This window comes from Granulicella paludicola, from assembly GCF_025685545.1.
GTDB lineage: Bacteria > Acidobacteriota > Terriglobia > Terriglobales > Acidobacteriaceae > Granulicella > Granulicella paludicola.
Map to the genome: position 1 here is coordinate 346,029 of NZ_JAGSYC010000023.1, position 56,500 is coordinate 402,528.

The following is a 56,500-nucleotide window of genomic DNA, read 5'->3' on the forward strand; positions in this document are numbered from 1 at the left end:
TCGCCGCCGTGCTACTCCTTGGCGGCCTCTCCATCCCTTTTCTCCATGCGCACATGCAATCCGTCGCGGTGCTTGACCTCATCGCCGATAAGGCCGTCCCCGCGCCGCTGCGCCCCGTCGTCTCCGACCACGTCGCCATCTCCGAGCTGCAACTGCCACTACCCAGCGGCACCGTCCGCGCCCGGATGTATACCCCAGTCGGCCACGCGGACGCCCCCGCGATCATCGTCTTCCACGGTGTCCACTACAAGGGTATGGACGAGCCGCGCATGATCGCCTTCGCGTCCTCGCTCGCCGCCTGCGGCATCCGCGTCCTCACCCCGGAGCTGCCCGGCATCAAGGACTACCACGTCGACGCCAACTCCATCGCCACCATCGGCGACTCCGCCCAGTGGCTTGCCCAGCGCTCGCACCACTCGTCGGTAGGCGTCCTTGGTCTCAGCTTCTCCGGCGGGCTTTCGCTTCTGGCTGCGGCTGATCCCCGCTGGCACTCTTACATCAAGTTCGTCGTCACCATCGGCTCGCAGAACTCCATGGCCCGCGTCGCCGACTACTACCGCACCGGCCACGATGCCCGCCCCAACGGCACCATCGAGTACCTGCCGCCGCATGAGTACGGCGCGCTCGTCCTCGAGTACCAGCACCTCGACGACTTCGTCCCCAACACCGCCGATCAACCCGCCATCCGCGAAGTGCTGCGCGCCCACCTGTACGAGGATGCTCCCGCCGAGCGCGCTGCTTTGGCCAAGCTGACGCCCGAGCAAAAGACCCTCGCGCAAGACTTGATGGCCACCACCAGCAACAGCACCCACGCCCTCATGCTGGCCTCCGAGCGCCAGCACCTCGACTACGCCGCCACGGTCAGTCCCACCGGCCACATCGGACACCTCGACACCCCCGTCTACCTCCTCCACGGCGAAGCCGACAACATCATCCCCGCCGCCGAAACCCTCTGGATGGCAAACGAACTCCCCCACCACAGTTTGAAGGCCGAGCTGATCTCACCGGTGCTCTCGCACCTCGACCTCGACGGCACTGGTCCCACCGCCTGGGACGAACTCCGTTTAGTCCACTTCTTCGCGCTTGTTCTGCACGCCGCCGAATCGAAATGATTCACACCAGCTAAGCTCCGTCATTCTGAGCGAAGCGTCGCAGACGCGCAGCCGAAGAACCCCGACGAGCTCTAACTGACCCACACCTTCCCTCCCTTTCTAACCGGCCGACCCGCGCCACTATACTGTCTACAATGCTCATCACCCTCGCCGACATCCGCGCCGCCCACGCCCGCATCGCTCCCGCCGCTGTCCGTACGCCGCTCATCGAGCTCGACCTCGATCGTCTGAAGCCCTTCGGAATCAAGCAGCCTGCTGCGCGCATCTTCCTCAAGGACGAGTCCGCGCAGCCCATCGGCAGCTTCAAGCTCCGCGGAGCCTACAACAAGATCGCGCAGCTCACCCCGGAGCAGCTGCAGCGCGGCGTCATCACCTACAGCTCCGGCAACCACGCGCAGGGCGTCGCTTACTCGGCCCGCGCCCTCGGCTCCAAGGCCGTCATCGTGATGCCGTCGAACGCCCCGCAGGTGAAGCGCGAGGCAACCGAGGCGCTCGGCGCTGAGATCGTCCTCGTCGGCAACGCCAGCAGCGACCGCAAACTGAAGGCCGAAGAGCTAGAAGCTGCCCACGGCTACACCATGGTCCCGCCCTACGACGACCCCGCCATCATCGCCGGACAGGCCACCTGCGGCATAGAAATCCTGCAGCAATGCCAGCAGGTCGACCTCGTTCTCTCGCCCGTCTCCGGCGGCGGCCTGCTCTCCGGCGTCTCCATCGGCATCAAGCTCGCTGCCGAAGATGCGCACATCGCCGCGCCCAAGGTCTACGGCTGCGAACCCGAAGTCGCCGCCGACGCCAAGCAGTCCTTCGACACCAAAACCCTCACCGAATGGTCCGCCGCCGAAACCACCCGCACGCTCTGCGACGGTCTCCGCACCCAGTCCCTCGGCGCGCTCAACTTCGAACACATCCTCGCCTTCACCGACGGCATCGTCACCGTCACCGAAGCCGAAATCCGTCTCACCACCCGCATCATCCTCGACGCCACCAACATCGTCGCCGAACCCAGCGGAGCCATCACCCTCGCCGCTGCCCTCTTCCACGCCGACGAGCTTCCCCCCGCAAAGACCATCGTCGCCATCGTCTCCGGCGGCAACATCGACCCCAATCTCCGCGCCGAACTTGAAGCCGAGCTTCTCACCACGAACCTGTAGGAAGTTGTCAGTTGTCCGTTCTCAGTTGTAATTTCCCAATAAGGCATAGCCGGAAAGCTTCTCCCGACCAACTGAGAACGGACAACTGAGAACCATGCGAACCTGCTCCACCCTCATTACTCTCCTGCTTATTCCTACACTTCTGCACGCCCAGAAGAAACGCAACCCCAACGCCTCCGGCTACGACAACGCCGCCCGCGCCACAGTTCTCCACACCGCCAACGTCTACGTCACCGCCGATAGCTCCTCCCCGCCCATCACCACCGTCGCTCCCGGCCACGAGGTCGTTTTGCAGCAGCACAACGGCGACTGGGTCAACGTCTTCGCCAACACTGACAGCAAGGAAGAAGCCGAAAACAAGCCCGAGTTCGAGGACCCGCACGATAACCCCGACCCCTCCTCCGGCTGGATTCGCGACAAGGGCATCGTCTCCCCCACGACCCCGCACGGCGACACCATCCTCTTCGGAGCCGCCGCCGAGCTCGAAGCCCAGGCCAGTGAACCTCACCCTCCCGCCGGAGCCGCTGCCGCCGCGCATCGCCTCTACCAGCGCCTCTTCGACTACTTCCCCGAATCCCCGCTCGCGCCCGAAGCTCTCTTCCGAGCCGCCGACATCCGCTGGCAGCTCGACAAGTTCGACATCTCCACCCTGCCTTCAGCCCACGAGCAGGAAGCCTTCCTTCGCCCCGGCCTCTACGACGGCGAACTAAAAAAAGTGATGAAGTTCTTCCCGAACAGTGACTACGCCGCCCGCGCCGCCTATGACCTGCTGGATGCCAGGCTCTGCGGCGACTGGCAGGGCCTGCCCAAGTGCCCCGATCAGGAATCGAACCTCTACCTGAAGTACGCGAGCCAGTACCCCGGCGGCCCGCGCACGGCCGAAGCTCTCTACAACGCGGCCTATCGCCAGGGAGTCCTCGTCACCATGTACAAGCTAGACGACGACCCCAAGCGCTCCGCAGCCGCCGCAAAGAACTGCCAGTCCATCGCCGACCAGCTCCTGCACGACTACCCCAAATCCGACTATGCCCCCCGCGCCACCAGCATCGCCTTCCGCGTGGCACAGGGCATCCCCATCTACGGCAGCGACCGCGACTAGCCGACTACAAGCCTAGTTCTCGCTCGGCTTCTCCACGTGGTCCAACACCAGCACTTCCACCGGCACTTTCATCGACTCTAGCTTCAACCCAAGCTGCTCCTGAATCGCCTTGTAAAGGTCCGGTGGCGCATCGGCCTCCTCCGTTGGAGTGATGTGCGCCCCGAACACCGCGAACTGCGTCTCATCCGGCGTCCAGTTCAGCTTTCCGTCGAAATGCCCGGGCAGGCTCGTGCGGTCGATCACCGGCCGATCCAGCACCGTCTGCATCCAGTGCGAAAAATCGTCCATCGTGATGTTGCGGATCGTCAGGCGCCCAAGCTTCGTGAAGTAGAACGAGCTGTTGTCCGTCGGATCGACCGTGCTCTTGGTCATCTTCGGGCTCGGTCCACCCTTGGCGACCGTCAGGACATACGCCGACATCTCCCGCTTCTCCACGTGGAACTTCAGCCCGAACCGCGACACCAGCAGCTTCTTCATCATGGTGCGTTCCTGCGTGTCGGTAGGTGCGCCCGGTGTATCGGACTTTCCTTCAATGTCGAACTTCTCGGTACCCAGCCAGTCGGGTCCATTGGCAATCTGCCGGGTATGCACGTTGTACGCAAACATCAGCAGGTCATTGAGCGTGGTGCCGCGGGTTCCAAAGTGTCCCGGAGGCCCACCGAAGCCCTTGCCCTGAAAGTCAGGCGGCGTCAGCTTGATCGTGGCGACCTCAAAGCTCGGATCAGCGTCCTTCGCCATCGGCTTCATCTTTGGCGGGGGCTCAGGAATCTCCCACGCGCTCTCCGGAGTAGCTCGCACCAGGATCAGCGGCAGCGGTTTGTCACCCTGCTTCCATTCACCCGGAATCGTATTATTGTCCGGCGAGATCTTGCCGTCATACGTGCCACCGATGTCGTCGACATCGAGCTTCAACTCGCCATCGACAAAAGTCGTCGTCTTCACAGGGATGGCCTGCCCACCCTGATCGATGCTGTAGAACGAGGTCTTCAGCGATCCATCGGGTGCCTTTGAGATCTTCAGCACAAGACGCAGGTCCTTGCCCACATGCAGCGTTCCCTGCCAGGTATCGTCGATGCCAGACTTGGCAGGCGCCTGTGCAAATATCTGAGGACAATTCCAAGCGCCAAAGTAGATCGGTGATCCAAGAAGGGCTACCGCAGCCACGCCACGGAACAGCTTGTGCGTCATATTCACGTAAGGTCACCTGCCTGCAAAGGATGGATACTGCCTGCTTAGACGTTCCCGCTGAAGCAGCGGTATGCAGACGACCTCCATCATAGTGCCGACTAATGAATCTACGTCACAGAAATTAGCGATGATGATCGACTTAGAGCTTCAGCACCTTCGCCGCATTTCCACCTCGCAGCGCGTCCATCTCCGCCTCACTCAGTTCAAGCGATGCCAGAAACTCCTTGCCGCGGGTGTTCGGGCTGAAGGGATAATCCACCGAGTACATCATCCGCTCCAGGCCAACCACCTCGCGGCAGCACTCAAACGGAGGTCGCGTAAAGTAGCCGCTCGTGGTGATGTGTACCTGCTCCAGCAGCGTCTCGGTCACACTCCGCTTCAGATGCGGACTCACCGCAGTCAGGCCCCGATTGGAACGCGCCAGCGCGTAGGGAATGAACTCGCCCATGTGGCCCACGATCAATTGTAGCGTTGGCAGACGGTCGAAAACGCCGCTCACAATCATCCGCAACACATGCAGGCCCGTCTCCGCATGCCAGCCCCAACCGGCGATTGACAGCAGGTGCCCCGCCTCCGCCGGCAGGCCCGAGAAGTAAGCAGTCTCCACCACCTTCGGCGGCGGAGCAGGGTGCAAATACACCGGCACATGCAGCGCCACCGCCGCCTCCAGCACAGGCAGAAACTCAGGCGCATCCAAAAACTTGACCTCGCCGTTCAGAGAGGTGGTTCCATCGACGAACACTCCCTTGCAGCCGAGCTTGGTGACGCAGCGCTCCAACTCTTTGGCCGCCTCAGCCGGTTGCTTCAGGGCCACCGTCGCAAACGACGCCAGCCGGTCAGGGTTCGCCTTCACTGCGGCGGCAGCTTCATCGTTCACTCCACGGAAGACCGCCGTCTGCTCCGCGGGAGCAAGTTCGTCCCCACCCATCGCAGCAAGGCTCAGCACTTGCAGATCGATCCCACCCTCGTCCATCGCCGCAATACGTCCCGCCCCGAGATCCAGCAGCTTCTCGCGCATGCCCATCATGGCGCTGGATCCATCCTGTCCATAGCTGCCTGCAGCCTTCAGGAAATCCTGCGTTACAAAATGCTCTTCTAAAGTGATCGTCTTCGTCATGCAGCTTCTGATGCCAAAAGAGAACCGCGGGATTCGCGTCCCGCCGATCCGCGCTCAGCACTCCGTTACCCTTCCGCAATCAGTCTTTTGCGATAAGCCGACAAATATCTGTGATGAACCAAAACAGTGACTCTCTGTGGACACTCGGCCACAGCCTTTGCAATTCACAATGCTTCGCTCATGCTTCGCTTTAGAATCACTCTATGTCTCTGTTGAAAGTTCTCGTCCTGGCGATCGTCCAAGGCCTCGCCGAACTGCTCCCTGTCTCCAGCTCCGCACACGTTGTCGTAGCAGAAAAGCTGATGCACCTCGACCCGTCCTCGCCTGCGATGACGCTGGTCCTCGTCATGCTCCACACCGGCACCATGTTTGCCGTCATCGTCTACTTCTGGAACCAGTGGAAGCGCGCCTACTTCTACTCCGAAGACGCCTTCAAGCGCTTCGCCATCCGCGCGATCTGGGCCACAGCACTCACCGGCATCATCGGCTACCCGCTACAGAAGCTGGTCGCGCACCTCGCCTTCCCCGGAGCTCCGAAGGCTGAGATCGAAGACCTCTTCGGCCGCCTCGACATCGTCGGTGCTGCCCTCTTCGCTGTCGGCCTGCTGATCCTGTGGGCCGGGCTCAAAGGCCGCGATGCCGAAGCGCACGCCACCAACGCCTACGAGCGCAGCATCTCGCGCTCCGGCGACAACGTCACCTTCTCCCAGGCTGGATGGATGGGCGCGGTGCAGGGCCTCTGCCTTCCCTTCCGCGGCTTCTCGCGCTCCGGCGCAACGATCTCAACCGGCCTGCTCACCGGCGCTAACCGCGAGCGCGCCGAACGCTTCAGCTTCGCCCTCGCCGTGATCCTGACGCCGCCGGTCGTCGCCCGCGAGGTCCTGCGCCTGCTTCATGCCAAGCACGAAGCCGCAGCCGCTGGTCTTCCGCTCGACCTGCACGCGAGCGTCGTCGCAGCCGTCTTCGGCATGGTCTTCAGCTTCCTCGCAGGCCTGGCCGCGCTGCGCTGGCTTTCAAGCTGGCTCGAAAGCGGCAAGTGGCACCTCTTCGGCATCTACTGCCTGTGCGCGAGCGGCGGCGTGTTCTACCTGCATCACCTCGGATACTAAATTCGGCGACGGAGGAGATATGGAAGCTATCGTAGGTAAGGTCTTTTTCTGTCTCATCGTCGCTGGGTTAGTGTTAATGATCTATGGCTCTCAGAAATCTAGGTCTCCGATCAAGAGACGTAAATTTCTCTCACTTGGCATGGCGATCGGAGGGTTGGCATTTCTATTCTTCGGAGCTACAGACTTCTACTTGATTCGTACTTCACCTCGGCTGAGCACGATAGGAACGATAGCCAACCTTCATCAGTCGAATGGAAAGTATCAGAGTTCCAATTTCTATGTGAGCCCGCCCGAAGGTCCCGCGACACAGGTTCATTCCCACTACAGCGGGACGCAAATCTATGACGGGGAAAGGGTGCAAGTTCGCACGGTCGAGTACGACCACTCCCTATTGAAGCTCGCGGTTCTTAGTGGAACGAGCGCCGGTTGGCAAATTGAAGAAAATGACGGTACCGCATCATCATGCGTACTCGTCGCGATGGGCCTTCTGTTCGGCGTTGGTTCGTGGTGGGAATCGCACGAAGCGCCGCCCTCCAACACGAAGTCAACTCTGTTGCAGCCATGAGCTACACATCAGCTTTCGTGTACCGGTAAGCCCACCACATCAACGGCAACTGCAACGGCAGCCGAAACCATAGCAGCCACACCGGCACGCTCGGCACCAGCTCAGGATGCTGCGCCATCCAGAGGTTCGCAGGCATCACCGCCACCAGCAGGGCCACCAGCCCCCACGCCGCCGACCGTCGCGTCTGCGGAACGAGCACGCCAAGCCCCCCGGCGATCTCAGCCGCACCACTGATGAGCACCAGCGCGCGAGGGTCCGGCAGATACGCAGGCATGATGTGCACGTAGTTCTTCGTTGCGACAAAGTGCACCGTACCTGCACCGATATACAGCAGCCCCATCACCAGACGTCCAACGCGCATACGCCACTGTAGCCCACGCGATTTGATCGGGCGCAAGTTCACCGCCCCGTCACCACTCTGGTTCCCCCGCCAAACACACGTTTTCACCGCTTGTTCGCGTGGAACAATGAAACTGCTCTGGTTGTTCCCGGTTTGTACGTCGTTCGTCGCACGTCCTCGCACGCCCGCTTTCGGGTCTGAAAGGCGAAGCATGAAACCTGCAACCGCGCGCACCCATTTATGAAGCCAAATCGTCTTTCCATCGCCCCGACCCGCAACCGCAGACTTAACGAGATGCTCGGCATCGTCGTGCTGGTCGCCGCTGGCGCGCTTCTCCTCTCGCTGCTCACCTACACGCCAACCGATCCATCGCTGAACTCCGCTGCAACGTCGGCTGTCGCTCACAATTGGATCGGCAGCTTCGGCGCCTATCTCTCCGACATCCTGCTGCAATCGCTCGGTATCGCTGTCCTGTTCCTGCCTGTAGTGCTCGCAAGCATCGGCGTCTCCTGGGTGCGATCGCGTCCTGTCGGCTCCACGATGTCCCGCGTTTGCGGCCTCGTTCTGTGGCTGGTCTTCGCTCCTGCAACCATCGCGCTGCTTCCTTTCAGCTTGCGTTACAAGCATGCAATTCCGATCTCCGGCGTCGAAGGTCGTCTACTCTCGGACGCACTGATTCACAGTCTTAATCTGCCCGGAACAGCGATCCTCTGCTGCCTCATGGTGCTGCTCTCGCTCTATCTCGCTACAAGCTTCACGCTGTCTACGGCCAGCGAATGGTTCGGTTCGCACTTCGGGTTCCTCAGCAGCATCGGCAACGGCATTGCCGCCCGCCGCCAACGACACAAAGAAGCCAACGCTGACGGCAGGTTCGACACCTTTGAACCGACTCCCTCAGTTGCCACCACAGCCGCAGAACCAGCTGCCGCGCCAGCGAGCACTTCCCTGCTCAGCAGCTTCTTCCGCTGGTTCAGCCGTCGCAAGCAGACCGACGAAGAAGCTCTCGAAGCCGAAGCAGCCGCATCTACAGCGCCGCCGTCGATGTGGGAGTCCATTCCCCGCACGCACGTTGACACCGTTGGAGCGACAAGCCTTCACGTCGCTTCTGCAGCCGCTGCGCCGTATGCAGCAGAGCTTGCGACTGCAGCGATGCCTTTGAGCGCCAGCACCAATCGCCCGCTTCCCTTCAACGAGACTGAAGAAGAAGCTGACGACTGGCTCAACTCGCCTGAGCGCGCTGCACCAGCGCCCATCCTGTCCAAGCCTCAGCAGCAGCCAGCGCAGCCGTTCCAACCACTGAAGCCGCAGCTGGTGCAACGTCCCGCCGCTCCCGCCCTGCCGCCGATGCCCTCGCCAACCGCCGACATCCGCGAGCAGAACATCGCCTTCGGCAAGCGAGCGGACGCAGACATGCGCTCCGTCGCGATCACGCCGAAGTCCATCCGCGGTTACAAGTTGCCACCCAGCGATCTGCTCTTCCATTCGGAAGAACACGCGCAGGTGCGCGAGGACGAGCTTCGTGCCGAAGCCAAGGTCCTGGTCGAGAAGTGCGGCGAATTCGGCGTTGACGGCAATGTCGAACAGATCAATCCAGGTCCCGTTGTCACCACCTTCGAGTTCCGCCCCGACGCCGGTGTGAAGTATGCGCGCGTCACCGGCCTGGCCGACGATCTCTGCCTCGCCATGGCAGCTGAGTCCATCCTGATCGAGCGCATGCCCGGCAAGTCCACCGTTGGCATTCAGGTACCGAACCGCGATCGCGAGACGATCTGGTTACGTGATGTAGTCGAGTGCGAAAGCTTCGCACAGAGCAAGTCGCGCCTGGCAATTGCTCTCGGCAAAGACATCAGCGGTCGCATCGTCACAGCCGATCTAGCCTCGATGCCGCACGTGCTCATCGCTGGCTCTACAGGTTCAGGTAAGTCGGTAGCAATCAACGCGATGATCATGAGCGTGTTGTTCAAATCCACACCCGAGCAGGTGCGCATGATCCTCGTCGATCCCAAGCGGGTCGAGCTTGGCATGTACGAAGGCATTCCCCATCTCTTCACGCCGATCATCACCGAGGCCAAACTGGCTGCGAACGCCCTGCGCAACGCCGTGCGCGAGATGGAGCGCCGCCTGAAGCTTCTCGCGGCGAACCATGTTCGCAACATCGACCAGTTCAACAAGCTCTTCGACAACGGCAGCGAGTACCTCTTCGAGGACGTAAACCAGGAACCGCTGCCCTACATCATGATCGTCATCGACGAGCTTGCCGATCTGATGATGCTGGACCGTGCAAACGTGGAAGAGGCCATCACACGCCTCGCGCAGATGGCTCGCGCCGTCGGTATTCACCTCGTACTCGCGACGCAGCGTCCCTCTGTAGATGTCATCACGGGTCTCATCAAAGCGAACGTGCCAACGCGCATGAGCTTCCGTCTCGCCACCAAGGTCGATTCACGCACCATCATCGACTCCAATGGTGCCGAGAGCCTGCTGGGTCGCGGCGACATGCTCTTCCTGCCGCCCGGTACCTCGCGGTTGCAGCGCGTACACGCTCCGTTCGTCACGGAGAAAGAGATTGCAGCGGTGACTGCCTTCTGGCGTGCACAGGGCGAAGCCGAGTACGTCGAAGGCTTCCTCGAAGGTCCGAAGGATGAGAAGGGCAACGCCGAGGGCGGCAGCGCGAACGATGGCGACGACAACGACGCTCTCTTTGACGACGCAGTCCGATTGGTCTTTGAGTTCGGCAAGGCTTCAACTTCCCTGCTGCAACGTCGTCTGCGCATCGGCTACGGTCGCGCCGCTCACCTCATTGACATGATGGAGCGCGACGGTCTTGTCGGTCCGGCAGATGGATCAAAGCCCCGCGAGATCCTGAAAGCTCCCACCTACTATGCCGAGGTCGATTCCGCTCTTCGCTAAGCGCGGGACCAGCTTCGCATGATCGTGTTTCTGGAAGAAGTCCAGCACACTGAACTCAAAGGTCACCGGCACCACGGTGGAAGCGCCACCATGGCTTGCGCCGGGTATGATCCACAGCCAGCAATGCTTTTCGCAGCGCGCCAGTAACTCCTGCGCGTGGTGCATGGGAATGTCCCGATCTTCCGTGCCTGCAATCAGCAGGGTCGGTACGCGGGAGTTTTCGACCGCTTTACCCGGAGCCGCATCCGGAAGATAGACCTTATAGCGAATCCGAGCGTACACGATCGCAACCTCTACAGCCGGTCGTCCGAGCGTCTTCCAGAACAATGTCCCCAGGTGCGTCTCATTCCCGAGACGCTCGTAGCTGATCTCGCGAAAGTTCGCATAGGGAGACTCCACGGCCACGGCGCACAACTGCGGCGTCACAGAGGTGGCCTGCAGGCCGATCGCAGCTCCCATGGACTCACCCAGCAGATAGGTGCAGCCGGGATCGCGTTTGCGTGCGAAGCCAACCCAGCGGCGAACATCTTCGCGCTCCAGAATGCCGTAGGTCGCGATGCGGCCGCCGGATTCGCCATGCTCTCGCGAGTCAGGGAGCAATACAGAGTATCCCTGCTTCAAGAAGATGTCGCCAAAGCCGGAGGGATCGACACGGTTGCCGGTGATGCCATGCAGCAGCAGCACGGCCTCGCCACGCGGCTTCGGGGGCCGAACGTACCATGCCTTCAGCACTGCGCCGTCCGCAGCCTTCACCGAAACATCTTCGACGCTGGCGTGAAACTGATGCCACACGCGGGTCCTGAACACCATTCCGTCCTCGACATGGCGTTTGGGGAGATGCAGAAAGAACTCTGCCAGCACGATACCCATCGCAAGCGTCGCCACGACGTAGATCCCCGCAAGGACGTAGCCTATGCGGAGACCGAGCGAACGAAATGAGGTGCGGAGTGCCATCCTGCTACTCCCAAAGGTTTGTGACTAGAGAGTTTGGATGCGTAACCAGCGCACAACGGCTGCCCGCAGGGTCTCGTATTTCGGCTCCTCGCGGGGATAGCGGGCGATGGTGCCGTGCGCTTTGCCCGTGTACCAGTTCAAGGCCTGCCCCTTTGAGAGCACATCGGCATTGACCTTGGGCTCACCGCCAATGGCGACGCTTCCACCCACGGCGGCCGCCTTCGCAGCAGCCTCGGACTCCAGCGAGATGAAGGCCTTCACCTTGCCATCCGGCGAAAACTGCTCGAAGTTGTACCGGGTCTGTGAGCGCCCTACCGGCTCATAGTATTCCCGCACGATCCAGCGCTTGCCGCGCACGGTGATGCTGTCGATCACGTCGCTTTCTCGTGCAGAGATGCCCGGCGCACCGCGCTCCCGTGCCGCACGCAGCACAGCGCGCTCACGATCAAACTCATCCCAGCGGCCCAGCGCGGCTTCGATCAACACCAGATTTTTATGGACGATCCAAAGTTCGGGCTGCGCGGCGGTAATGCTCCGGTACTCCTGCTCCGCTGCTTCGTACTCATGCAGGCCGAGCAACGCATCCGCCAGACCCAGCTCGCCGGGAACGCTGCCGGCGTGGGTCTTCAGGTACCCCTGATAGATTGTTTTCGCCTTCGCGAAGTCTCCGCTGGCGAGTGCCTGCTTGCCCTCGGATGGACCACCCTGCGGGACGCTCTGTGCGTTTACCGCAGCTGTCACCAGCAGTAGCGCTATGCCTGTCTTGAATCCGAAACCAGCCATCACTCTCCCATCGTATCGCGCGGTTCCCTACAATAGAGGGTATGAGCGAAGAGCCAATGTACGACGTACTCGTTGTCGGCGCAGGACCTACCGGGCTGGCCTGTGCCATCGCTGCGCAGAATGCCGGGCTGAAGACCGTGCTAGTCGACAAGGGCTGCCTCACGAACTCCCTCTTCCACTATCCGGCGAACATGACGTTCTTCACCACGCCGGAGCTGCTGGAGATCGGCAACATGCCGTTTTCTTCGCCAAACCAGAAGCCGACGCGTATGGAGGCACTCGAGTACTACCGAAAGGTCTCCGAGCACTACCGTATGGACGTACGCCAGTACGAAAACGTCGACAGCGTGACGGGCAGCGATGGCAACTTCAGCGTGCACGTCACCGATCGCTTCGGCCGGAGGAAGACGCACACCACGCGCAAGTTGATCGTTTCCACTGGCTACTACGATCTGCCGAACTACCTCGGTATTACCGGCGAAGAGCTTTCCAAGGTGAAGCATTACTACGACGAGCCGCACCCTTACTTCGGGCAGGACGTGCTGGTGATCGGCGGCAAGAACTCCGCCGCCATCGCTGCATTGGAGATGTACCGCCACGGTGCACGCGTAACGATGGTGCATCGCGGCGCGGAGTTGCATCGCCACATCAAGTACTGGATCAAGCCGGATATCGAGAATCGCATCAAGAACGGCGAAATCGTTGCGCACTTCAACACCACTGTCAGCCAGATAACCGAGGACGGCGTGACGCTGCTGACGCCCGGGGGACCGCTGACGATCCCGAACCAATTTGTCTTCGCGCTCACGGGCTATCATCCAGACTTCGGCTTTCTTGAGTCGCTCGGCGTCCGCCTGGATATGGAGAACGCGCGTTGCCCCGTGTGCGATCCGGCCACGCTGGAATCGAACGTCCCGGGGCTTTATCTGGCTGGCGTAATTGTTGCGGGCGAACGCACCAATGAAGTCTTCATCGAGAACGGTCGCTTCCACGGCGCGGTCATTGCTGCTGATCTCGCGAACAAGCTTCGCAATGCCTCGGTGGAGGCCCCGGAGGCCCCGCAACACACCTACGCCGCAGAATGATGAAGATAGAATCACGTTGCGGCGGAGTTGGATTCCAGATATAACAGGGCCACGACAGCCAATGTCGTCACCGTCATAAACGCATAGTCTGGAAAGTGAGCGCCCATGATCCTCGGCATGAGCACCGCCGCCTTTACCCTTCTGCACGTCGTTATCAGCCTTATCGGGATCCTGACCGGCTTCATCGTGCTTTTCAGTCTTTTGAAAGATCGCCTGCCCAGCCTTTGGAACACGCTGTTCCTCGTCACCACAATCCTCACCAGTGTCACCGGCTTCTTTTACCCAATCACTAAGGTCACTCCAGGCATCATCCTCGGCGTGCTCTCGCTGCTGATTTTGGCAGTCGCGCTCATCGCGCTCTATGCAAAGAAGCTCGAAGGTGGATGGAAGCGGACTTACGCGGTGTCTGCGATGGTTGCGCAGTTCTTCAATACGCTGGTGCTGATTGTGCAGAGCTTCCAGAAGATTCCGTTCCTGCACGCGCTCCCGGCGATCGCGGTGCCTGTGTGTCAGATATTGCTGCTGGTCTTCTTCATCTACTTCACCTACAAAGCGGCGAAGACCTTCCGCAACGTCTGAGAGCGCCATGTATTCGTAGATGTAAGCCTTAGAGGTTTTAGGCGGCGATCTTATGTCGCGCTTACAGCGCTTTTAGGACTCAAATGCATCTTTACCTAGGCCTTCGGCCTAGGCTGATATAGGACGGGCCTTTAGCCCTAAAGCACCACATCCTAAGGCAAAGACCACGTCTCAGAAAGTGCTGCTTCAGCTAAGCACACGCCGAGCGAAGCCCTTCATTCCGACCCAGGTTAGCAGCGCGAGGAAGAAGACCAGCATTGCAAGAATCTGCCATTCTGCCATATGCTCCGAAGGCGTCAACGCAGCGCGAAGGCCCTCGCTCATATATACGATTGGATTTACAAGCACAGCAATCTGAAGCCAATGTATGTGCGGATCTTTGCCCAGCGCGGCCCACGGATAATACACGCAGCCGAGGAAGGTGATCGGCACCACGACCACGCCGAAGATCAACCCGATCTGCTTCGGCTGAACGCTTGTGCCGATCGTCAGCCCGAGAGCGCCTGCTACGAGGCTAGCCAGAATCACCACCGCGATCAGGAACAACCAGCTGTCGATTCGCACGTGCACCGGCGTCGACGGAATGTAGTACGCCAGCGGAAAGACCAGCGCGGCAGCGACCACGCTCTGGATCGCCGAGAACACGATCTTCTCCGCCGCGACCGCAGCGACTGGCAGAGGACACATGACGCGGTCATCGATCTCGCGCGTGACGCCGAACTCGGTCGCCAGTGGCAGCGCCACCGCAGCGATGCCAGAAAACATAATCGCCACGGCCATCAAGCCCGGGAGTAGCACCGTTCCGAAACCACCGCTGCCCGCAACCCCTGCCATCTGCGATGCTGGCCCCATCGCCCCGGCACCGCCGCTCATGTGTGGCATGACGTAGGTGAAGACGAACAGAAACAGCAATGGGTTCATCGCGACGCGGATCACGAACGGCACAAGCTCGCGACTCAGCACGCGGAAGTCACGCCGCATCAGCCCCAGAAAGGCGCGGGTGTAGATCGCCATCCGCACATCGTTACCCGTTGCCACTACTTCGCTCATTGCCCTGTCCCTAATCTCTGTATCTAAAAAGCTACTCCCGCAGATCGCGGCCCGTCAGCCGGATAAACACCGTCTCCAGGCTCGGCTCCGTCGTTACGACATCGCGCAGGCCGTATTGGCTTGCCGTGGTCACGACGCTCGCCAGGACGCCATCCTGCGCCTTGGCCAGCACGCGCAGACCTCCGCCGATAGGCTCCACCACATTTACGCCGGACAGTTCGCGCAGCCGCGACTGTAGCTGTACTGTATCGCTGTCGCCCATGCGCAGCTCGAAGATCTTGTCGCCTCCAATGCTTGCTTTTAGGACTGCCGGCGTATCTTCCACCAGAATCTTTCCGTGGTCGATGATCGCCAGCCGGTCGCACAGCTCGTCGGCTTCTTCCATGTAGTGTGTGGTCAGAACGACTGTTATGCCCTCGGCACGCAGCGCCTGCACCGCCTCCCACATCGCAATGCGGCTCTGCGGATCAAGCCCCGCGCTGGGCTCGTCCAGGAAGAGCACCTTGGGATGATGCGCGATTGCGCGCGCGATCTGCAATCTTTGTGCCAAGCCACCGCTCAGCGCCTGCGGATACATTGCGGCCCTGTCGCTCAGGCGAAACTGCTCCAGTAACTGCGCGGTCCGCACCTTGGCCTGGGTGGCGTTCATACCGAAAAATAAGCAGTGGAAGTAGATATTTTCAGTCACCGTGCAGGAGCGATCCAACGTGTTGTATTGCGGCACAACACCAATGGAACGCCGCGCTACTGCCGGATGTGCAACGACGTCGATGCCATCAATTCGTACGGAACCTGCTGTTGGGATCGCTCGCGTGGTCGCGATTGAGATAGTGGTCGTCTTCCCCGCGCCATTCGGACCGAGCAAGCCGTAGATCAATCCCGGCGCGACGTTGAGGTCAATGCCGTCGACTGCTGTGACAGGAGTCTTTCCGTTGTAGACCTTGCGCAGTCCACTGATGTTGACGATAGCCTGGTTCAATGCATCTTCCTTAGCACCTGATTATAGGACGCGGCCAGAGTCGCCGTCCCACCGGACATCTCACTTCAGGTGACACTGGAAGTATCATCAACGTGGGAGCAGCACATGACGAACATCCTTCAGAACGACCTCATCGAGAGCATCCGCGCGGCGCTGCAGTACATCAGCTTCTATCATCCCGTCGACTACATTGAAAACCTCGCGCGCGCCTACGACCTCGAACAAGGCCCCGCCGCAAAGGATGCGATCAAGCAGATCCTCGTCAACTCGCGCATGTGCGCGGAAGGCCATCGTCCCATCTGCCAGGATACCGGCATCGTGACTATTTTTATCAAGCTCGGACTCGACTGCCGCATCGTCGCCGCTGATGGCAACACTGCAACTCTGAGCCTGCAGGAGATCTGCGACGAAGGCGTGCGCCAGGCATGGCTCGACCCCGATAATAAGCTGCGCGGAAGCATCCTTGCCGACCCCGCGTTCAGCCGCAAGAACACCAAGGACAACACTCCTTGTGTCGTCGAGGTCGCACTCGTCCCCGGCAACAAAGTCGATATCAATGTCGCAGCCAAGGGCGGCGGCAGCGAGGCAAAGTCAAAGTTTGTCATGCTCAACCCGTCCGACTCCATCGTCGACTGGGTGCTGAAGACGATTCCCACCATGGGCGCCGGCTGGTGTCCTCCAGGAATGCTTGGCATCGGCATCGGTGGCACCGCAGAAAAGGCGATGCTGCTCGCCAAGCAGTCGCTGATGGACCCGATCGACATGCAGGAGTTGAAAGCACGGGGTCCGCAGACTAACATCGAGAAGCTGCGTGTCGAAATTTATGACAAGGTCAATGCTCTCGGCATCGGCGCTCAGGGACTGGGCGGTCTCACCACCGTGCTCGACGTCAAGATTTATGACTTCCCGACGCATGCCGCGAACCTTCCCGTCGCGATGATCCCCAATTGCGCGGCAACGCGCCATGCGCATTTCGTCATGGATGGCAGTGGCCCCGTCTACCTCGATCCGCCGAACCTTGAAAGCTGGCCAAAGCTCACCTACGATCCTCTGCACGGGGATCAACCTGCCAAGCGTATAAGTCTTGATGCTCTTACCCATGAAGAGGTAAGCACCTGGAAGCCCGGCGACGTCTTGCTGCTCAACGGCAAGTTGCTCACCGGTCGCGACGCCGCGCACAAACGCATGACCGACATGCTGAGCCGCGGCGAAAAGTTGCCCGTCGACTTCACGAACCGCCTCATCTACTACGTCGGCCCCGTCGATGCGGTACGCGATGAAGCCGTTGGGCCCGCAGGACCCACCACCGCTACACGCATGGATAAATTCACGCGGCAAATGCTGGAACAGACAGGCCTTCTCGGCATGGTCGGCAAGGCTGAGCGTGGTGAGCTTGCAATCGACGCCATCCGCGATAACAAAGCCGTTTATCTCATCGCTATCGGGGGCGCGGCTTACCTTGTCTCGAAGGCCATCAAGCACTCAACACTGCTCGCGTTTGAAGACCTCGGCATGGAGGCCATCTACGAGTTCGACGTCGTAGATATGCCTGTTACCGTGGCCGTCGATACACTCGGAACCAGCGTCCACATCACCGGCCCCGCTGAGTGGAAACAGCGCATCGCCAGCAGCATGGAAGTCGCTGGCGTACCCATTCTGGGGCAATAGAAGCTCAGGGAAACCGCGATCGGGTTGCCTCAAAACAACCTTTATCTTTGCCGTCTGACGGACACCCTTACCACCGCATGAACGCATCCATCTAGCTGATACGCCAACTACGGCGTCATGCTGCACGCGTGTGTGTGCGGCAGACAAGCAAGAGGAGATACGTTCATGTACGGAAAGATCGAAGTTCGCAAGAGTGTTCGCGCAGCATTGGCCCTGGGTCTGCTTGGCGGCGTCGCAACAACCGCATTTGCACAGGAACCTAACCCCACCACTATCGCTCCAGGAGCGCGTTCCGCGCAGGTTGTCGCAGAGGGCAAGGACGGCACCTTCATCTATCACGTGAAGGTAGTCGATCGCGAACTCGACGCGGTCAATTACTTTCATCGCAGCGGTTCAACACACGTAAACTTCGAAGGCACCAACCTGCTCCCTGGTGGCAAGGGCGAGGCTAAGGTTGAGAGCGAACGTGGTGGCATTCACATCTCGGCCAACTTTAAAGGGCTCACACCTGCGAATGGCTTCGGTCCCGAGTATCTGACCTACGTCCTCTGGGCTATCTCCGCTGACGGTCGCCCTCAGAATCTCGGTGAAGTGCTTCCCGCAGGTACAAAAAACAACATCGAGGTTACGACCTCCTTCCAATCCTTCGGCATGATCGTGACAGCTGAGCCGTACTACGCCGTATCGCAGCCGAGCGACGTGATCGTGCTGCAGAATATGTTTTCCGACAAGACGCAGGGCGTGCTCGAGCATGTGAGCATTCATTACAGCTTGTTGCCCAAGGGTCTGTACGCGAACACCGAAGGATCGAAGACGATCATGGATCCGATCACTCGCAACGAACACTCGCCGCTTGAGCTGTACGAGGCGCACAATGCCGCGCGTATCGCGATTGCAGCCGGTGCCGATAAGTATGCTGCGGATATCATGGCGGAGGTTCGCACGGACCTGAAGAACGCTGACGATATGGACAGCAACAAGCACCGCGACGAGAAGATGGAGATCACGTACGCTCGTCAGGCTGTACAACGTTCAGAGGATGCTCGCCTGACCTCGCTGCGTAAGCAGGCCGATGAACGTCAGCGCCTGGCTCAGGAAGCCAAGAACCAGGCTCAAGCCGATGCAGCGGCTTCGGCGGCACAGGCTGCTGCATCACAGCAGCAGGCACAGCAGGCGGCTCTCGCACAGGCTCAGGCTGAGGCGGCTAAGGCTAAGGCTGATGCCGAAGCGGCAGAGGCTCGTGCCCAGGCTGCTGAGGCTGCAAAGCAGGCTAAGGCCAGCGAAGACAGCGCTCAGGCTACTCGCGAGAAACTGCGCGCACAGCTTAACTCAGTCCTCGCTACGACAGAAAACGCTCGTGGCCTCATCGTAAACATGAGCGACGTACTCTTCGATACCGGCAAGTACAGCATCAAGCCCGCAACACAGGTTTCGCTCGCAAAGGTTGCGACTATCCTGCAGCTCTACCCGGGCCTGAAGGTGCAGGTCGAAGGCTATACCGACTCTGTTGGTGGTGATGATTACAACCAGAAGCTCAGCGAGAATCGCGCCAACGCAGTCGCTGACTTCCTCACGCAGAATGGTGTACCCACAGGCAACGTCACCGCCCATGGTTATGGCAAGACGCACCCTGTTGCAGACAATGGCACTGCCGCTGGCCGCCAGCAGAATCGCCGCGTAAATCTCGTGGTCTCTGGCGATGCAATCGGAGTGCAGCAGAGCAATCCGGACGCGCAGCAGTAAGCGCATCCACATTGTAAAAAGGCCGCGGCGAAACTGCCGCGGCCTTTTTACGTCTATCACAACCTTGCGACCAACCCTGCGACCTTTCCGCCGCTATGGCATCATCTCTCTATGGCACTGTCACTCAAAAACAAGATCGTCTTCGTCACTGGCGCGACCGCAGGCATCGGCACGGCAACTGCTCTGGAGTTCGCAAAACTCGGCGCAAAGATCATGATCTGTGGTCGCCGATCGGATAAACTCTCCGCCGTCGAACCGCAGCTTCGCGAGGCTGGTGCCGCCGACGTGCATACCTTCGCACTCGATGTGCAGAGCCGCGAGGGCGTCGCCAACGCGATCGCAGGATTGCCCCATGAGTGGAAGGCTGTCGAGATCCTTGTCAACAATGCCGGCCTGAGTCGAGGCCTCACCAAAATGTATGAGGACGACATTCAAAATTGGGAAGAGATGATCGATACCAATGTGAAGGGTCTGCTTTATGTCACGCGAGCGATCGTTCCCGGGATGGTGGAGCGCGGAAGCGGTCACGTCATTAACCTCGGGTCGATAGCGGGACACGCCGCTTACCCTAATGGTGGCGTCTACTGCGCCACCAAGGCTGCAGAGCGCTTCATCAGCGACGGTCTGCGCATCGACCTCAATGGAACGCCTGTACGCGTCACTACGGTCGATCCCGGCATGGTCGAAACCGAGTTTTCATTGGTGCGCTTCCGCGGCGACAGCGAGCGGGCTGCGAAAACGTACGCGAACATCGATCCACTCACAGCAGAAGACATAGCAGAGACGATCGTCTGGGCCGCTACGCGCCCAGCTCACGTCACGATTCAAAGTGTGTTGATTACTCCCACTGCGCAGGCAAGCGCCTACGTCGTCACTCGCAAGAGCTAGTGCGGGCGGCTACAAAAGCTTAGAGCTTTAACGCCCAGCCAAGTTCCTGTAACAGATGCTCGATCTCACCCAAAGCCACTTCCAGCGCGTTGCGCCGATGCGGACTTGAGGTGCGCTCGGAGAGGATGCGCTCACGCTGCATCTCCAATGCTTGGATCCTTCGCTTCCGATCAGCCTCCTCGCGCTTGGCGGCGAGGTCCTTATCGGCGGCTACAGTTCTGTGGTCGGTTCCTGCGGCGGCGGCTTGTTGCTCTTCCACGTTCTTCGACTCCCAGCCTTTAGACATATCGCTATTCTACGCCTGTCGTGCAAAACCAGCGAACGCCACAACTAGAAGAGGCCCGGCACATTTCGCCGGGCCTCTTCTAGTTTTATGCTGACACCTTACTTGCCGAACCGATACACCACGCCCATATTGAAGCCGGCGTTGTTCTGAAGCGAGCGCGAGCCCGTGCCGCTTTCCACGCCACTGCCACTTGGTGTCGATGCGCGGAACATGGTGCCCACATATGCAGGTGCCACACGGAATGCAAGGTTCGGGAAGATGTTGTAGTCGAGGTTCACGCCCAGCGTAAACGCCGGGGCAAAGCCGTCGTTCCAAGTCCCCGTCTGGTTGGAGTTGTACCCCTTCGCACCACCCGAGAAGATGCCCCACGACTCTCCGCCCGTAGCCTGTGCCGAGATCGCCACCCGCTCCTTGCGATAGAAGCGGTAGCCCGCGCCCCCCGTGAAGAAATACTCGTTGATCTGCGGGTTGTAGATACCGTAGGTGTTATTCGTCAGTGCATGAGCGTTGCCAAACGAGCCGCGCGCATCAGCGATGACAAAAAGCTTCGGGTCGATGAAGTAATTGGTCGAAACCGCCCAGCTGATTTCATTGTTCGATTTCAGATACTCACCACTGTGCCAGCGCAGATATCCACCACCGCCCGTGACCTCCCAGCGGTGTCCATAGGTGGCATCAATGGTGCGCTGGATACGCGCCTGGCGGCTGGCATTCGTCTCGCGGCGCGCATGCGCCTCTTGGCGGCGTTTGATCTGGGCCTGGGTGGCGACCTGCGCCTTGGCCTGGGTGGCGACAGTGGCAAGCAGACCGGCTGCCAGACCCAACAAAACTACGCGCGCTGCTGTCCTACGTACATCACACATTCGAATCCGAACTCCTGAGAGGGTTACTCGCGAGAAAGCCTGAAAAGACGCTTGTAAGGTCTTAGACTCGCACTCTTTCATTAGAACACTATTGGGGGCCTGATTCTCTCGAATCAGGCCCCCAAAAACCTACTTCCAGGTGCTTTCAGCTCTACTGAAAGGCGTACGTTACGCCCGTCACGAACTGGTACGAGTTCTTCTTGTACCCAACGGCCGGGTCGTTAAGGAAGTTATCCGTTGTCGTCACGCTGGCACTGAGCCGCTTGAATACCGGAATGGCCAACGACGCACTCGCGTTTGCCGAGTAATCCTTGGCAACGTTGAAGGCAGGCAGCACATTCAGCGATTCCGTGAAGACCATCTTCTTGGGCAAGGTACGGTGGTAGCCCTGGAAGATGGTGGATCCAATCAGGTTCGTCGTAGGTGTCACTACTGTGGGAACCGTCCCATTGATGCTGCTGGTAATGTAGGACTGCTTTTCATAGTGGAGATCAGCCTTCAGATCGAGTTCCTGCTTCGCGTCCTTGATCGCTGTCCAGCCAAAACCGCCGCCGTACACCTGCTGGAAGCCCAGGCCTTGAGCATAGTTGTGGTCGAATGAGAGATCACCGAGAGCGTAGAACCGTGGGGAGATGTATTCGTCCCGTTCTGCATCGGTGTGGAAGATGCTCGAAAGCGTGACAATGTTGGGGTTTGCGACACCAGGCTGAGCGGGAATATACGTCGGCGTGGTGTTCTTGCCGTACGTCTCAACCACGTTGAGCGTAGTGCGGTTGCGCGGGGCCAGCCATGGCACCGTCGGCAGCGCGCGGATCAGGTTCAGCGCCGCCGTAAACGTGTTGGCGGTCGTTGTGGAGCGAACCAGAGTGGCTCCAGCCGTCGCACTGCCCGTCCACGCATGGAAGAAGCCTACCTTGTGAGCGATCTGCTTATCGAACTCCGCCTTGGCCACAAGGTAGTCCACATCCTTAGTCGGCACCTTCGCAGGCTCCGAAGACGAGGAGCTGTTGCCCGCCGGAGCATCCGCATGAATCAAGACATCGCCCTCTGCGATAGTCGCCGTGCCCTCCGGTGCCGGACTGCTCTTCAGCACAGGAACGCCCTTCTTCAGCAGCGCAAACTGCGCCGGATTTGATCCTGATCGCAGCTCCTTGATCTTGTCGAACGAGATCGTCAGAGTGCCTGCCATGTCGCTTGCAAAGACTACATTACCGCCAGCCGCGCTCTTTAGCTGGCCGGTCAGCTGGTCGCCGTTCGTGAAAACCAGCACGTCCGGGGTCGGCTTCTCGCCGGGCTTGGCACTCTGCGCAGAGATAGAAGGCAGATAGGCCAGCGCGGAGACGAAAAGAACAGCGAGGGCGGCAGACAGAGGGAGGCTTTTGAGCACGGAGAAATATCCTTCGTTTCGTTTGACTTACGGGCCGTTGTGCTGGCCCCGGCGTACAGGTTCGAGATACTGGCTGATCGAGCTTTGCGGGTTCAAGTCGTCTACGGACGCTTCAACCCACTCCTGGCGGGGCCGCATGGTGAATTGTTACTCGACTAGGATAACTGCCCATCCGTTAGCAAAACGTGAGGAAATATTTCGTCTTGCGATCTGCTCAACTTGCTTCCCACCGTCCACCCAGCTACCCTGAAGTCACCATGTATGAAGACTTCGTAGCCGTAGACCGCTGGACCGCCGAGCCGCAGCACTGTGTCTGGAAGGGCACCCTCGTTGCCATCGCCACCCGCCACGCCGACGCCACCGACATACGGTTCGCCGTCAACGGCAAGCCCCTCTGGATCGCAATGCCCAACGACGCCTGGGTTCAGCAGAAGAAGCTCAACAATAAGGTCATCACCGACTATCTCGCCGCGCAGGCCGCAGGCCGCTACCTAAAAACCGCCATCGAGTCCGGCTATGACAACGGTCGCGAAATGTACACGATGAGCGTCGCAGAGGTACTGGAGCATGCCGCCGCCGTCGTCCGCGAGATCGGCCACACCCGTAAGCTTCCCTCTCTGCCCGTCATTGACCGTGATGCCCACCCCACCGAACTCGACTTTGTGAACCCAGGCGAACCCGAAACAGTGGCGCAGTCCATGGCTGGCAAGTAAACTCCCTAATTGAATAAGAAGCACCCCGAATGCCCCTATCGAACCAAGACCTCGAAGGGGCATAGTTTTCGTTGCGCCGTATGAGTTCCATATAGGTCGACCGCGAAGAACACACAGACCTCATCGGCAACACTTTACGCATCGAATCAAAGCGATATCGATATTCAGGAGACCCGCGTGACCGTAGCAACGCTGAACCGCCGCCATTTCCTCACCACCCTCGCCGCTGCCGTCGCTGCGTCGCGTCTGCCGCTGCGCGCTGAGTCCGTCCGCAACCCAAAGTTCATCCTGCTCGGCACCGACAAGGGTAAGGGCATCTATCGCGCCAGCTGGGACTCGGTGACCGGCCAGATCGGTACCCCGTCTCTTGCTGCTCCCAGCGACCGTCCCACCTACTTCGCAATGCATCCTAAAAAACCCATCCTTTATGCATCCAATGAGTCCGCACAGGGTGATGGCTCCCTCTCTGCCTTCCGCGTAGACGGAAAGGCTGCCGATCTGGAGCAGTTCGCTACCATCAGCTCCAAGGGCAACTCGCCCTGCTACCTCTCCATCGACGACACCGGGCATATGGCGTTCGCCGCCAATTACGGCGGGGGCAGCATTGCTGCTGTCAGCCTCAAGGGCGACGGCAGCTTCGAGACCGAGACGAACCTCTTCGCCTGCAAGGACAACGCCGCCTGCGGCATACTAGGCCCCAACGCCGATCGTCAGGAAGCCCCGCACATGCACTGCGCGGTCATCTCTCCCGACAATAAGTATCTGCTCTGCTGCAACCTCGGAGAAGACGCCATTGAAGTCTTCCGCTTCGACCCTGTGGGCAAGGGGCCAGAAGAAGTCTTTGGCACACCGAAGCGCTTCGCCGCGCCCTCCGGCTCCGGTCCGCGCCATGTCGTCTTCCATCCCAACGGCAAGTTCGTCTACTGCATCCACGAGCTTGACTGCACCATCAGCGTCTACGGCTGGGATAAGGGCACGCTTACCCCGCTTGGCGGCAGCATCGTCTCCACTTTGGCCTCTGACGCCGACGCGAAAGGCGCGACCGCCTGCGAGGTCGTCATCGACCCCAAAGGCCGCTTCGTCTATGCGAATACCCGCGGCGAAAACTCCCTCGTCGTCTACAAAGTGAACGAGAAGACCGGCTTCCTCACCGAGCAGCAGCGCGTACAGACTGGTGGCACCGTCACCCGCCTCATCGCCTTCGACCCCTCGCGCCGCTTTCTGCTCTGCATGAACCAGGGCTCTTCCACCGTCTCAGTCTTCGGACACGACCCCAAGTCCGGCAAACTCACACCCAAGCCAACCCTCTTCCCAGCCGACACGCCCATGTGCGTCGAATGGGTGTAATAGCGCGACGAACACCGCATAGCAAACAAAGGGAGCAGCCTCATTGGCTGCTCCCCTTGTTTTGCGATGCGTTTTACCTATCCCCTTAGCGTCTTACCATCCAGCACGAACCGATACTTCACGTCGGACTTCAGCACACGTTCATAGGCCTCCGGCAGCCGCGCGTAGCTGATCAGCTCGATATCGGAAACGATGTTCTTTTCCGCGCAGTAGTCGAGCATCTGCTGCGTCTCCTCCATGCCGCCGATCATCGATCCTGCAAAGGAGCGCCGATTCGTAATGATCCCAAACGGCGATACCGTGAACGGCGTCTCCGGCAGGCCAACCAGGCAGAGCGTTCCATCCAGGCGCAGCAGATTCAGGTAGGCATTCAGATCATGCGGAGCCGAAACGCAGTCCAGGATGAAGTCGAAGCTACCCGTATGCTTGGCCATGTGCGCGGGGTCCTTGCTCAGCACGACTTCGTTTGCTCCCAGCTTCAGCGCATCGTTCTGCTTATCTGCAGAAGTCGTAAAGAGCACCGTGTAGGCTCCAAACGACGAAGCAAACTTCAGCCCCATGTGCCCAAGTCCGCCCAGACCAACGATGCCCACCTTCATGTTCGGGCCAATCTTCCAGTGCTTCAGCGGCGAGTACGTCGTGATGCCCGCACATAGAAGCGGTGCTACAGCCGCCAGGTTCAGCTTAGGCGAGATGCTGTGCACGTAATGCTCCGGAGCAACGATGTTGTCTGCATAACCACCCTGCATCAGCTCACCGTCATAATCCTTCGCGTTGTATGTGCCGACCATGCCCTTGGTGCAGTAAGGCTCTGCACCAGCTTTACAGTTGTCGCATTGCATACAGGTCTGCACGGTCACGCCCACACCAGCCAGATCGCCGACCTTGAACTTCTCTACCTCTTTGCCTATCGCCGTAACCCGCCCGACGATCTCATGTCCCGGCACCATCGGGTAGATAGAACCGCCCCACTCATCACGCGCTTGGTGAATGTCCGAGTGACAAATGCCGCAGTAATCGATGGCCACCACCACATCCTTCGGCCCCGGCTCGCGGCGTTCAAAATGAAACGGTGTAAGTGGCGAGGTCTTGTCTTGTGCTGCGTATCCAAACGACTTCATGGGAGGTTCTCCTGACGGTTGAGATGCTAGTTAGTCGACACGCAGAAAGACTAACCCCGGCTGCTAGTTGCAACCGGGGCCGTTCTTATTCGTCGTAATGAATCAGGCTAAACACATCAATCTCCGGAAACTTCTCGCGACCCTTCAAAAAGTCCAGCTCCACCGCCACAGTCACGCCGACAATCTCGCCGCCAAGTTCCTTCACCAGGTTGCTGGTAGCCAACATCGTGCCACCCGTCGCCAGCAGGTCATCGACGATGATCACGCGCTGTCCCGGCTTCACGGCGTCCTTGTGGATCTGCAGCGAGTCCGATCCGTACTCGAGGTCATACTTCACGGTCAGCGTCTCCGCGGGCAACTTTCCTGGCTTGCGCACTGGCACGAAGCCCGCGTTCAAGCGATATGACAATGCTGGCCCGAAGATGAAGCCGCGCGCCTCGATACCCAGCACCAGGTCGACCTTCTTGTCGATGTAATACTGTGCGAACGCATCGATCAGCTCCGCAAAGCCGGTCTTGTCTTTCAACACGGTCGTGATGTCGTAGAACAAAATCCCCGGCTTTGGAAAGTCGGGCACAGAGCGAATAAGGTCCTTAAGATGATCGCAGTTCGGAACAGATTGAGACATGGCTTGCTTTCAAACTCCTTGAATATAGAGAAACGTTGAATAGTGTTTTGCGGAGTGCTACCAGGCACCCTCGATCTTGAACTCGCCAAGCGACGAGGCCTCTACCTCATCCAGCTCGTGCTCAATCACCTTATCGACGCGGCTGCCGCGCGAACCCTTATGTAACTCCGCACGCAGCTCCGTTAGCGACTCATGATTGCCAGCCGCCACTACTTCGACTTCGCCGCCGTCGGTATTACGCACCCAGCCACGCAGGCCAAGCTCCGCCGCCTCGCGATGAACGAACCATCGAAAGCCTACGCCCTGCACACGACCGCGAATAAGAAAATGGAGAACCATCGCCGAATCTCTAGTCTCGCAGACCCCTCTACCTCTTGCAACACGCTTCCTCCCACTTGTCGGGGTCAAATCGAAATCGACCCCGAATACAACCTCATCTGGTTGCCCTGCGTCCATTATTAGATAGTAAAGCTGCCCAAAACAGGGCAAGCTGCTAACCGACTCCATCGACCAGAGCGAAGCCAGAAAGTGCGAACACAGCGAGTACACACGCTGACGCAGGCCTGCGCCTCTGTGTCCAAACTGATCCAACTTCCCGGAGACCTCAAGGAATTATGATTCGCAGCGTTCGCACCACCCTTTTAACTGCATCGTTTGGCGCTCTCGTACTAGCTGGCACCGCTCTCTGCTCCGCCCAGGCAACACCCACTATGTATGCCAACTCATCCAAGTACCACATTAACGATCTCGATGTGGGTGTAGCAGCGACCGGCCAATATACCAATTCCATCACCAGCCAAAACTACGGCTCTGCCGGTCAGACGCTGCCTCACCAGGCCACTACTGATTCTCCTGGCGTACTCGTCACGGTCCGCGATCAGCCCTTCTCGTGGGCGGGTATCGAGTTGAACTACCAGTACACCAAGTTCTCAGAACGCTACTTTGTCCGTGCCGCCAATGCTCCTATCAACGCGGGCGCCAACACCCCAGTCTTTGTGCCCACCAGCGTTCATGAAGCGACTGCCGCTTATCTGTACCACGCAAAGATGAAGCGAGTGAAGCCGTATGCAGGCATCGGCGGCGGAGCTCTCTACTTCACTCCCACTACCGCACGACCGAATCAGTGGCGCGCTACGGGCCTTGCTGAGGTCGGCTTGGATCTACAGACCAGTTCTAAACTCGGCTTTCGCTTTGGCGGACGCGGCCTCTTCTACCGCGCTCCCAACTTTACTGACACCTCTCTCGCCTCGTCCCGCTGGGTTTCAAGCACCGAGCCTTACGCTGGTGTGTACATCAAGTTCTAAAGTTCATTTCGCAACAGACACGAAGGGCGCAGCTACAAGCTGCGCCCTTCGTGTTTATGCTTCAAGCAAATTCTGAAATCGGAAACATCGCGCTGATGTTGGGACCCCCTGTGCCCCGTTGGGTGCATGCTGATTGGCAATCTATTACCTATGTCAGGCCTTAATGGGAAAGGTTGCATCGGACAAAAAGAAGACTTCAGAAAGTTAACAACCAACTCTTGTGAGATCACATCTTTGTTTGCTGCTGTTGGTTTAAAAGGAAATTTCCGACCCGGGCCCCCTGGCACTCGTGCGAGATCTGCGAGCTGCTGACGACATCAACCTTAGAAAAATATGCATTGTCGACTAACTTGGTGACCTCACCGAGAAAGCGAACTTGCGCGTTTCTAAAACCTAAACCAGGAGAACCATAGAGATGAGCCGCCTTTCACAACGCATACTCCACGTTGCCTGCTTCACCTTACTTTCTGCTGCCTCAAGTGCTCAGTTTTACAAGTTGCACGATGCTGACCTGGGAGTGGCTGCCACTGGCCAATACACCAGCATCATCTCCTCGGCAACTCCATCCATTACATCCTCCACCGCTGCACAAGGGCAAAGCTGCCTCTGGCAAAGCGGAGAGTCTGCAATCCACAGCGACCATGAAGTTTGGTCCTGCGCAGCGGTGCAGAGCGACCCTATCAATGCGATGCAGCCACTCACCACCAACTCCCCAGGAGTGTTGGTCAGCTTTCGCGACCGGCCCCTGCCTTGGGCCAGCGTTGAGGTGAATTACCAGTACACGAAGTTCTCCGAGCGCTATGTTGGGGCCGATGGAGATACCGCGATCAGCGATGCAGTCAACATCCCCACGAATATGCAGGAGGTTACAGCCGCCTACCTCTTGCGCTTCTATCACCATAAGAGGGTGAATCCATTTCTTTCAGCCGGAGGCGGAGCGTTGTGTTTTACGCCAGTCACGGCTCGCACAACGCAGTGGCGCGGAACGGGCCTCGTAACCCTCGGTGTGGATTTGCAGACAGACTCGCGGCTTGGATTCAGAATCGGAGCGCGCGATCTGATCTACCGTGCGCCTACCTATGCCCTTAGCAGCGTCCCTTCTACCTGGGTGTCGACGGAGGAGCCGTACGCTGGCGTGTATGTAAAGTTCTGAAGAGCGAGCAGTTCGCAAACCAAAGGGCGCAGCCAATAGCTGCGCCCTTTGTGTCTTACCACGCAAATTTATGCGCGCGACATGTATGTGCCTTCTGCTGTATCGATGCGGATCTTTTCACCCTCGTTGATGAACGGCGGTACCTGCACAACCAGACCCGTCTCCATCTTGGCAGGCTTAGTTACCGAGCTCGCCGTCGCCGACTTGATGCCCGGCTCCGTCTCCGTGACAGTCATCTCCACCGAGGTTGGCAACTCAATACCAACAGCTTTGCCATCGTGGAAGCTGACTTCAATCAGGAGGTTCGGCGTCAGGTATTCAACCGCATCGCCGAGCGTCTCGTGCTTCAACACGGTCTGCTCGTAGGTATTCTGGTCCATAAAGTAGTACTCGTCGCCGTCGTTGTAGAGGAACTCCATCTTGATCGCCTCTACGTGGACGCGATCAATGGGGTCTGGCGAGCGGAAGCGCTCGGTGTACATAGCGCCCGTGCGGATGTTCTTGAGCTTGGCCTGGATGAAGGCGCGCAGGTTGCCGGGCGTACGGTGTTCGATGGCAAAGACTAGGTGCAGATCGTCTTTGAACTTGATGACCATGCCGGGGCGCATCTGTGTGGCGGGAATAGACAAGAGAAAACTCCTGAAAAACTTGGGTGTGGATTGGCGGGCGCACGCTGCAGCCCAACCTTCCTATTGTAGCCGAGCGACCCTATTTCGCCGTAATCGCTACTGTTTCGCTGGCGATTCATCCGGCGTATACCCGGCATGGAAAATCTTGCGGAAGAACCGCCCGATCGAGCGCACAAAGGCGCCTGGCCCCGAATGCGACGGCTTATTCGGTGTGGCGGTCGCCGCTGTGGAACTCACTGGCTTTCGCACGTCGGCCTCGTTCGGGTCGTCGTTCTTATAGCTCATCGTGACGTTCACCTGAGTGTGCACAACACCATCCGGAGTCGAGTTGTTCGGCGGCGTCACTGGCGCCAGTCCCGCACTCTCTGCGGCCGGGAACGGATGTTCCCTCTCCGCGGCCGTCATTTTGCCGGAAGGCTTATCGACCATGCAGCCACATTCGGACCGCTCGTTATCGACGACCTCCCGCAGGCTGCCGTGCTCGAAGAGCACATGTTGGCCCGGAATCACGCGGTAGGTTCGCGTCGAATACGGATCGCTCAGGATCAGCACTGGCGCTTTGGCACCGGCGTTCTGCACGCAGGTATCGCCGTTCGTCGTGACGCGCACCCGCAGGTCGTAGATTCCCGGAGCTTCCAGCACAAACCGTATGTCCGGCGTCAGCATCACGTCGTGCATGTCAGCCGCGCCATGCAGTTCCACCGCACCGCGATCCAGCCCAAACAGCAGCGCTGGACCTCCGCCAGAGTGGAGCAGGTGAAACTGGCTGGTCGAACAGAGCAGCAGTTCGCCGCCACGACTCAGCGCAATTGGAGCAGTGTGATCGAGCGCCGTGATGCCGGCGTTCGAGACCAGGCTTGCCTTCACACCAGAAACCTGCAAACCACCTGTTACCTGAGCGTCCTGCGTGGACAATGTGCCCATGACCTGCTGCGCGGCTGCAACGGGCGTCAACATCGCGAGTGTGAGGAGGAGTCGCTGCATGATCTACTTTTTCACGAAGTTCGCAATCAACCGCATTCCGTGGTCCGTCAGAACCGATTCAGGATGGAACTGTACGCCTTCGATCGGCAGCGTCTTGTGACGAAGCGCCATAATCATTCCGGCATCGCCTTCGCCTTCGCGGACGCGGGCTGAGACCTCGAGTTCTGCGGGAAGCGTCTTCTCATCCACTATCAGCGAGTGATACCGCGTGCAGGTCATCGACTTTGGGATGCCTTTGAAGATCGTCTTGCCATCGTGCGCGACTTCGCTGGTTTTGCCATGCATCAAGTGCGGCGCGCGGATCACGTCTCCGCCGAAGGCAGCTCCGATTGCCTGATGTCCTAAACAGACGCCGAGCGTTGGAATCTGCTGTTTCTTCGGCAGCGATGCCAAATGCTGGACGAGCGGAACAAGAACTCCTGCTTCCTGCGGAGTGCAAGGTCCGGGCGAGAGCAGAATGTGGTCTGGTTTCAGCGCTACGATCTCTTCCGGCGACAGCTCGTCGTTTCGGCGGACGACAACTTCCTCGCCCAACTCGCCGAGATATTGGACCAGGTTGTAGGTGAAGCTGTCGTAGTTGTCGAGAACGAAGACCATAGGGCCATTCTAACTGCCTACCCCCTCTCCCCCTATACTTTTGGGGTCAAAGTCTTGAGGGCGTAACGGTTAGGGCTGGACTTGGGTCGCCGTTTCTGTAGTCTTCGTTTGTCAAAAGGGCCGGACGACGCTAAGTCGTTTGGAGGAGAGCCCGGGGAGGCCGCGCAATCTCTTCTTACTTTCTATTATAAGTGCCGTGTCAATAGCTTGAGGTGGGTGGGACAACGAAATTGCTCTGCGCGCGCTCCTACTTGAGTATGTTCTTCCTAAGTCCAACTCGTGCGAAGCATTTTGCCGCCATGGTCATGATTGGCGACGGCGTTATGGCGATGATCAACCCTGAACGCGACGCGAAGGCCTGGAAGAAAGGGCCGAAGCCGTGGCGCAATTTCATGCACCACCTCTCGAGGAAGCCTACCCTTACGCGGGTGATCGGTGCTGCGCAGATCGCTGGCGGGATTTATTGGGCACTAAAGCAAGACGAAATGGACTAGCAGCTCAAAAGCATCCCTGGCCGTCTTCATGCACGAAGTCTCTCCGCGGCTAAAGCCGGGAAAAGAGTGGCTTGCATTGGCATGGCTGAAGCTAAGCCCCACCGATCTTCGCCCTTCCAAACGCGAGAGTCTTACGAAGCTCGGCGAAATCTCTGCGCCGCGTTAGGATATGTTCCGCGCTCGTTCGATGGCGCGGACTACGGCCTTTGCCTTGTTGCCGCATTCTTCGTACTCGGTTTGCGGCACGGAGTCGGCGACGATGCCTGCGCCTGCCTGGATGTGGCCCTGTTCGCCGTCCATGAAGAGGGTGCGGATGGCGATGCAGCTATCCAAATTTCCGGAGAAGTCTGCATAGATAATCGCTCCGCCGTAGACGCCGCGGCGGGAGGGTTCGAGTTCCTCGATGATCTCCATGGCGCGGATCTTGGGAGCACCGGACAGGGTGCCTGCCGGGAAGCAGGCGCGCAGGGCGTCGAGTGGGGCGAGATCTTTGCGCAGGGTGCCCTGCAGCGCGCTTACCAGGTGCATGATGTGGGAGTAGCGCTCCACGAACATCAGTTCCTTCACCTTCACGCTGCCAAACTCGCTGACGCGGCCGAGGTCGTTGCGACCGAGGTCCACCAGCATCACGTGCTCGGCCACTTCTTTGGCGTCAGCGCGGAGGCTCGTCTCCATGGCGCGATCCATCTCTACGTCGGCACCGCGTGGGCGCGAGCCTGCGATGGGGCGGTACTCAATGGTGCCGTTCTTCACACGCACCAGCATCTCGGGGGAAGAGCCAACGATGTGGTGGAACTCCTGCTTCGCCTTCCCACCGCGCTTCTTCGATTTGAGTTTGGGAGAGCGGATGAAGTACATGTACGGCGATGGGTTGACGATGCGCAGCGAACGGTAGATATCGAAGGCGTCGACGCCGGGGGTGCAATCGAAGCGCTGCGACAGCACGCATTGAAAGACGTCGCCTGCGGTGATGTAGTCCTTGACCTTGTCCACAGCGCGCAAAAACTGCTTCGCAGGGGTGCGGTGCGTGAGCTTCAATGGGCCGAGGGCCTTCGCGCTGCGGCGCGGCTTGGGCAGCGGGATAGCGGAGCTGAGGAGTTTTTCCAGCCGGTCGAGGCGACGGTTAGCCTGCGCATAGGCCGCCGTATCTACAGGGCCGCGCGTGCCTACCGTGACGATGAGATGGATGGCCTTCTTGACGTGATCGAAGGCCAGCACCTCGTCGAAGAACATCAGGTGCGCGTCGGGCACGTTGAGCTCTTCCGCAGCGAGGGTTGGGAGCTTTTCGATCGAACGCACGATGTCGTAGCTGAAGAAGCCGACGGCGCCTGCGGTGAAGGGTGGCATACCGGGCAGCTTCGCGGGGGTCTCGCCCTCAAGAGACTGCTTCAGTTCAGTGAAGATGTCGCCGGTGTAGGTGCGGGCCTTGCCTTTACCACTCTCTGTCGCCGAGATTTTGCCGTCGCGGGCGGTCATGCGCTTGTAGGGACGGATGCCCATGAAGGTGTAGCGACCCACGTGCTCGCCGCCTTCAACGGACTCTAGCAGAAACGCCTCCGGCTCAAGCGCGGCCACATGCAAAAACGCCGACACAGGAGTTTCCAGGTCAGCGGTCACCACACGGGTTACGGGCACCAAGGTATGCGTGCGAGCGAGCTTTTGGTATTCGCGAAGAGACGGGGTGGTAAGAGCGCGTGAGACGGGCATCTGTCTATGATACCGGCGACGATGCCCGTCTCACCACTTACAGCTGACTACGGATGATCGGGGTGTCCGCCATCATCGTGATGCTCGCCCGGAGGCGGGGGTGGGGGATAGTGATCGTCATGATGGTGGCGGTGATAGCAGCCTGCAAGACCGAGCGTCATGATGCTGGTGAGCACCATGGTCGCGATCGAACTCTTTCGAATGGACGTCATGTAGGTTTCTCCTGAGAACGGGCTATCAACAACGTCCGTGATCGCCCCCACTGTCTCTGATGCAAGGTATTGCGTTCGCGAAGATCGCAGCGCGCGAAGACCGCACAAAGCGGTGCGGCTTGCGCACATCGGCAGGTGCTTGCGCAAGTCAGATCGGAGTGATCTTTATGACTCAAAGAGGACACGGTGTAGCTTGCGGGTCGTCGATTTATCGGCCTATACTCTGCAAGTTTGGTTACAGATGCCTGTAACGAAACGAAGAAGGTTGCCACGATAAAGTGACGCCATCGGACCTCTGCGGACGTCTAATCTCCGCAGTCGGAATCGAGGAAGACACATGGCCGACGAAACATTGATCCCGAGCAACGCGGCACTGGCAGCGCACCCCACGCTCGGACGAGAGAAGGAAACACCGATGCAATCCGTAGTGAAAGAAACAGCACCTGCGCTGACGCTGGCGCAGGAGACAAACCCGTGGGAGGCCCAGGCCGCCCGTTTTGATGAAGCCGCACACCGCCTGAAGTTGGACGATGGCATATGGAAGGTATTGCGCTATCCGGCGCGCGAGATCATCGTACACATCCCGGTACAGATGGACGATGGCCGCATCGAGGTCTTTACCGGCTATCGCGTGCAGCACTCGGTGGCTCGCGGTCCCGGTAAGGGCGGCATCCGCTATGCGCCCGATGTTTCCCTGGACGAGGTGCGCGCGCTGGCCAGCTGGATGACGTGGAAGTGCGCGGTGGTGAACATTCCCTTTGGTGGAGCGAAGGGTGGGATCATCTGCGATCCCAAGTCGATGTCGCAGGGCGAGCTGGAACGGATGACGCGGCGGTATACGGCGGCGCTGATCGAGTTCATTGGACCAGAGAAGGACGTGCCCGCGCCGGATATGAATACGAATGAGCAGACGATGGCGTGGATCATGGACACGTACTCGATGCACATGGGACAGACGATCAACGCGGTGGTGACGGGCAAGCCGGTGAACCTTGGCGGTTCGCGTGGACGGCGCGAGGCTACGGGGCGCGGCATCAGCATTGTGACCGACCAGGCACTGAAGCACCTGAACATGGTTCCGGCGGAGACGACGGTGATTGTGCAGGGGTTTGGCAACGTCGGTTCCAACTCTGCGAAGCTGCTTTGGGACAAGGGCTACAAGGTGATCGGCATTGGCGAGTATGACGGTGCGCTGTTCAACGCTGACGGTATCGACATCAGCGAGCTGCTGGAGTTCAAGGCGAAGAAGGGGACGATCCATGGCTTTCCCGGAGCGCAGGCCGCGGACAAGGACGAGATCCTGGTGAGCAAGTGCGATGTGTTGATTCCGGCGGCGACGGAGAATGTGATTACGAGCCGAAATGCTGCGAAGCTGCAATGCCGGATTCTTTGCGAAGGCGCAAATGGGCCAACGACGACGGTTGCGGACAAGATTCTCGAGGAGAAGGGGATCTTCGTGATTCCCGACATTCTTGCGAATGCTGGCGGCGTGACGACGAGCTACTTCGAGTGGGTGCAGGACCGCATGGGCTACTTCTGGACCGAGGATGAGGTAAACCAGCGGCTGGAACGCATCATGATCGACAGCTTCAACGATGTGCTGCAGTACTCGGTGGCGCACGGAGTAAATAACCGGACGGCAGCGTATATGCTGGCGATCGACCGCGTGGCGTATACGACAAAGCAGCGCGGGATGTATGCGTAAAGGCAGGGACTAGAAGAGCGAAAGGCCGCCTCAAGTGGGCGGCCTCTGCTTTGGGTGGAATGCGGCTAGAGTGTGGCGGTGTACGTTACGGTTTGGGACTGCGTGCCTTCGTATTGTCCGCTGGGGCCGGCTGTGGGGGCTGCCGTTACGGTGAAGCTGTAGGTGCCGGGCTTGGTGCCGAGGTCGGTGCAGCCGACGGTGCCGCAGCCGTTGAGCATGGGCATCGCGCAGAGAGCGAGGACGAGCAGTGCGGCTTGCAGGAGCTTGCGACGGCGTCGGGTGGTGATGCCGAGCAGCAACAAGATGGCGGCGAAGCCGAGGCCGCCTTCGGCGATGCTGCGATCTCGGTTCGAAGCTACGAAGTCTCCGGTGTTGCTGTTGCAGTTGTGCGGGGCGGCGGGGGTAAGTGAGAGCGTGGTGGTGCCGCCGCCTGCGGGGATCGTTGTGAGGGCGAAGCTGCAGGTGGCTTCGTTGGTGAGGCCGGTGCAGGTGAGCGCGATGGGTTCGCTGTAGCCGTTGACTTCCTGGATGGTGACGGTGATCGGGGTGGCGACGCCTAGCAGGGCCTTGTCGATGGTGGTGGGGGTGACGGTGAGGATGTAGCCGGGAGCTCCGCCGAGGGGTAGCGGAGGATTGACGACCTGCGCTACGGGGGTTGAGACGGAGGCGGTGAAGTCGGTGGTCGCGGCGTAGCTGGCGGTGATGTTGTGCGTACCGACGGCGAGAGCGGTGGTGCTGTAGGTCGCTACACCTGAGGTGTTCAGGGTGCCGATGCCCAGCGAGGTTGTGCCGTCGAGGAAGGTGACGTTGCCGGTGGGCGTGGCATAGGGAGCCGCAACGACTGCCGTGAACGTGACCGAGTTGCCGAGGTAGGAGGGGTTGAGCGAACTCGTCAACGAGGTTGTGGTGGGGTCGGGGACGATCTGGACGGTGTATGTGGGCGAGGTCGAGCCGGCGTATTCGGCGTCGCCGGAGAAGACGGCGTAGATGGTGTACGTGCCGACGCCAAGATTGGCTCCGGTGCTTGCGGGGCAGGAGGTGGTAAGGCCTGGGGCTACGGGCAGGGTGCAGACGAGCGCGCCATTGATGTAGACCTTGGTGTTGCCGCCGGAGCTGGAGCCTGTGACCACGATCTGCGCGGTGTCTCCGATGATCTGTCCGTAGTCGATTGGCGTCACGAGGCCATTGATGACGATGCTGGAGACGCCGTAGACGTTCTGCACGAGAGGCGCACTCACCGAGCCGAGGAAGTCGGTCGTCGTGGCGTAGCTCGCGGTGATGCTGCTCGCGCCGAGAGGTAGCGTCGAGGTACTGAAGGTGGCGACTGCGCTGTCGCCGGTGGAGGCTGTCAGCGTGCCTGTGCCGAGGAGCGTAGTGCCGCTGTAGAAGGAGACTGCTCCAGTGGGGGGCGCCGCAATGCCTGTGACGGTAGCCGTGAAGGTCACCGATGCGCCGAGGGCTGAGGAGTTCGGCGTCGAGGTCAGGGTGGTTGTGGTGGTGTCCTGCAGGACAGTGATCGTCGTGCTGCCGGTGGCTAAGGTGTAGCTGGTCGGATCCGTTGGGGTGAAGCTCACATTGAGCGTGGTTGTGCCGAGCGGGAGAACGGTTCCTGCTGCTGGCGTATAGGAAAAGGTGCCAGGCACCGTGTTGCCTGCGTAGGTCGCGGTCGCGTCCAGTTGGGTAGCGCCCAGGGGCGTGCCGTAGTAAATCGAGGTCGGCGTTGCCCAGGTGATCGTCGGGGTTGCGACGATATCGATTGTGTCGGCGGAGACGGGGGCCACAAAGTTCGAGAGGTTATAGAGCGAAAACTCGAGGAATTTCTCCTGCGGGCTCATCGCGGTGGCAGTGCATTCGCTGGGGAAGGCCTTGATGTTGGTGGAGGTGGTTTCGACGTGATACTCGTTGAAGAGTACGCGCCCGCACTGGTTCGTTCCTGAAAGGCCGCCCCCGGCCAAAGCGACCGATACCAGCTGCGCCCCGAGCGGAGCACTGGTCGAAACGTTGATCCCCAGCGTGACACTGTCCGAGGTTCCTGCCGGGAGCGCGGTGAGACGGTTGCAGGTGAGGGTCGCCACAGAACATACCCAGCCGGTCGTTGCGCTGGTGCCTGCCAGCGAGGTTGCTGTGACGCCCGTGGGCAGCGTGATGGAGAGGTTCAGCGACGCGTCCGCATTTGTGGAGCTCGTATCCGTGACGTTGATCGCAATGCTGCCAGCGCTTGTTCCGGCGGTCGGTTCATACAAAGTCGGGCTGTTGGTAAAGCCCACTGTCAACGCGGTGGTTGTGGCGGCATTGATCGGAGTATCGAACGTAAACTGCATAACCGGGTTGCCAAAGGCCGGATCATTCAGCGTCGCCCACGATTGCGTCGGTGAGTTCACGCCGCTCTGGTCCTTCTTCGTCACGTAGAGCGGCAGCTGGCCCTTCGTTGGTGTAGCTCCGATGTTGTAGAGCCAGTTGGCCAGAACGACGCCTTCGGGGTAGGTCTGGTCGATGGTGGCGTCGATCGGCACGGTGGTGGAACCGGAGATGGACTGGTCCGGCAGCGACCAGTTCGCCGTGCTTGCAAAGATGGTGCTGTTGTCCAGCCACACATAGCTGAAGTGGGTCGCGAAGACGCGCCCGCCAGCATCGGCGAAGTTGACCACATTCTGCTGGTTGGCGACCATGGCAGCTGCTGGATTGTTTTCCGTACCCTGGCAGGCAAATACGGCGAGGTCATAGGCGTTGAGCGCGGACTGGCTGCTGACGAGGGTCGTCTCCGACGGCAGCGTGGTGCCGGAGGCGTCTGTAGTGATGCCCGGCGACTGGGAGCCAGCGTAGAGGCTGATGCGGCCGGTCCCAGAGGGAGCTGTGAACTCGGAGTCGGAGATGCCGATCTTGCGGATGACACACTCCAGCGCGTCGGAAGAGCCGGTTGAGATCGCTATACGCGGGATGTCGCCCTGGCTCTGGTTCTGGGGCATCACCAGCTGAGGAGCGGGGGTTGTGGTGCAGCTGGTTACGGAGATGCCGGGATATTGGCGGCGCCACTTCCCTGCCTGGATGACGAGGGTCTGCGTGCCAGCAAGGCCGGGATTGGTGAGCGAAAAGGAGCCGTCTGCGGCGGTCGTCGTGCTTACAAGCGGATTACCCGACACGAGGTTCGAGGCTGCGGTGCAGTCTGAAACGCCGGTCGGCAGCGCCTGAACCGTGGTGGTGGGTACGTAGACCAGAATGTTCGGCAGCGGATCCACCCCGTTGGGCGAATACACCTTGCCGGTGATGGTGGTGGTGCAGGCCTGGCCGAGGCCGGAGGGCGGCAGCAACGGAAACAGCCCCAGCAAAACGACCACCGCCAAGACCGTCCGGCGGGATAGAGACGAGGGTGTCGATTCTCGCAGCTTTACTTGCAACAACTTGAACATTCAGCGACCTGTATTTGTGGAGATATATGCAGTAAAAAGCTCGACAGCACGCCGTCGGCTGCAGTGAAAGCCGTTGCCAGAAATCTGTCCTTGGATGTCTGCCAGTGAGGCTACACCTCTTTTTGCCCGATTCGCACCCTTTGGGACGCCTTTTTTTCAGGCACCGTTTCAAGGCTTTTGAGGGCTGAATATCGCTCTCTCCAGAGGGTGTGGCAGAATGACTGTGACAGCCGTTGCGCGGGACGTAGGCGCCGGCAGGCCCGCTGCCGTGAACCTTCCAAACTCCATCACGCTAAGTCGCATCGCCAGCGTACCGCTGCTGATCTGGGTGCTGTCGCCCAAGTTTCCGGACCAGGGCAACCAGGAGCTGTACGCATCGGCGCTATTCATCCTCGCTTCGATCACGGATGGTTTGGATGGCTACCTGGCGCGCCGACGCGGACAGATTACGACCACCGGGATGCTGCTCGATCCGCTGGCGGATAAGCTGCTGGTCGCAGCGGGCTACATTATTCTGGTCGCCTACAATCCCCACGTGGTTCCGCCGTGGATCGCGATCCTTGTGATCGGGCGCGAGTTCCTCGTGACCGGGCTGCGCTCGATTGCCGCATCCGAGGGGTTCACGATTGACGCAAGCGAGATTGGCAAGCTGAAGACGGTCATCCAGATCGTGTCGGTTGTGGCCGCGATTCTGAACCACAAGTGGGATTACTGGAACTGGTGGGGGTTCCCGATCGGCGTTCATCTGATCGCGGTGGTTTCGATTTACTGGATGACGATCGTTTCGATCATCTCGGCGGTGGACTACTTTGTGGCTTTTTGGAGGAAGATCGATCGGGTGTCCGATACGCGACGAGCGGCGACTGCGGTTTTGAGCCGGAAGAAGCCGGCGGTCGAACAGAAGGCCTGATAGCGGCGGCCTTTGTCTCCTCTCTCGCCGTGATGGCTGAGCGGAGCTCAAGAGGATGGCAAAACAGTGAAGGCCCCGATGTCTCGGGGCCTTCCACTTTTAACACTGTCTGCCCTAAGCCTGGTCGCGCTGGACGAAGTGGTAAGGAGGCCAGGGGCCTGAGAGCTGCATGGCGCAGTCTTTCAGCTCCATGGTGGCGGTGGAGTACTTGTTCTGGTAACGCTCGACGGTCTTTTTGTCGACGAGGTGGGCGATGTCCAGCAGCATCTTGCCGGAGTCCATCCGCTTGCATGTGATCTCTTCTGCCAGAGGGAGGAACATGCGGTGCATCTGGAGGGAGAGGGCGCGAGCTTTGGATTGGCGCTCGCGCTGGCGGGTGGCGGACTCGCGGAGGTGGGAGAGATACTGCTGCCCGGCGGCCTGGTAGGTGTGTCCCTGGCCCTTGGTTTCGGGGCAGATGTCGTCGACGACGACTTTGAGGTGCATCTCGGCCTTGCCGCGCAGGCGCTCGACGTTAGCCATGAAGTGGCGCTGATTGGAGCGGACGGAGCGGCGGAGGGCGTCGTCGTCCTCAAAGGTGGTGCCGAAGCGGAAGGGCAGCACTGTGGACTTGTTGAAGCAGGTGGAGATGACGCGGGCGTGGTCGCGGGCGGCGGCCTGGCCTTCTGCGGTCTGCAGACGGGCGGCGTCTTCGGGCATATGCTCAGAGACGATTACAGCCAGGTCGGCTGCGGGAAAGAAGAAGGTCTGGTTGCCGAAGAGTCCGTTGATTCCGGCTAACGGCATCGGTCGGCGGTGGCGGGATAACTCAGGAAAGGCGTTGCGTTCGGTAATACAGTATGCGTACCAGGACATATAACTCACTCGCTCCAAAAAGCCCGTGGGATTGGTGCCCCAGCAGGCTGGCCTTGCACAGAACGCTGAACCGTCTCTCCAAAGGAGAAAACAGACGATCCTACGGCAACCTGGCGTGCGCCTGAAAGCGTGTATGCACTGTTCCGATTGCGAGTCGAATAGTATGCCCATGGAAATACGGTTGGCAAGACTCTTCTTTTATGTCCGAAATCGACACAAGGGCCTGCAAAACAAGAGCTTATTGCTGTCATACCGGACATCCTGCTGATTTTCGGGGCGAAGGGGTCGCGGCGGCGGCGGCTCCCGACGGCCTGCCCGCCCTGATAGACTGATCTGACGTGTATGCGCCGGGCAATGCCCCGCCTGCAATCCCAAAGATTTGTTGAAGGACGGAGTTTCGTGGACAACGCAACCAAGCGCGATTTGAAGAAGCAAGACAAGTTTCAGGAACTAACCGGCGAGAGTATTCACTGGGCCGAGAAGCACCGTCAGCAGACGATCATCGGTGCCGTGGCGCTGGTCGTCGTCGTAGCTGCCCTGGTGGGCGGATACAGTCTTTATGAGCATCGCACCGCTGCGGCCGAGACGGCTTTTGGCGCCGCAATGCAGACCTACCAGACACCGCTGGTGAATAACAGCCAGCCGACGCCTCCTGGAATGAAGACGTTCCCTGATGCGAATGCCCGCGCTGCCGCCTCGCAGGCACAGTTTGCGCAGGTAGCCGATCAGTACGGCATGACGAAGCCCGGCAAGCTGGCCGCGTACTTCTCTGGCCTGACACTCGCGGAAGAGGGCAAGAACGGCCCAGCGGAAGAAGAATTGAAGAAGGCAGCGTCCAGCTGGGAGAGCGGCGTTTCGGCGCTCGGCAAGATGGCGCTCGCGCAGCTGTATCAGCAGACGAACCGCGACTCCGATGCGATCGCCATCTACGACGAGCTCAGCAAGAGCACGGCTGTGACCGTACCTGCTGGCGAAGCTCAGCTGCAGCTTGCGGCTTTGTATGAGTCCGAGGGGAAGACTGAGCAGGCGCGCAAGATCTACGCAGAGCTGAAGGACAAGGATAAGGACTCCAAGGGCAAGCCCGGACCCGTATCCCAGATCGCCAGCGAAAAGCTGAACCCCCAGGCCGCACAGGCTCCGGGGCAGTAAGTATTTATCGACCTACAAACGAAAGGCCGCCTTCGGGCGGCCTTTCTACTTGGAGCCAAACACCCGACACTGATTAGAAGGGATGGCTATCGGCATCGCCGAGTCGGTTTGCTGTCGATTGCTCGCTAACATGCGAGCCGAGGCGATCTGCGAGCGCGGCTGAATAGCGCAGGCCAGCGACCGTTACCCAGCCATCCGGCTTCTTTGATGGGTCACGGGGCGGCGGAGCCCAGCGCGGCAGCGTGAGCCCAAGGTACGCGGCCATGGACTCCGCGTGGGGCTCGTAGAGCTTGCGAATGGCCAGCAGGCGCTCCTGGACGTCATCGGCCCGGCAGAGGGAGAAGCCGGCCTCGCAGAGCAGGTCCGACAGTCGCGCATATTCCTCATCGCCCAGCCGCGTCGGCGGTTCGGTGCGCAGCCGGGCCTCGACCTTTTCGCGATGGAAGACATGACCGAGATCGACCAACGTATGGCGGGCAATGGCAAAGGTGAGCTGCGCCTGCCGGGTGCTCGGACCTTCGACGGTGGTGATCACGAGCGCGCAGGTGTCGAGGATGGCTGTGATCGCGGCGAGCCAGCTCTGGTTGTCGTGCTGCGAGCGGTAGTAGCAGAGAATCGGGTACGAGACATGCGTCTCGAGCATCTCTGCTGACCAGCGTTCCCACTCAGCCAGTAACGCCGTCAGCGCTTCGTGGCCACCGGAGAAGTTATGACGGAGCAGCAGTTCGCCTGCCGTAGGAGGCGAGCCTGCGCGAGCATCGAGCATCGCCACGGGAACCTCGCGCGAGGAGAAGGCGTTATAAAGGACGGGAACGTAACCGATGACCAGAGCAACGAACCCGAGGCCTGTTCCTGCCTCCAGCACGGTGAGTTCGCGCGCAAGGGTCGTTGCGGGCTGCACATCGCCGAGGCCAAGGGTAAACAGCGTGGTCCCGCTCACGTAGAGGCAGCTTCGGACTCGCTCCAGTAGCAACGCCGGATGCCAGGGATCGGTAAACGGCAGGCTCAGCCCGAAGTAGATGAGGGCGTATGCCACCACTAACAAGAGCGCCCATGTGACGAACAAGAGCAGCAGCGCCATCGGACCGTAGATGCTGTACATCTGTTCGCGGCTCTTCTTCACCGGCCATGCGCGTGTCAACGCACACCACGGTCCCCAGGTGAGCAGGAAGAAAAACCGCGTAATGCGGAGCCGACCGACGGGTCGCCGAGGCAGGATGATGGTCTGGAACGCATCCAGAAGAACGCTCGCCAGAAAGGCGCACCCGAAGATAGCCGCAGTGATGTGCATAGCTCGACTTTAGCTTGACGACGGCGCAGCGTAAACTCGGTGGGAGCGATGAGTTCCCCCGACGAGATGCCGACCCTTGCCTCGCTGCGCCGCAAACCTGCGAAGCGCGCATTGAAGCCGCTCGCCTCGCCTGGACTCTTCGACCTCGTACCCGCGGAGCCTGTGGCTGAAACTCCCAAGCCTCGCAAGGCTCCCGCAACGGTCGCGCCCAGGCATGAACCTGAAGCCCCGAAGATATGGAGCGTGGCTGCGCTGGTGCAGAGCGTCCGCAGTCTTGTCGAGCGGACGTTCGCCCAGGTCTCGGTCGAAGGCGAGATTTCAAACTGGCGACCGGCGGCGAGTGGCCATTGCTATTTCACATTGAAGGACGGCGATGCGCAGCTCAGCATCGTAATGTTCCGCCGGCAGGCGCAGCTGCTTCGCTTCAAGCCGAAGGATGGCGATGCGGTCCGCCTGCGCGGGCAGCTCAGCATCTATGAAAGCCGCGGCCAGATGCAGCTGATTGCCGAGACCATGGAGCAGGTCGGCATGGGCGCGCTGCTCGCCGCCGTGCGCGAGTTGAAGGAGCGCCTGCGTCGCGAAGGGTTGTTTGAGCGCAAGCGACCGCTGCCCGAGTTTCCACGCTGCATCGGTGTTGTGACCAGTGCGCAGGGAGCGGCATTGCGCGATATTGTGAAGGTCTGTCGCAGACGCCACGCAGCCGTTCGGCTGTTGGTGTACCCAGCTGCGGTGCAAGGCCCTAACTGTCCTGAAGAGATTGCTGCGGGCGTGAACTGGTTCAGCCAGCATCCCGACCAGGCCGATGTTGTGCTCGTAGCGCGCGGTGGTGGCAGCTGGGAGGACCTGCACGGCTTTGACGCTGAGATCATTGCACGAGCCATCGCAGCGTGCAGTTTACCCGTCATCACCGGCATCGGTCACGCGGTCGATACGACGATTGCGGATTCAGCGGCTGATGTATGCGCACCGACGCCTTCTGCCGCAGCGGAGCTGGTTACCGCTGCGCACTTTGGCGTGGCCGAACGCGTGGAGCGTTTGTATTCGCGGCTTCGTCGTGCGGGACGTTATGAGTTGCTGGCAGCAAGGCAGAAGCTGCAACGCCTGAGCGCAGAGATGGTGCTGCGTCGCGTGCGCGATGGACTGAGCCGCCGCGAACAACGCCTGGATGAACTTGCCAATCGCGCAGAGACGGCTTTGCTGCGACGCACGCGCCAGCGCAAGGAGCAGCTGATGCAGCTCGACGCGCGCCTGAGACAACAGCATGTTGGCCTGCGAGTGAGTGGAGACACGCGTCGTTTGCAGAGCCTGCAATCACGCCTGCTTGCTGCGCGCGCCATCACGATCACTAAGGGTGAACAGCGCCTGCAACGAGCCACCACCAAGCTGGAGACACTAAGCCCGCTGCGCGTGCTGGAACGCGGTTATGCGCTGGTGTACATCGAGCGTAACGGAGCGAGGGGTAAACTGCTGCGGTCTTCCGACCAAGCCCATGAGGGCGAAGCGATTGTCGCTCAACTAGCCAACGGTCGCCTACGCGCCACCATCACAGAAACAGACAAGTAACGAGGACTACGCATGAGGAAGTTGTTCGGTACGGACGGAATTCGCGCAGTCGCAGGAGAAGCGCCACTCGATGAGCGCACGATCTACGCGGTGGGCGTTGCACTGGCAACGAAGTTCGGTGAAGGCTCAACGATCATCATGGGCATGGACACGAGAGAGAGCGGACCGTGGATCGCACGAACGCTCGCTGCGGGTCTGAGTGCGGGCGGCGCGACCGTCGCGAATGCTGGTGTGATCACAACGCCGGCGATCGCCTTCCTCGCACGCAAGCATGGATATAGCGCGGGCGTTGTGATTTCGGCCTCGCATAATCCGTGGCGCGACAACGGCATCAAGATTTTTGGTGGCGACGGCTATAAGCTGCCTGACGCGGTGGAGCTTGCCATCGAAGCTGAGATCGAAAGCGTACTCGCCGCTGGCACCGTGCATACGGAAGGAGCAGCGCTGCCCGAGGTCAACGAGAGCTATCGTGCCGAATACATCCAGTTTCTGCTGAATGCTGTCCCGGGGATCTCGCTCGACAATCGTAAGGTTGTGATCGACTGCGCGAACGGCGCTGCGAGCTCGGTGGCACCGCAGCTGTTTGCCTCGCTGCGCGGCACGGTGGAGGTGACGCACGCCTCGCCTGACGGCCGTAATATCAACGAGCAGTGTGGCGCGCTGCATCCTGAGATCGTGGCAGCCGAGGTCAAGGTGCATGGCGCTTCGATGGGCTTCACCTTCGATGGCGATGCCGATCGCGCGCTCTTCGCCGATGAGCGTGGCAACGTTGTAAACGGCGATGCGGTGATGCTGGCATGTGCACGCGATATGCACGCTCGCGGTGAGTTGGCTGGCGATGTTGTGGTGGCAACGACGATGTCGAACATGGGGCTGGAGGCGGCATTCAAACGTTCTGGCATCTCGATGCTGCGCGCGCCGGTGGGCGATAAGTATGTGCTCGAACAGATGCGCGAAAGTGGCGCCTCGCTTGGCGGTGAGCAGAGCGGCCACATCCTCTTCCCTGCGCGCGCAACGACAGGCGACGGCCTGCTGACAGCACTGATGGTGCTCGACGTGGTACATCGCAGCGGGAAGACGCTCGGCGAATTGATCGCCGACCTGAAGAACTTCCCGCAGGTGATTCTGAATGTGAAGGTGCGCGAGAAGAGGCCGCTGGATACAATCCCTGCTGTCGTCGCAACGATACAGGCGGCGGAAGACGAGCTACGCGACACAGGCCGCGTGGTGATTCGCTATTCGGGGACAGAGGCACTGGCGCGCGTAATGATTGAAGCGGAGAGCGAAGAAGCCATGCGTCGCCATGCCGAGACAATTGCTGGAGCGATCCGCGCAGAGCTGGGCATTTAGGCCAGCTCTGAACGCGTCGTTGCGCTCTACTTGATGTCGCGCCAGTTCTTGCCAAGTCCGACTTCGGCGACGATTGGCACACTGAACGTTGCGGCTGATTCCATCTCCGTCTTCACCAGCTCCTGCATCGCGTCGGCTTCTTCCGGCACAACGTCGAAGAGAAGTTCGTCGTGGACCTGCAGTGTCATCTGCGAGCGCAGCTTGCGGTCGCGGATGGCGGCGTCGATGCGCAGCATGGCGATCTTGATGAGGTCCGCGGCGGTTCCCTGTAGCGGTGTATTGATGGCTGTGCGTTCTGCGAAGCCTCGCTGGTTGGGATTGCGCGACTGGATGTCCGGGATAGGACGGATGCGTCCGAACGCGGTGCGAACGAACTGATCGCGGCGCACCTCCTCCAGCGTGTGTTCGATGAAGGTCTTGATGCCGCTGTAGCGCTCGTAGTAACGCTCGATGTAGGCCTTCGCGATCTTCTGGTCGATGCCCAGCTGCGCGGCGAGGCCGAACGGCGAGATGCCGTAGACGATGCCGAAGTTGACAGCCTTCGCTCGTGCGCGGGTCTCCTTGTCCATCGTCGCGGCGTCGACCTCGAAGACCTCGGAGGCGGTGAGCGTGTGGATGTCCTTACCGGTGCGGTAGGCATCGAGCAGCAGCGGGTCCTGCGAGAAATGAGCCATCAGCCGCAGCTCAATCTGCGAGTAGTCCGCAGACATGAGCAAGTTACCTGGAGCCGCGATGAAGCCAGCGCGAATTTCGCGACCAACTGCGGTGCGGATGGGGATGTTCTGCAGGTTGGGGTTCGTCGAGCTGAGGCGACCCGTCGCTGTGCCCACCTGATTGAACGTCGAATGGATGCGGCCGTTCGCATCGGCGAGCAGTGGCAGCGCATCGAGATACGTTCCCCTGAGCTTCTGCAGCTGGCGATGCTCCAGCACCCAGGCAGGAACCTCATGGTGCTGAGCGAGGTCTTCGAGCACGTCCTGCGCGGTGGAGACGACCTTGCCCTTGCCATACTTCAGAGGCTTGGGCAGGTCCATCTTGTTGAAGAGCACGTCGCCGAGCTGCTTAGGCGAATTGATGTTGAAGCGATGCCCGGTCGAAGTGTAGATGCGTTCAGCGAGGTCGTCGATGGTGACAGCGAGGCGAGAGGACATCTCGCGTAGCAGGTCACTGTCGATGCGAACGCCGGTCTGCTCCATGCGCAGTAGGACAGGCACAAGTGGGAGGTCGATGTCGTTGTAGACGTCGAGCAACGTAGCTGGAGCGTTCGCATCCGAGTCTGGTTTTGAAGGGAGCTTCTCCGGATCGCGATGTGTGTCGGCGAAGAGCATCTCCTTCGTGACGGCTCCGCCAAGCGCTGGATCATCGGCGAGCACGGCGCGCGGCGCTGCGGACTCTGTGAGTTGCTGATGAAGTGTAGTGGCGAGGCGAGCCACGGCAGCGGCGGCTTCAGGCAGCCGCTTCGGGTCGGAGGGATTGTCCTTGCTGGGCTGATGCTTCAACGCCACCGAAGTTGTGCGTGCAGCGAGGTCGATGAGCGAGTGCGAGGTGTGCGTCGGGTTAAGCAGATAGCTTTCGAGCATCACGTCGGTGATATCTCCTGCGATAGAGATGTTGCTCGCCTCCATTGCACGAAGAATGGCTTTGAAATCGTGCAGCTGCTTCGGCAACGTCGCGTCGGCGAGGGCCTCGCGCACGGCAGGATTTGCGAGCTCCACCTCTATCGCGTGTGTCGGCGTGACGGCGAGACCGATGCTCAAGACAGCAAGAGCTGCGGAGGCGTTGGTGTTTGAAGTGGTCGTCTCCTCCGACGCAGGAGCGCCAAAGAGCGACATCGTCTCTGCGGGTGGTGGCTCAGGTTCGACCTCTGCTTCGGCTGAGTCTTCTGCGATGGCGGACTCTTCAAGAGGAGCAATCGCAGCGGCCAGCGCTATGGCCAGGTGACCTGCAGCGCGAGCTTCTGCAAGGAGAGTGGTGATCTCTTCAGCAGACGGCTTGAGGTTGTAGGTGGTGTTGACGGCTGTAATGTCAGGGGCAAGTTCTTTGAGCAGCGTGGTGAACTCGAGCTCGGTGAAGAGCGCACGGCAGGCGGCGTTGTCCGGGGTCAGCGTGTGCATTGACTCCAGTGTGAACTCGGTGGGCACGCTGCAGTGGATGGTGACGAGTTCCTTCGAGAGAAGGATGTTGTCGCGATTGTTCGCTAAGGACTCGCGATAGACCTTGCGCTTGAACAGCTCTGGAGTGGCGACGGCTGCATCCATCGCCGCTTCGACCGTGCCGAACTGCTGGATCAACTCGACAGAACCCTTATCACCGATGCCCGGCGCACCGGGCACGTTGTCGATGGAGTCACCGCGCAGCGCCATCACATCGACGACGCGCTCCGGCGGCACGCCGAGCACAGCCTCAACACCAGCCGGATCGAGGATGAGATTGTCCTTGGTCGGGTTCAGGATGGAGACGTTCTCGTTGACAAGCTGCATCATGTCCTTGTCGGACGAGACGACGTATACATGGTGACCGAGCTTGGCGAAGTGCTGGCTGAGCGTGCCAATGACGTCATCGGCTTCGTAACCTTCAGAGAAGACGATGGGGATGCGGAAGGCCTCAAGCGCGCGGCGGATGTAGGGCTGCTGCTGGATGAGGTCCGGCGGCGTCTCAGTGCGGTTGGCCTTGTAGCCGCCGTACTCTGTCGTCTCGAACTGCTGCGTCTTGATGTTAAACTTCTGCACGTCTTTCATCTGCGCGGCGGTCTCGTGGCGTAACAGCGGGGCGCCAACGTCGTATACGGCAGCGAGATATTCCGGCTTGAAGTCGGCACGCAGCTTGTTGATCATGTTGACGAAGACGTACGTAGCCGCCGTGGGGATGCCGGTGCGCGTAGTCATGGGGCGCGAGCGCTGCATCGCGTGATAGGCACGGAAGATGAAGGCCATCGAATCGAGCAGGTAAATCGGCGGTTTTTTGGAGGCGGCGTTCTGGGTATCGTGAGGCATCTCAATTCCGATGATACGCCGCGCGCAAGGGCTTTCCGAAGACAGGAAAGACTCGATCCGCGAGGCAGGAAGTAAGGAGATTGCGAACGTGAATACGAGACAGATTTCAGGAACGAAGACGAGGGCTGGCAGCGTTGCCTTGTGGCTTTGTGCTCTCGGCTTGGGAGCGTTGCTTGCCCCGCAAAGTCTGGTAGCCCATGCTCAACAGGGTACCGCCACCGATGCGGCCTGCGCGCTGGAAAAGGGCGTATACCAGTGCGACTGGCTGGCGTTCAAGAGCGCGTTCAACGCTGCGAAGACGGTGAGCGTGCAGAGCGAGGCGCAGGATGTTCATTCCGACGATTCGTTGCGGAAGCTGGCAAACCATCTGGGAAAGAACGTTGTGCCGCGCACGGACCAGCCTGCGGACCTGACCTTCCTGATGGTTCCACTGAACAAGAATGGCATCTACATCGGGCCGGGAGAGGAGAACCTTGGCACGCTGCGTATCTACTCCGGTCGCACGGTGAGCGAGCCGGGGACGCTGGTGTGGGCCGAGACGTATAGGGGAACGAAGGATGTCCCCTGGCCGTCGGTTGAGTTCTACTTGATGCAACAGTTCAAGGCGCGGCTGAAGAGCTAGGTGATCAACATGCAGTCGCCGTAGGAGAAAAAGCGATAGCCTGCGGCGACGGCGTGATCATAGGCGGCGAGGATGTGCTGGCGACCTGCGAAGGCGGAGACGAGCATCAGCAGTGTCGATTGCGGCAGGTGAAAGTTCGTGAGTAGGCCGCCGACGAGTTTGAATTGGTCGTTGAGTCCGGGAGACAGGAAGAGACTTGTGCTACCGGAGTGAGCGACGATCGGTTGATCCCCAGCGGTGCGGGCGACGTGCTCAAGCGTACGTGTGCTTGTAGTACCCACAGCGACGATGCGACGGCCTTCGGTCCGCGCGCGATTTATGGCGGCAGCTGCTTCGGCAGAAAGTGTGTAGTGCTCGGCGTGGAGGTGGATGTCTTCTGTGCGTTCGGCGCGCACTGGCTGGAAGGTGCCGAGGCCAACGTGCAATGTGAGGCGCGCTACTTCGATGCCGCGCGCTTCAAGCTGCGTGAAGATCTCCGGGGTGAAGTGCAGGCCTGCCGTCGGAGCAGCTGCACTGCCGCGCTGCTTCGCGAAGACAGTCTGATAGCGCTCGCGATCCTCGGTGGTGTTGGGTAGCGTTTTGTCGCGATGAATGTAGGGCGGCAGCGGTAGGTGACCGATGCGATCGAGGATCGCGTGAAAGTCATTGACAGGGGCGAAGCGCAGCGTGCGCTCGCCGAACTCTCCTATGGTCAACACCGTTGCGAGGAGAGCAGGATCGGCGAAATGCAGGGTCTCGCCGGGTTGCACCTTCTTCGCAGGCTTTACGAGAGCGCGCCAGTCGTTGTGTCCTTCGGGAGAGATGATCTGCTCAGTCAGCAGGACCTCAACGTGCCCTGTAGGTGCGGGCGAGTTGTGCTGCGTCGAGAGGCCGCCGCGGGTCGCGAAGAGTCTTGCTGGGATCACGCGCGAGTCGTTGACGATGAGGAGATCGCCGGGCTTCAGCAGCGAGGGCAAGTCTGCGAAGCTACGGTCGGTGTAGGCTCCGCTGAAGCGATCAAGCGTCATCATGCGGCTGGTGCCGCGTACCGCTGGCGGCTGCTGCGCGATGAGTTCTTCGGGGAGGTGATAGTCGAAGTCAGATACGAGCATCTATTTCTTCTCCGCCATGGCGACCGCTTGATCCAATGCGGCCTGCACCTTAGTGATGTCATCAGAGGCAACATGCGCAGGCCAGGTGAAGGTGACGGTGGAGAAGGGTTTTGGGATCATGAATCGATCCCAGGACTTGAGTTCCCAGCGACGGCTGGGGAGCGCGTAATAGGTGCCGATCCAGGAGGCGCCGGTGAGCTCGGCAAGCTGTACTACGCCGGGCTTGGCGATCATGTTCGGGCCGCGGGGGCCGTCGGCGGTGATCGCTGTGCGATGGCCCGCGTTGTAGGCCTCAGCCATGTTGCGGAGACCGATGGCGCCGCTGCGTGAGCTGGAGCCGCGCGCTGGATAGAAGCCGAGGTACTCGACCGTGCGGGCAATGAGTTCGCCATCGAATGACGGCGAGATCAGGATCGCTATGCCTTTGTTGCGGAAGCGATGTGCGCAGACGAGCAACGTGCGATGCCAGAAGGCAAAGACGACGGGGCCGGGTATCTCGATGCCAACGGGGACGGTATGGCCCGCTTCGTCGACTGCGTTGAGGTCGCGATAACGCAGTGTCGCGCCGAGCACACGGATGAACAGCGCCGCGAGTGGTGGCACTACGGCGAGCAGGAGACGCTGTTTGCGGGTGAACGCTTGCACGTAGATAGTCTAGCTGGCTCTAGCTGTACTTCAGCCAGCGGAGGATCTCAGGCAGGTTAGGCTTCTTGCCATACATCAGGATGCCGACGCGATAGATGCGCGAGCTGATCCAGAGCACGGCGAAGATCGATACGACGATAAGCCCGATAGACAGCGCGATCTCCCATGGCTGCGGCATCGCGATGGAGATGCGGAAGTTCATCAGCAGCGGCGCGCAGAATGGAATCTGCGAGACGATGCGCGCCAACAGCGAGTTTGGGCTGGTGATGAGGACCGGCAACATGCCCATGCAGAGAAACAGCGGCATCATCAGAAACATGTTGAGTTGCTGCAGCTCCTGCTCGGAGTTCGTCATGGCGCCAAGCGCTGCGGCCACGCTGGAGTACAGCGCATATCCCAGCGTGAAGTAGATGATGAAGAAGATGATCTGCGTAGCGTTGATGGTGATGCCGCTCATCGCTCCCGCCTGCGTTGCGAACAGCAGCGCTGCCGCCATCCAGATGCCTACCTGCGTGAGGCCGACGGAACCTACGCCGAGGATCTTGCCTGCGAGCAGCTCGTCGGGCTTGATGGTAGCAAGCAGAACCTCAAAGATGCGCGAGGTCTTCTCTTCAATGATGGAGCGTGCGACGTTCATGCCGTAGAGCAGCACAACCATGTACATGAGAAAGAACAGTGTGTACGCGACGTAGAACGACTGCTTGGAGTCGGCGTGGCGACCGTTCGACTCGATGACGTTGACCTTTGCCGGATCGAGAAGCGCCTTGGCCTCCTCTGCGGAGACATGATGCGCGGCGAGGTACTCCCTGGTCATGACCGTCTGCAGTGCGGACTTGATGGAATCGCTTGTGGCGATGTCCGCCGAAGAGCGCGGAGTGAAGTTGAAGACAGGCCGATGCAGCGCGCCGTCGGAGTCGGGCGTTTGAATGATCTCGAGGTAGCCATCAATCTGCTTGCCTGCGATCTCGCGGCTCAGGGTCTCACCGTTCCCAGGAGCGACGAGGTCGACGGCCATGCTGGTGTCTTCGCCGTGCTCGAGCTCCTGCTTCAGGTCCCGCGCAGGCTGCGGTTCGGACGCCATGATCGCGATATGCGAGGTCGTCTTGCTGTGCCTGGTAATAGCTGCAACACCGAAGACGCCGCCACCCATAAGCGCAGGGATCAGCACCGTGGAGATTATGAAGGCTTTGGTGCGGACGCGCTCGGTGTATTCGCGCTTCGCGATGAGCCAGATGTTCTGAAGGTTCTTAGGCATCGACGGTAACTCCTTCAGCCGCTGCGTCGCCGAAGCTGGCACGGACCTGTTCGATGAAAATGTCTTCGATAGTCGGCTCCACTACTTCGAAGCGTGTGATCTGCGTGCCCCGGGCTATAGCCTCGGCGAGCAGCGGCTGCGCGGCTGTCTCGTCTACAAGCTGCAGTTGCGCTGCGCCTACATCGCGTTTGCTCGCAACGATGGCAGGGTTGCGCAGGAAGCTGTCGTCGCCGGTGTAGGCGATGTTGACGCGATTGCGCGGATAGCGCGATTTCACCTCGCGCATGGAGCCGGACAGCATCAGCTTGCCGCGTGAGATGAGCGCGATGCCATCGCACATACGTTCGATCTGGTCCATTCGATGTGTGGAGAAGAGCACTGTTCTTCCTTCGCGACGGAGGTCGACGAGCGTCTCCATTAGCAGCGCACCGTTGACTGGATCGAGGCCGCTCATAGGCTCGTCCATGATGATCAGGTCGGGCTCATGCAGCAACGCCGCAATGAACTGGATCTTCTGCTGCATGCCCTTGGAAAGCTCTTCTGTCTTCTTGCCGATGGCCTCGGTGATCTCGAGCCGCTCGCACCAGTGAGTCGCACGCTGGCGGGCGACGGTCTCCGACAGACCATGCAGCTGGCCGAGGAATATGAGCTGGTCGAGGACCTTCATCTTTTTGTAGAGTCCGCGCTCTTCCGGCAGATAGCCGATGCGGCCGAGCAGCGACCGCGAGAAGGGCTGACCGAAGAGACTCACTGTGCCCGAGTCTGGCACCGTCATGCCGATCATCATGCGGATCGAGCTGGTCTTGCCGGAGCCGTTCGGGCCGAGCAGGCCGAACATAGTGCCGGGCTCGATGCTCAGGGTCAAGCCTTCGACAGCTACCTTCGTGTCATAGACCTTGCGGATGTTCTGGAGTTCAACGATAGCCATACGGATAGGCTTAGTTTAGCTCAGTAAAGTAAAGGCGCGCCCCGAGGGACGCGCCTTTGTGTTGAAGCTTGAATGAGACGAAATTACTGGGCCGAATCGTTACCGGCGTTCGCTTCTTCCATCTGCTTCTGGAGCTCTTCGCGACGCTTCTGCTTGGCGGCCTCGCGCTTCTCTGCCTTGGCATTGAGTTCGTTCTCGGCATCGAGCAGCTCGATGAATGCCATCTCGGACGAGTCGCCCTTGCGGATACCGGTGCGGACGATGCGGCTGTAGCCGCCGGGGCGCGTGGTGTAGCGCGGAGCCACGACAGCGAAGAGACGGTCGACCGACTCAGGCGTCATCAGGTAGGCGAGAGCCTGGCGGCGAGCGTGAACGCTGCCATTCTTGCCGAGGGTGATCATCTTCTCGACGATGGGACGCGTCGCCTTCGCCTTCGTAATGGTGGTGTGGCAACGGTCGTTGAGAATGATGGAGGTGACGAGGTTGCGCAGAAGAGCGCGACGGTGGGAGGTGTTACGGCCGAGTTTAAACCCGCCTTTACGATGACGCATAGTATATCTCCTTCGGTCCAGCTTTAGCTGTCGACCGGCTTACTGGGTGGTACTGGTTACAGGGTTCGCCTCACGCAGATCGCCGGAGCGGTTCCGCGTGAGGCACCCAAAGTTAGAAGTTTTCGGGCTCGGTGCCGAGGTCGAGATCGTCGTCCTCGTCATCCTCATCTTCGTCATCGAATCCGGCGTAGCTGGCAGCAAGCGTCTGTGCCGGCAGAACCGAGGTCGGTCCCGGGACAGGGTTGCCCTGCTCGTCGATCTTCATGCCGAGCGAGAGACCCATCTGAGCAAGGATTTCCTTGATCTCATTCAGGCTCTTACGACCGAAGTTCTTCGTCTTCAGCATCTCGGCTTCGGTCTTCTGAATCAGTTCACCGATGGTCGAGATGTTTGCATTCTTCAGGCAGTTGTAGCTGCGCACCGAGAGCTCAAGCTCTTCTACCGAGCGGTTGAGGTTCTCGTTGCGAATCTGTGGACCGTCGCCCAGGCCGTCAGCACCGGCTTCGAGCTCCTCTTCGAAGTTGATGAAGATGGTCATGTGGTCCTTGAGCAGCTTGGCCGAGAGACCGAGAGCATCGGCGGGAAGAACGGTGCCGTTGGTCCAGATTTCGAGGTTCAGCTTTTCGTAATCGGTGATCTGACCGAGACGTGCAGCCTCGACCAGGTAGTTTACCTTGCGGACGGGCGAATGCACGGAGTCAACGGGGATGAAGCCGATGCCGAGATCGCTGTCGAAGTTCTTGTCCGCCGAGACGTAGCCACGGCCACGCTTCAAGCGCATCTCCATGTCGATACGGCCGCCTTCGGAGATTGTGCAGATGTAGACGTTGGGATCGAGGATCTCAACATCGGAGTCAGCCTCGATCGAACCCGAGGTGATGACGCCAGCTGCGTCAGCGCGCAGGTAGAGAGCCTTGGGGCCCTCACCGTTGAGCTTGAAGGGAATCTGCTTCAGGTTCAGGATGATGTCAGTTGCGTCTTCGACCACGCCGGTGATCGACTGGAACTCGTGCAACACACCCTCGATGCGGACTGCGGTAACAGCCGCACCCTCGATGGACGAGAGCAGCGTGCGGCGCAGTGCGTTACCGATGGTCGTGCCGAAGCCGCGCTCAAAGGGCTGCGCGGAAAACTTACCGTGGGTTTGTGTCAGGGATTCCTGATCGACGGCGAGACGCTTGGGCTTTTGGAAACCTCTCCAGAGCATGGGTACATCCTTTCTTCATCGCACACGCGAAGCATTCTGCGTGGCTGATGGTAGTGCGGTTGGTGAAACAGGGGTTAGGGATTAGGGGTAGGGATTAGGACGGCGTGGAGCCTGATCCCTAATCCCTGTCCCCTAATCCCTGGATTCCTTACTTGCTGTACAGTTCGACGATCTGCTGCTCGTTGACCGGGATCTGGATGTCTTCGCGCTTCGGGGTGGCAATGATCTTGCCGGAGAGATTGTCCGCAGCGATATCGATCCAGGAGACGCGGCCCAGACCGGCGGCAAAGTTCTTCGAAGCCTCGAGCATCGACAGTTCCTTCGACTTCTCAGTGATCGAGATGACGTCGCCAACCTTGACCTGGTAAGAAGGAATGTTCACCTTCTTGCCGTTGACCAGAACGTGTCCGTGACGGACAACCTGGCGGGACTGGCGGCGGCTCATCGCGAAACCGAGGCGGTAAGCCACGTTGTCGAGGCGGGTCTCAAGCTGCTGCAGGAGCAGTTCGCCGGTGACGCCGGTGCGGGCGGCAGCCTTCTCGTAGTACGCGCGGAACTGGGTCTCGAGCGTGAAGTAGATGCGCTTGGCCTTCTGCTTCTCGCGGAGTTGCAGACCGTAGCCCACAAGCTTCTTTACCTTCTTCGACTGGCCGTGCTGGCCTGGAGCGAAGTTGCGCTTTTCGACGGGGCACTTCTCGGTGAAGCACTTTGCGCCCTTGAGAAAGAGCTTTACGCCATCGCGACGGCAAAGGCGGCATACGGGTCCTGTGTAACGTGCCATTTCAAATCTCCTGAAGTAATTCTGGTGGTTCTGGTGTCGATCGCTTTACGCGCTTGGCAGCGCTTCGTCACGATCCGTTGGAACAGCTTCTAGCCACTAGCCGTTAGTGTCTAGCTAATTGCTAGTACTAACGGCTAGAAGCTCGTAGTTATACGCGGCGGCGCTTCGGCGGACGGCAGCCGTTGTGCGGCATCGGCGTAACGTCGCGGATCGAGCGAACCTCGATACCGGCAGCTGCGAGGGCGCGGATCGCGCTCTCACGGCCCGAACCGGGGCCGGCGACGCGGACATCGACCGAGCGCAGACCGTGGTCGCGAGCGGCAGTTGCGGCGTTGACCGCTGCCTGCTGCGCCGCAAACGGCGTGCCCTTACGCGAACCGCGGAAGCCGAGCGAACCCGAGCTCTTCCACGACAGCGTGTTGCCCTGCTGATCGGTGATCGTCACGATG

At 60.0% G+C, this 56,500-nt stretch carries 52 protein-coding genes (2 of these 52 only partly in view); 22 read left to right on the forward strand and 30 right to left on the reverse strand.

The features are described 5' to 3' along the window. The 3 genes from OHL14_RS08740 to OHL14_RS08750 all read left to right on the forward strand — a co-directional run. Nucleotides 1-1,112 carry the 3' portion of an alpha/beta hydrolase family protein gene (locus OHL14_RS08740; RefSeq protein WP_263378959.1) on the forward strand. Its footprint begins 124 nt before the window's first position, so only the last 1,112 of its 1,236 coding nucleotides appear in the window; its start codon lies beyond the left edge, outside the window; its stop codon occupies nt 1,110-1,112. 134 nt (nt 1,113-1,246) lie between these two features. Further along, on the forward strand, nt 1,247-2,266 hold the full coding sequence (locus OHL14_RS08745) for a threonine ammonia-lyase (RefSeq protein ID WP_263378960.1): 1,020 nt from the start codon (nt 1,247-1,249) through the stop codon (nt 2,264-2,266). A gap of 94 nt (nt 2,267-2,360) precedes the next feature. Beyond that, nucleotides 2,361-3,365 (forward strand): outer membrane protein assembly factor BamD, encoded by a 1,005-nt coding sequence (locus OHL14_RS08750; RefSeq protein WP_263378961.1) that lies wholly within the window; start codon nt 2,361-2,363, stop codon nt 3,363-3,365. Nucleotides 3,366-3,377: 12 nt separating this feature from the next. On the opposite strand, the gene OHL14_RS08755 is transcribed toward OHL14_RS08750, so the two are convergent. Continuing rightward, the gene (locus OHL14_RS08755; protein WP_263379075.1) at nt 3,378-4,553 is read right to left on the reverse strand and encodes a TIGR03435 family protein; all 1,176 of its coding nucleotides are present in this window, start codon (nt 4,551-4,553) and stop codon (nt 3,378-3,380) included. Nucleotides 4,554-4,692: 139 nt separating this feature from the next. Next, a complete protein-coding gene (locus OHL14_RS08760) occupies nt 4,693-5,670 on the reverse strand; it encodes an amidohydrolase family protein (RefSeq protein WP_263378962.1) in 978 nt (325 codons plus the stop codon). Between the two features lie 203 nt (nt 5,671-5,873). On the opposite strand from OHL14_RS08760, the gene OHL14_RS08765 reads away from it, so the two are divergent. Further along, complete coding sequence (locus OHL14_RS08765; protein WP_263378963.1) at nt 5,874-6,779, forward strand: undecaprenyl-diphosphate phosphatase; 906 nt, start codon at nt 5,874-5,876, stop codon at nt 6,777-6,779. A 19-nt stretch (nt 6,780-6,798) separates the two neighbouring features. After that, a complete protein-coding gene (locus tag OHL14_RS08770; RefSeq protein ID WP_263378964.1) occupies nt 6,799-7,344 on the forward strand; it encodes a hypothetical protein in 546 nt (181 codons plus the stop codon). A 1-nt stretch (nt 7,345) separates the two neighbouring features. Here OHL14_RS08770 and OHL14_RS08775 read toward each other — a convergent pair whose 3' ends face one another. Next, nucleotides 7,346-7,705 carry a DoxX family protein gene (locus tag OHL14_RS08775; protein WP_263378965.1) on the reverse strand — a complete coding sequence of 120 codons (360 nt, stop codon included), beginning with the start codon at nt 7,703-7,705 and terminating at the stop codon, nt 7,346-7,348. A 219-nt stretch (nt 7,706-7,924) separates the two neighbouring features. Here OHL14_RS08775 and OHL14_RS08780 point away from each other — a divergent pair, with 219 nt between their 5' ends. Continuing rightward, a complete protein-coding gene (locus OHL14_RS08780) occupies nt 7,925-10,594 on the forward strand; it encodes a DNA translocase FtsK (RefSeq protein ID WP_263378966.1) in 2,670 nt (889 codons plus the stop codon). Here OHL14_RS08780 and OHL14_RS08785 read toward each other — a convergent pair. Continuing rightward, a complete protein-coding gene (locus OHL14_RS08785) occupies nt 10,529-11,548 on the reverse strand; it encodes an alpha/beta hydrolase (RefSeq protein WP_263378967.1) in 1,020 nt (339 codons plus the stop codon). The genes OHL14_RS08780 and OHL14_RS08785 overlap by 66 nt on opposite strands. Nucleotides 11,549-11,572: 24 nt before the next feature. Beyond that, nucleotides 11,573-12,331, reverse strand: a complete 759-nt coding sequence (locus OHL14_RS08790) for a tetratricopeptide repeat protein (RefSeq protein ID WP_263378968.1) — start codon at nt 12,329-12,331, stop codon at nt 11,573-11,575. 41 nt (nt 12,332-12,372) lie between these two features. Here OHL14_RS08790 and OHL14_RS08795 point away from each other — a divergent pair, with 41 nt between their 5' ends. After that, nucleotides 12,373-13,416 (forward strand): YpdA family putative bacillithiol disulfide reductase, encoded by a 1,044-nt coding sequence (locus OHL14_RS08795; protein ID WP_263378969.1) that lies wholly within the window; start codon nt 12,373-12,375, stop codon nt 13,414-13,416. 117 nt (nt 13,417-13,533) lie between these two features. Further along, entirely contained in the window at nt 13,534-13,995 is a 462-nt protein-coding gene (locus OHL14_RS08800) for a hypothetical protein (RefSeq protein ID WP_263378970.1), read from the forward strand. A gap of 186 nt (nt 13,996-14,181) precedes the next feature. On the opposite strand, the gene OHL14_RS08805 is transcribed toward OHL14_RS08800, so the two are convergent. Both OHL14_RS08805 and OHL14_RS08810 read right to left on the reverse strand, forming a co-directional pair. Then, nucleotides 14,182-15,045, reverse strand: a complete 864-nt coding sequence (locus OHL14_RS08805; protein WP_263378971.1) for an ABC transporter permease — start codon at nt 15,043-15,045, stop codon at nt 14,182-14,184. Between the two features lie 31 nt (nt 15,046-15,076). Further along, nucleotides 15,077-16,024, reverse strand: a complete 948-nt coding sequence (locus tag OHL14_RS08810; RefSeq protein WP_263378972.1) for an ABC transporter ATP-binding protein — start codon at nt 16,022-16,024, stop codon at nt 15,077-15,079. Between the two features lie 105 nt (nt 16,025-16,129). Here OHL14_RS08810 and OHL14_RS08815 point away from each other — a divergent pair, with 105 nt between their 5' ends. The 3 genes from OHL14_RS08815 (at nt 16,130) to OHL14_RS08825 (ending at nt 20,323) form a co-directional block, all read left to right on the forward strand. Further along, complete coding sequence (locus tag OHL14_RS08815; RefSeq protein WP_263378973.1) at nt 16,130-17,692, forward strand: fumarate hydratase; 1,563 nt, start codon at nt 16,130-16,132, stop codon at nt 17,690-17,692. A gap of 165 nt (nt 17,693-17,857) precedes the next feature. Beyond that, nucleotides 17,858-19,435, forward strand: coding sequence for an OmpA family protein (locus OHL14_RS20035; RefSeq protein WP_317890403.1), 1,578 nt, complete (start codon nt 17,858-17,860; stop codon nt 19,433-19,435). 111 nt (nt 19,436-19,546) lie between these two features. Next, complete coding sequence (locus tag OHL14_RS08825) at nt 19,547-20,323, forward strand: SDR family NAD(P)-dependent oxidoreductase (RefSeq protein WP_263378974.1); 777 nt, start codon at nt 19,547-19,549, stop codon at nt 20,321-20,323. Between the two features lie 19 nt (nt 20,324-20,342). Here the strand turns inward: OHL14_RS08825 and OHL14_RS08830 are convergent, their stop codons facing one another. From OHL14_RS08830 to OHL14_RS08840, 3 genes are all read right to left on the reverse strand, one after another. Continuing rightward, nucleotides 20,343-20,609: a hypothetical protein gene (locus tag OHL14_RS08830; protein ID WP_263378975.1), complete on the reverse strand. Its 267-nt coding sequence runs from the start codon at nt 20,607-20,609 to the stop codon at nt 20,343-20,345. Between the two features lie 98 nt (nt 20,610-20,707). Continuing rightward, nucleotides 20,708-21,472 carry a hypothetical protein gene (locus tag OHL14_RS08835; protein ID WP_263378976.1) on the reverse strand — a complete coding sequence of 255 codons (765 nt, stop codon included), beginning with the start codon at nt 21,470-21,472 and terminating at the stop codon, nt 20,708-20,710. Nucleotides 21,473-21,623: 151 nt separating this feature from the next. Further along, entirely contained in the window at nt 21,624-22,859 is a 1,236-nt protein-coding gene (locus OHL14_RS08840; RefSeq protein WP_263378977.1) for a DUF481 domain-containing protein, read from the reverse strand. A gap of 257 nt (nt 22,860-23,116) precedes the next feature. Here OHL14_RS08840 and OHL14_RS08845 point away from each other — a divergent pair, with 257 nt between their 5' ends. Both OHL14_RS08845 and OHL14_RS08850 read left to right on the forward strand, forming a co-directional pair. Continuing rightward, a complete protein-coding gene (locus OHL14_RS08845) occupies nt 23,117-23,572 on the forward strand; it encodes a hypothetical protein (RefSeq protein WP_263378978.1) in 456 nt (151 codons plus the stop codon). A 177-nt stretch (nt 23,573-23,749) separates the two neighbouring features. Next, nucleotides 23,750-24,919, forward strand: coding sequence for a lactonase family protein (locus OHL14_RS08850; RefSeq protein ID WP_263378979.1), 1,170 nt, complete (start codon nt 23,750-23,752; stop codon nt 24,917-24,919). Nucleotides 24,920-24,996: 77 nt separating this feature from the next. On the opposite strand, the gene OHL14_RS08855 is transcribed toward OHL14_RS08850, so the two are convergent. The 3 genes from OHL14_RS08855 to OHL14_RS08865 all read right to left on the reverse strand — a co-directional run bounded on the left by OHL14_RS08855 (nt 24,997) and on the right by OHL14_RS08865 (nt 27,007). After that, nucleotides 24,997-26,040 (reverse strand): NAD(P)-dependent alcohol dehydrogenase, encoded by a 1,044-nt coding sequence (locus tag OHL14_RS08855; RefSeq protein ID WP_263378980.1) that lies wholly within the window; start codon nt 26,038-26,040, stop codon nt 24,997-24,999. 85 nt (nt 26,041-26,125) lie between these two features. Further along, a complete protein-coding gene (locus OHL14_RS08860; protein ID WP_263378981.1) occupies nt 26,126-26,668 on the reverse strand; it encodes an adenine phosphoribosyltransferase in 543 nt (180 codons plus the stop codon). Between the two features lie 57 nt (nt 26,669-26,725). Then, nucleotides 26,726-27,007, reverse strand: coding sequence for an acylphosphatase (locus OHL14_RS08865; protein WP_263378982.1), 282 nt, complete (start codon nt 27,005-27,007; stop codon nt 26,726-26,728). 275 nt (nt 27,008-27,282) lie between these two features. On the opposite strand from OHL14_RS08865, the gene OHL14_RS08870 reads away from it, so the two are divergent. Together OHL14_RS08870 and OHL14_RS08875 are read left to right on the forward strand one after the other, a co-directional pair. Next, the gene (locus OHL14_RS08870) at nt 27,283-27,972 is read left to right on the forward strand and encodes a hypothetical protein (RefSeq protein ID WP_263378983.1); all 690 of its coding nucleotides are present in this window, start codon (nt 27,283-27,285) and stop codon (nt 27,970-27,972) included. 415 nt (nt 27,973-28,387) lie between these two features. Further along, nucleotides 28,388-29,125 carry a hypothetical protein gene (locus tag OHL14_RS08875; protein WP_263378984.1) on the forward strand — a complete coding sequence of 246 codons (738 nt, stop codon included), beginning with the start codon at nt 28,388-28,390 and terminating at the stop codon, nt 29,123-29,125. A 68-nt stretch (nt 29,126-29,193) separates the two neighbouring features. Here the strand turns inward: OHL14_RS08875 and efp are convergent, their stop codons facing one another. From efp to OHL14_RS08890, 3 genes are all read right to left on the reverse strand, one after another. Then, nucleotides 29,194-29,754, reverse strand: coding sequence for an elongation factor P (gene efp, locus OHL14_RS08880; protein WP_263378985.1), 561 nt, complete (start codon nt 29,752-29,754; stop codon nt 29,194-29,196). A 96-nt stretch (nt 29,755-29,850) separates the two neighbouring features. Then, nucleotides 29,851-30,738, reverse strand: a complete 888-nt coding sequence (locus OHL14_RS08885) for a nuclease (RefSeq protein WP_263378986.1) — start codon at nt 30,736-30,738, stop codon at nt 29,851-29,853. Between the two features lie 3 nt (nt 30,739-30,741). Then, entirely contained in the window at nt 30,742-31,335 is a 594-nt protein-coding gene (locus OHL14_RS08890; RefSeq protein WP_263378987.1) for an anthranilate synthase component II, read from the reverse strand. A 299-nt stretch (nt 31,336-31,634) separates the two neighbouring features. Between OHL14_RS08890 and OHL14_RS08895 the strand changes: the two genes are divergently transcribed. Then, nucleotides 31,635-31,829, forward strand: coding sequence for a hypothetical protein (locus OHL14_RS08895; protein WP_263378988.1), 195 nt, complete (start codon nt 31,635-31,637; stop codon nt 31,827-31,829). Nucleotides 31,830-31,991: 162 nt separating this feature from the next. On the opposite strand, the gene trpE is transcribed toward OHL14_RS08895, so the two are convergent. Next, complete coding sequence (trpE, locus tag OHL14_RS08900) at nt 31,992-33,536, reverse strand: anthranilate synthase component I (protein ID WP_263378989.1); 1,545 nt, start codon at nt 33,534-33,536, stop codon at nt 31,992-31,994. 47 nt (nt 33,537-33,583) lie between these two features. Then, nucleotides 33,584-33,748: a hypothetical protein gene (locus OHL14_RS08905; protein WP_263378990.1), complete on the reverse strand. Its 165-nt coding sequence runs from the start codon at nt 33,746-33,748 to the stop codon at nt 33,584-33,586. Between the two features lie 415 nt (nt 33,749-34,163). Between OHL14_RS08905 and OHL14_RS08910 the strand changes: the two genes are divergently transcribed. Next, nucleotides 34,164-35,453 (forward strand): Glu/Leu/Phe/Val family dehydrogenase, encoded by a 1,290-nt coding sequence (locus OHL14_RS08910; RefSeq protein WP_263379077.1) that lies wholly within the window; start codon nt 34,164-34,166, stop codon nt 35,451-35,453. Nucleotides 35,454-35,518: 65 nt separating this feature from the next. Here OHL14_RS08910 and OHL14_RS08915 read toward each other — a convergent pair whose 3' ends face one another. After that, on the reverse strand, nt 35,519-38,860 hold the full coding sequence (locus tag OHL14_RS08915) for an Ig-like domain repeat protein (RefSeq protein WP_263378991.1): 3,342 nt from the start codon (nt 38,858-38,860) through the stop codon (nt 35,519-35,521). A gap of 268 nt (nt 38,861-39,128) precedes the next feature. Between OHL14_RS08915 and pgsA the strand changes: the two genes are divergently transcribed. Continuing rightward, nucleotides 39,129-39,770 (forward strand): CDP-diacylglycerol--glycerol-3-phosphate 3-phosphatidyltransferase, encoded by a 642-nt coding sequence (gene pgsA, locus OHL14_RS08920; protein ID WP_263379078.1) that lies wholly within the window; start codon nt 39,129-39,131, stop codon nt 39,768-39,770. A 114-nt stretch (nt 39,771-39,884) separates the two neighbouring features. On the opposite strand, the gene OHL14_RS08925 is transcribed toward pgsA, so the two are convergent. Beyond that, the gene (locus OHL14_RS08925) at nt 39,885-40,625 is read right to left on the reverse strand and encodes a GvpL/GvpF family gas vesicle protein (protein WP_263378992.1); all 741 of its coding nucleotides are present in this window, start codon (nt 40,623-40,625) and stop codon (nt 39,885-39,887) included. A gap of 399 nt (nt 40,626-41,024) precedes the next feature. Between OHL14_RS08925 and OHL14_RS08930 the strand changes: the two genes are divergently transcribed. Beyond that, nucleotides 41,025-41,774: a coatomer subunit epsilon gene (locus tag OHL14_RS08930; RefSeq protein WP_263378993.1), complete on the forward strand. Its 750-nt coding sequence runs from the start codon at nt 41,025-41,027 to the stop codon at nt 41,772-41,774. A 73-nt stretch (nt 41,775-41,847) separates the two neighbouring features. Here OHL14_RS08930 and OHL14_RS08935 read toward each other — a convergent pair whose 3' ends face one another. Next, nucleotides 41,848-43,065 (reverse strand): potassium channel family protein, encoded by a 1,218-nt coding sequence (locus tag OHL14_RS08935; RefSeq protein ID WP_263378994.1) that lies wholly within the window; start codon nt 43,063-43,065, stop codon nt 41,848-41,850. Between the two features lie 48 nt (nt 43,066-43,113). On the opposite strand from OHL14_RS08935, the gene xseA reads away from it, so the two are divergent. Beyond that, nucleotides 43,114-44,628: an exodeoxyribonuclease VII large subunit gene (gene xseA / locus OHL14_RS08940; RefSeq protein ID WP_263378995.1), complete on the forward strand. Its 1,515-nt coding sequence runs from the start codon at nt 43,114-43,116 to the stop codon at nt 44,626-44,628. Between the two features lie 12 nt (nt 44,629-44,640). Then, nucleotides 44,641-45,978 (forward strand): phosphoglucosamine mutase, encoded by a 1,338-nt coding sequence (gene glmM, locus OHL14_RS08945; protein WP_263378996.1) that lies wholly within the window; start codon nt 44,641-44,643, stop codon nt 45,976-45,978. A 26-nt stretch (nt 45,979-46,004) separates the two neighbouring features. Here glmM and polA read toward each other — a convergent pair whose 3' ends face one another. Next, entirely contained in the window at nt 46,005-48,971 is a 2,967-nt protein-coding gene (polA, locus tag OHL14_RS08950; protein ID WP_263378997.1) for a DNA polymerase I, read from the reverse strand. Nucleotides 48,972-49,059: 88 nt separating this feature from the next. Between polA and OHL14_RS08955 the strand changes: the two genes are divergently transcribed. Then, nucleotides 49,060-49,593, forward strand: a complete 534-nt coding sequence (locus OHL14_RS08955) for a hypothetical protein (RefSeq protein ID WP_263378998.1) — start codon at nt 49,060-49,062, stop codon at nt 49,591-49,593. On the opposite strand, the gene queA is transcribed toward OHL14_RS08955, so the two are convergent. The 8 genes from queA to rpsK form a co-directional block, all read right to left on the reverse strand. Then, nucleotides 49,590-50,684, reverse strand: a complete 1,095-nt coding sequence (gene queA / locus OHL14_RS08960; protein WP_263378999.1) for a tRNA preQ1(34) S-adenosylmethionine ribosyltransferase-isomerase QueA — start codon at nt 50,682-50,684, stop codon at nt 49,590-49,592. The genes OHL14_RS08955 and queA overlap by 4 nt on opposite strands. Next, nucleotides 50,685-51,329 (reverse strand): lysophospholipid acyltransferase family protein, encoded by a 645-nt coding sequence (locus tag OHL14_RS08965; RefSeq protein ID WP_263379000.1) that lies wholly within the window; start codon nt 51,327-51,329, stop codon nt 50,685-50,687. A 19-nt stretch (nt 51,330-51,348) separates the two neighbouring features. Then, nucleotides 51,349-52,584, reverse strand: coding sequence for an ABC transporter permease (locus tag OHL14_RS08970; protein ID WP_263379001.1), 1,236 nt, complete (start codon nt 52,582-52,584; stop codon nt 51,349-51,351). Then, a complete protein-coding gene (locus tag OHL14_RS08975; RefSeq protein WP_263379002.1) occupies nt 52,577-53,512 on the reverse strand; it encodes an ABC transporter ATP-binding protein in 936 nt (311 codons plus the stop codon). Before OHL14_RS08975 ends, OHL14_RS08970 begins: the two co-directional genes overlap by 8 nt. 83 nt (nt 53,513-53,595) lie before the next feature. Further along, nucleotides 53,596-54,063, reverse strand: coding sequence for a 50S ribosomal protein L17 (gene rplQ / locus OHL14_RS08980; protein WP_263379003.1), 468 nt, complete (start codon nt 54,061-54,063; stop codon nt 53,596-53,598). A 112-nt stretch (nt 54,064-54,175) separates the two neighbouring features. After that, nucleotides 54,176-55,270 (reverse strand): DNA-directed RNA polymerase subunit alpha, encoded by a 1,095-nt coding sequence (locus tag OHL14_RS08985; protein ID WP_263379004.1) that lies wholly within the window; start codon nt 55,268-55,270, stop codon nt 54,176-54,178. Between the two features lie 148 nt (nt 55,271-55,418). Beyond that, nucleotides 55,419-56,051: a 30S ribosomal protein S4 gene (rpsD, locus tag OHL14_RS08990; RefSeq protein ID WP_263379005.1), complete on the reverse strand. Its 633-nt coding sequence runs from the start codon at nt 56,049-56,051 to the stop codon at nt 55,419-55,421. Nucleotides 56,052-56,199: 148 nt separating this feature from the next. After that, nucleotides 56,200-56,500, reverse strand: partial view of a 30S ribosomal protein S11 gene (gene rpsK / locus OHL14_RS08995; RefSeq protein ID WP_263379006.1) — the 3' portion only. It continues 122 nt past the right edge of the window; the window shows 301 of its 423 coding nt (coding positions 123-423); its start codon lies off the right edge, out of view — the gene reads right to left on this strand; it ends in the stop codon at nt 56,200-56,202.

What these genes read in the sequence shown, in the direction of transcription:
- OHL14_RS08745 (WP_263378960.1), top strand. Translation starts at nt 1,247, where the DNA reads ATGCTCATCACCCTCGCCGACATCCGCGCCGCCCACGCCCGCATCGCT.
- trpE (WP_263378989.1), bottom strand. Translation starts at nt 33,536, where the DNA reads ATGCCCGTCTCACGCGCTCTTACCACCCCGTCTCTTCGCGAATACCAA.
- OHL14_RS08800 (WP_263378970.1), top strand. Translation starts at nt 13,534, where the DNA reads ATGAGCACCGCCGCCTTTACCCTTCTGCACGTCGTTATCAGCCTTATC.
- OHL14_RS08775 (WP_263378965.1), bottom strand. Translation starts at nt 7,705, where the DNA reads ATGCGCGTTGGACGTCTGGTGATGGGGCTGCTGTATATCGGTGCAGGT.
- OHL14_RS08925 (WP_263378992.1), bottom strand. Translation starts at nt 40,625, where the DNA reads ATGTCCTGGTACGCATACTGTATTACCGAACGCAACGCCTTTCCTGAG.
- OHL14_RS08785 (WP_263378967.1), bottom strand. Translation starts at nt 11,548, where the DNA reads ATGGCACTCCGCACCTCATTTCGTTCGCTCGGTCTCCGCATAGGCTAC.
- OHL14_RS08855 (WP_263378980.1), bottom strand. Translation starts at nt 26,040, where the DNA reads ATGAAGTCGTTTGGATACGCAGCACAAGACAAGACCTCGCCACTTACA.
- rpsD (WP_263379005.1), bottom strand. Translation starts at nt 56,051, where the DNA reads ATGGCACGTTACACAGGACCCGTATGCCGCCTTTGCCGTCGCGATGGC.
- OHL14_RS08770 (WP_263378964.1), top strand. Translation starts at nt 6,799, where the DNA reads ATGGAAGCTATCGTAGGTAAGGTCTTTTTCTGTCTCATCGTCGCTGGG.
- OHL14_RS08875 (WP_263378984.1), top strand. Translation starts at nt 28,388, where the DNA reads ATGAGCCGCCTTTCACAACGCATACTCCACGTTGCCTGCTTCACCTTA.
- OHL14_RS08760 (WP_263378962.1), bottom strand. Translation starts at nt 5,670, where the DNA reads ATGACGAAGACGATCACTTTAGAAGAGCATTTTGTAACGCAGGATTTC.
- xseA (WP_263378995.1), top strand. Translation starts at nt 43,114, where the DNA reads ATGAGTTCCCCCGACGAGATGCCGACCCTTGCCTCGCTGCGCCGCAAA.
- OHL14_RS08870 (WP_263378983.1), top strand. Translation starts at nt 27,283, where the DNA reads ATGATTCGCAGCGTTCGCACCACCCTTTTAACTGCATCGTTTGGCGCT.
- OHL14_RS08905 (WP_263378990.1), bottom strand. Translation starts at nt 33,748, where the DNA reads ATGACGTCCATTCGAAAGAGTTCGATCGCGACCATGGTGCTCACCAGC.
- OHL14_RS08780 (WP_263378966.1), top strand. Translation starts at nt 7,925, where the DNA reads ATGAAGCCAAATCGTCTTTCCATCGCCCCGACCCGCAACCGCAGACTT.
- OHL14_RS08790 (WP_263378968.1), bottom strand. Translation starts at nt 12,331, where the DNA reads ATGGCTGGTTTCGGATTCAAGACAGGCATAGCGCTACTGCTGGTGACA.
- OHL14_RS08895 (WP_263378988.1), top strand. Translation starts at nt 31,635, where the DNA reads ATGGTCATGATTGGCGACGGCGTTATGGCGATGATCAACCCTGAACGC.
- OHL14_RS08865 (WP_263378982.1), bottom strand. Translation starts at nt 27,007, where the DNA reads ATGGTTCTCCATTTTCTTATTCGCGGTCGTGTGCAGGGCGTAGGCTTT.
- OHL14_RS08935 (WP_263378994.1), bottom strand. Translation starts at nt 43,065, where the DNA reads ATGCACATCACTGCGGCTATCTTCGGGTGCGCCTTTCTGGCGAGCGTT.
- rplQ (WP_263379003.1), bottom strand. Translation starts at nt 54,063, where the DNA reads ATGCGTCATCGTAAAGGCGGGTTTAAACTCGGCCGTAACACCTCCCAC.
- OHL14_RS08825 (WP_263378974.1), top strand. Translation starts at nt 19,547, where the DNA reads ATGGCACTGTCACTCAAAAACAAGATCGTCTTCGTCACTGGCGCGACC.
- OHL14_RS08845 (WP_263378978.1), top strand. Translation starts at nt 23,117, where the DNA reads ATGTATGAAGACTTCGTAGCCGTAGACCGCTGGACCGCCGAGCCGCAG.
- OHL14_RS08890 (WP_263378987.1), bottom strand. Translation starts at nt 31,335, where the DNA reads ATGGTCTTCGTTCTCGACAACTACGACAGCTTCACCTACAACCTGGTC.
- OHL14_RS08910 (WP_263379077.1), top strand. Translation starts at nt 34,164, where the DNA reads ATGCAATCCGTAGTGAAAGAAACAGCACCTGCGCTGACGCTGGCGCAG.
- OHL14_RS08970 (WP_263379001.1), bottom strand. Translation starts at nt 52,584, where the DNA reads ATGCCTAAGAACCTTCAGAACATCTGGCTCATCGCGAAGCGCGAATAC.
- OHL14_RS08975 (WP_263379002.1), bottom strand. Translation starts at nt 53,512, where the DNA reads ATGGCTATCGTTGAACTCCAGAACATCCGCAAGGTCTATGACACGAAG.
- OHL14_RS20035 (WP_317890403.1), top strand. Translation starts at nt 17,858, where the DNA reads ATGTACGGAAAGATCGAAGTTCGCAAGAGTGTTCGCGCAGCATTGGCC.
- OHL14_RS08755 (WP_263379075.1), bottom strand. Translation starts at nt 4,553, where the DNA reads ATGACGCACAAGCTGTTCCGTGGCGTGGCTGCGGTAGCCCTTCTTGGA.
- OHL14_RS08805 (WP_263378971.1), bottom strand. Translation starts at nt 15,045, where the DNA reads ATGAGCGAAGTAGTGGCAACGGGTAACGATGTGCGGATGGCGATCTAC.
- OHL14_RS08815 (WP_263378973.1), top strand. Translation starts at nt 16,130, where the DNA reads ATGACGAACATCCTTCAGAACGACCTCATCGAGAGCATCCGCGCGGCG.
- OHL14_RS08765 (WP_263378963.1), top strand. Translation starts at nt 5,874, where the DNA reads ATGTCTCTGTTGAAAGTTCTCGTCCTGGCGATCGTCCAAGGCCTCGCC.
- OHL14_RS08795 (WP_263378969.1), top strand. Translation starts at nt 12,373, where the DNA reads ATGAGCGAAGAGCCAATGTACGACGTACTCGTTGTCGGCGCAGGACCT.
- glmM (WP_263378996.1), top strand. Translation starts at nt 44,641, where the DNA reads ATGAGGAAGTTGTTCGGTACGGACGGAATTCGCGCAGTCGCAGGAGAA.
- OHL14_RS08835 (WP_263378976.1), bottom strand. Translation starts at nt 21,472, where the DNA reads ATGTGTGATGTACGTAGGACAGCAGCGCGCGTAGTTTTGTTGGGTCTG.
- OHL14_RS08985 (WP_263379004.1), bottom strand. Translation starts at nt 55,270, where the DNA reads ATGCTCTGGAGAGGTTTCCAAAAGCCCAAGCGTCTCGCCGTCGATCAG.
- polA (WP_263378997.1), bottom strand. Translation starts at nt 48,971, where the DNA reads ATGCCTCACGATACCCAGAACGCCGCCTCCAAAAAACCGCCGATTTAC.
- OHL14_RS08860 (WP_263378981.1), bottom strand. Translation starts at nt 26,668, where the DNA reads ATGTCTCAATCTGTTCCGAACTGCGATCATCTTAAGGACCTTATTCGC.
- OHL14_RS08750 (WP_263378961.1), top strand. Translation starts at nt 2,361, where the DNA reads ATGCGAACCTGCTCCACCCTCATTACTCTCCTGCTTATTCCTACACTT.
- OHL14_RS08830 (WP_263378975.1), bottom strand. Translation starts at nt 20,609, where the DNA reads ATGTCTAAAGGCTGGGAGTCGAAGAACGTGGAAGAGCAACAAGCCGCC.
- OHL14_RS08885 (WP_263378986.1), bottom strand. Translation starts at nt 30,738, where the DNA reads ATGCAGCGACTCCTCCTCACACTCGCGATGTTGACGCCCGTTGCAGCC.
- OHL14_RS08915 (WP_263378991.1), bottom strand. Translation starts at nt 38,860, where the DNA reads ATGTTCAAGTTGTTGCAAGTAAAGCTGCGAGAATCGACACCCTCGTCT.
- queA (WP_263378999.1), bottom strand. Translation starts at nt 50,684, where the DNA reads ATGCTCGTATCTGACTTCGACTATCACCTCCCCGAAGAACTCATCGCG.